The sequence below is a fragment of the Ancylobacter tetraedralis genome (assembly GCF_014195655.1).
GTDB classification, from domain to species: Bacteria; Pseudomonadota; Alphaproteobacteria; order Rhizobiales; family Xanthobacteraceae; genus Ancylobacter; species Ancylobacter tetraedralis.
The window spans coordinates 1-57,671 of sequence record NZ_JACICD010000006.1 but is presented as its reverse complement, the minus strand read 5'-3'; the positions used below and the strand labels follow the sequence as shown (position 1 = coordinate 57,671).

At 65.6% G+C, this 57,671-nt stretch carries 48 protein-coding genes and 2 pseudogenes (1 of these 50 running past the window's edge); 32 read left to right on the top strand and 18 right to left on the bottom strand.

The genetic code is table 11. The features are described 5' to 3' along the window. Together FHS55_RS15710 and FHS55_RS15705 are read left to right on the top strand one after the other, a co-directional pair. Nucleotides 1-68, top strand: the end of a protein-coding gene (locus tag FHS55_RS15710; protein WP_246340195.1) for a FadR/GntR family transcriptional regulator. Its footprint begins 736 nt before the window's first position; only the last 68 of its 804 coding nucleotides appear in the window; the start codon falls outside the window, past its left edge; its stop codon occupies nt 66-68. Nucleotides 69-73: 5 nt separating this feature from the next. Continuing rightward, nucleotides 74-1,135, top strand: coding sequence for an aldose epimerase family protein (locus FHS55_RS15705; protein WP_183190728.1), 1,062 nt, complete (start codon nt 74-76; stop codon nt 1,133-1,135). Here the strand turns inward: FHS55_RS15705 and FHS55_RS15700 are convergent. After that, nucleotides 1,081-1,899, bottom strand: coding sequence for an SDR family NAD(P)-dependent oxidoreductase (locus tag FHS55_RS15700; RefSeq protein ID WP_183190727.1), 819 nt, complete (start codon nt 1,897-1,899; stop codon nt 1,081-1,083). The genes FHS55_RS15705 and FHS55_RS15700 overlap by 55 nt on opposite strands. A 296-nt stretch (nt 1,900-2,195) precedes the next feature. Here FHS55_RS15700 and FHS55_RS15695 point away from each other — a divergent pair, with 296 nt between their 5' ends. The 6 genes from FHS55_RS15695 (at nt 2,196) to FHS55_RS15670 (ending at nt 8,297) form a co-directional block, all read left to right on the top strand. After that, a complete protein-coding gene (locus FHS55_RS15695) occupies nt 2,196-3,215 on the top strand; it encodes an ABC transporter substrate-binding protein (protein ID WP_183190726.1) in 1,020 nt (339 codons plus the stop codon). Nucleotides 3,216-3,331: 116 nt separating this feature from the next. Further along, nucleotides 3,332-4,411 (top strand): ATP-binding cassette domain-containing protein, encoded by a 1,080-nt coding sequence (locus FHS55_RS15690; RefSeq protein WP_183190725.1) that lies wholly within the window; start codon nt 3,332-3,334, stop codon nt 4,409-4,411. 14 nt (nt 4,412-4,425) lie between these two features. Further along, the gene (locus FHS55_RS15685; protein ID WP_246340194.1) at nt 4,426-5,313 is read left to right on the top strand and encodes an ABC transporter permease; all 888 of its coding nucleotides are present in this window, start codon (nt 4,426-4,428) and stop codon (nt 5,311-5,313) included. Next, a complete protein-coding gene (locus FHS55_RS15680; protein ID WP_183190724.1) occupies nt 5,310-6,113 on the top strand; it encodes an ABC transporter permease in 804 nt (267 codons plus the stop codon). The genes FHS55_RS15685 and FHS55_RS15680 overlap by 4 nt, the downstream gene beginning before the upstream one ends. Before the next feature lie 83 nt (nt 6,114-6,196). Further along, the gene (locus FHS55_RS15675; RefSeq protein ID WP_183190723.1) at nt 6,197-7,372 is read left to right on the top strand and encodes a mandelate racemase/muconate lactonizing enzyme family protein; all 1,176 of its coding nucleotides are present in this window, start codon (nt 6,197-6,199) and stop codon (nt 7,370-7,372) included. Nucleotides 7,373-7,385: 13 nt separating this feature from the next. Continuing rightward, on the top strand, nt 7,386-8,297 hold the full coding sequence (locus FHS55_RS15670) for an SMP-30/gluconolactonase/LRE family protein (protein WP_183190722.1): 912 nt from the start codon (nt 7,386-7,388) through the stop codon (nt 8,295-8,297). Here FHS55_RS15670 and FHS55_RS15665 read toward each other — a convergent pair. The 7 genes from FHS55_RS15665 to FHS55_RS15635 all read right to left on the bottom strand — a co-directional run bounded on the left by FHS55_RS15665 (nt 8,284) and on the right by FHS55_RS15635 (nt 16,152). Beyond that, nucleotides 8,284-9,954: a dipeptide ABC transporter ATP-binding protein gene (locus FHS55_RS15665; protein ID WP_183190721.1), complete on the bottom strand. Its 1,671-nt coding sequence runs from the start codon at nt 9,952-9,954 to the stop codon at nt 8,284-8,286. The two genes, FHS55_RS15670 and FHS55_RS15665, sit on opposite strands and share 14 nt — an antisense overlap. After that, a complete protein-coding gene (locus FHS55_RS15660; RefSeq protein ID WP_183190720.1) occupies nt 9,951-10,895 on the bottom strand; it encodes an acetamidase/formamidase family protein in 945 nt (314 codons plus the stop codon). Before FHS55_RS15660 ends, FHS55_RS15665 begins: the two co-directional genes overlap by 4 nt. An 86-nt stretch (nt 10,896-10,981) precedes the next feature. After that, a complete protein-coding gene (locus FHS55_RS15655) occupies nt 10,982-12,619 on the bottom strand; it encodes an ABC transporter substrate-binding protein (RefSeq protein ID WP_183190719.1) in 1,638 nt (545 codons plus the stop codon). Nucleotides 12,620-12,666: 47 nt separating this feature from the next. Further along, entirely contained in the window at nt 12,667-13,587 is a 921-nt protein-coding gene (locus FHS55_RS15650; RefSeq protein ID WP_183190718.1) for an ABC transporter permease, read from the bottom strand. Continuing rightward, nucleotides 13,587-14,444, bottom strand: a complete 858-nt coding sequence (locus tag FHS55_RS15645; protein ID WP_183190717.1) for an ABC transporter permease — start codon at nt 14,442-14,444, stop codon at nt 13,587-13,589. The genes FHS55_RS15650 and FHS55_RS15645 overlap by 1 nt, the downstream gene beginning before the upstream one ends. Further along, nucleotides 14,444-15,022 carry an ANTAR domain-containing response regulator gene (locus tag FHS55_RS15640; protein ID WP_183190716.1) on the bottom strand — a complete coding sequence of 193 codons (579 nt, stop codon included), beginning with the start codon at nt 15,020-15,022 and terminating at the stop codon, nt 14,444-14,446. Before FHS55_RS15640 ends, FHS55_RS15645 begins: the two co-directional genes overlap by 1 nt. After that, entirely contained in the window at nt 15,019-16,152 is a 1,134-nt protein-coding gene (locus FHS55_RS15635; protein ID WP_183190715.1) for a transporter substrate-binding domain-containing protein, read from the bottom strand. The genes FHS55_RS15640 and FHS55_RS15635 overlap by 4 nt, the downstream gene beginning before the upstream one ends. A 362-nt stretch (nt 16,153-16,514) precedes the next feature. On the opposite strand from FHS55_RS15635, the gene FHS55_RS15630 reads away from it, so the two are divergent. Beyond that, nucleotides 16,515-16,769, top strand: a complete 255-nt coding sequence (locus tag FHS55_RS15630; protein ID WP_183190714.1) for a hypothetical protein — start codon at nt 16,515-16,517, stop codon at nt 16,767-16,769. A 487-nt stretch (nt 16,770-17,256) separates the two neighbouring features. On the opposite strand, the gene FHS55_RS15625 is transcribed toward FHS55_RS15630, so the two are convergent. The 4 genes from FHS55_RS15625 to FHS55_RS15610 form a co-directional block, all read right to left on the bottom strand. Then, nucleotides 17,257-17,868, bottom strand: coding sequence for a TPM domain-containing protein (locus FHS55_RS15625; protein WP_183190713.1), 612 nt, complete (start codon nt 17,866-17,868; stop codon nt 17,257-17,259). Between the two features lie 11 nt (nt 17,869-17,879). Further along, nucleotides 17,880-18,692, bottom strand: coding sequence for a TPM domain-containing protein (locus tag FHS55_RS15620; protein WP_343056183.1), 813 nt, complete (start codon nt 18,690-18,692; stop codon nt 17,880-17,882). Nucleotides 18,693-18,703: 11 nt separating this feature from the next. After that, nucleotides 18,704-19,327 (bottom strand): LemA family protein, encoded by a 624-nt coding sequence (locus FHS55_RS15615; RefSeq protein ID WP_183190712.1) that lies wholly within the window; start codon nt 19,325-19,327, stop codon nt 18,704-18,706. 349 nt (nt 19,328-19,676) lie between these two features. Beyond that, complete coding sequence (locus FHS55_RS15610) at nt 19,677-20,618, bottom strand: LysR family transcriptional regulator (protein ID WP_183190711.1); 942 nt, start codon at nt 20,616-20,618, stop codon at nt 19,677-19,679. A gap of 231 nt (nt 20,619-20,849) precedes the next feature. Between FHS55_RS15610 and FHS55_RS15605 the strand changes: the two genes are divergently transcribed. The 5 genes from FHS55_RS15605 (at nt 20,850) to FHS55_RS15585 (ending at nt 27,286) form a co-directional block, all read left to right on the top strand. Then, entirely contained in the window at nt 20,850-22,919 is a 2,070-nt protein-coding gene (locus FHS55_RS15605; protein WP_183190710.1) for a TonB-dependent siderophore receptor, read from the top strand. Continuing rightward, a complete protein-coding gene (locus FHS55_RS15600) occupies nt 22,919-23,725 on the top strand; it encodes an ABC transporter ATP-binding protein (RefSeq protein ID WP_183190949.1) in 807 nt (268 codons plus the stop codon). Before FHS55_RS15605 ends, FHS55_RS15600 begins: the two co-directional genes overlap by 1 nt. Nucleotides 23,726-23,799: 74 nt before the next feature. Beyond that, nucleotides 23,800-24,609 (top strand): iron-siderophore ABC transporter substrate-binding protein, encoded by an 810-nt coding sequence (locus tag FHS55_RS15595; RefSeq protein ID WP_343056182.1) that lies wholly within the window; start codon nt 23,800-23,802, stop codon nt 24,607-24,609. Next, complete coding sequence (fhuB, locus tag FHS55_RS15590; RefSeq protein ID WP_183190709.1) at nt 24,606-26,579, top strand: Fe(3+)-hydroxamate ABC transporter permease FhuB; 1,974 nt, start codon at nt 24,606-24,608, stop codon at nt 26,577-26,579. Before FHS55_RS15595 ends, fhuB begins: the two co-directional genes overlap by 4 nt. Continuing rightward, on the top strand, nt 26,576-27,286 hold the full coding sequence (locus FHS55_RS15585) for a siderophore-interacting protein (RefSeq protein ID WP_183190708.1): 711 nt from the start codon (nt 26,576-26,578) through the stop codon (nt 27,284-27,286). Before fhuB ends, FHS55_RS15585 begins: the two co-directional genes overlap by 4 nt. 164 nt (nt 27,287-27,450) lie before the next feature. Here the strand turns inward: FHS55_RS15585 and FHS55_RS15580 are convergent, their stop codons facing one another. Next, complete coding sequence (locus FHS55_RS15580; protein WP_343056180.1) at nt 27,451-28,278, bottom strand: metallophosphoesterase family protein; 828 nt, start codon at nt 28,276-28,278, stop codon at nt 27,451-27,453. 343 nt (nt 28,279-28,621) lie between these two features. On the opposite strand from FHS55_RS15580, the gene FHS55_RS15575 reads away from it, so the two are divergent. From FHS55_RS15575 to FHS55_RS15565, 3 genes are all read left to right on the top strand, one after another. Next, the gene (locus tag FHS55_RS15575) at nt 28,622-30,217 is read left to right on the top strand and encodes a CYTH and CHAD domain-containing protein (protein ID WP_183190707.1); all 1,596 of its coding nucleotides are present in this window, start codon (nt 28,622-28,624) and stop codon (nt 30,215-30,217) included. A 123-nt stretch (nt 30,218-30,340) separates the two neighbouring features. Beyond that, a complete protein-coding gene (locus FHS55_RS15570; protein WP_183190706.1) occupies nt 30,341-32,698 on the top strand; it encodes an Orn/Lys/Arg family decarboxylase in 2,358 nt (785 codons plus the stop codon). 20 nt (nt 32,699-32,718) lie between these two features. Further along, a complete protein-coding gene (locus FHS55_RS15565) occupies nt 32,719-33,291 on the top strand; it encodes a GNAT family N-acetyltransferase (RefSeq protein WP_183190705.1) in 573 nt (190 codons plus the stop codon). A gap of 13 nt (nt 33,292-33,304) precedes the next feature. Here FHS55_RS15565 and FHS55_RS15560 read toward each other — a convergent pair whose 3' ends face one another. The 4 genes and pseudogenes from FHS55_RS15560 to FHS55_RS23495 form a co-directional block, all read right to left on the bottom strand. Continuing rightward, on the bottom strand, nt 33,305-33,847 hold the full coding sequence (locus FHS55_RS15560) for a DUF924 family protein (protein ID WP_183190704.1): 543 nt from the start codon (nt 33,845-33,847) through the stop codon (nt 33,305-33,307). Between the two features lie 29 nt (nt 33,848-33,876). Continuing rightward, nucleotides 33,877-35,682 (bottom strand): monovalent cation:proton antiporter-2 (CPA2) family protein, encoded by a 1,806-nt coding sequence (locus FHS55_RS15555; protein WP_183190703.1) that lies wholly within the window; start codon nt 35,680-35,682, stop codon nt 33,877-33,879. 127 nt (nt 35,683-35,809) lie between these two features. Beyond that, nucleotides 35,810-35,932, bottom strand: a complete 123-nt coding sequence (locus tag FHS55_RS23745) for a hypothetical protein (protein WP_281379669.1) — start codon at nt 35,930-35,932, stop codon at nt 35,810-35,812. Between the two features lie 173 nt (nt 35,933-36,105). Then, nucleotides 36,106-36,602: pseudogene (locus tag FHS55_RS23495) on the bottom strand (integrase core domain-containing protein); the annotation flags it as partial. A 252-nt stretch (nt 36,603-36,854) separates the two neighbouring features. Between FHS55_RS23495 and FHS55_RS15540 the strand changes: the two are divergent. After that, nucleotides 36,855-37,484: pseudogene (locus FHS55_RS15540) on the top strand (tyrosine-type recombinase/integrase); the annotation flags it as partial. A 158-nt stretch (nt 37,485-37,642) separates the two neighbouring features. Here the strand turns inward: FHS55_RS15540 and FHS55_RS15535 are convergent. After that, nucleotides 37,643-38,635, bottom strand: a complete 993-nt coding sequence (locus FHS55_RS15535) for a restriction endonuclease (protein WP_183190701.1) — start codon at nt 38,633-38,635, stop codon at nt 37,643-37,645. A 197-nt stretch (nt 38,636-38,832) separates the two neighbouring features. Here FHS55_RS15535 and FHS55_RS15530 point away from each other — a divergent pair, with 197 nt between their 5' ends. From FHS55_RS15530 to FHS55_RS15465, 14 genes are all read left to right on the top strand, one after another. Beyond that, complete coding sequence (locus tag FHS55_RS15530) at nt 38,833-40,320, top strand: type I restriction-modification system subunit M (RefSeq protein ID WP_183190700.1); 1,488 nt, start codon at nt 38,833-38,835, stop codon at nt 40,318-40,320. Beyond that, nucleotides 40,310-41,557 carry a restriction endonuclease subunit S gene (locus tag FHS55_RS15525; protein WP_183190699.1) on the top strand — a complete coding sequence of 416 codons (1,248 nt, stop codon included), beginning with the start codon at nt 40,310-40,312 and terminating at the stop codon, nt 41,555-41,557. The genes FHS55_RS15530 and FHS55_RS15525 overlap by 11 nt, the downstream gene beginning before the upstream one ends. Nucleotides 41,558-41,566: 9 nt before the next feature. After that, nucleotides 41,567-44,581 carry a type I restriction endonuclease subunit R gene (locus tag FHS55_RS15520; RefSeq protein WP_183190698.1) on the top strand — a complete coding sequence of 1,005 codons (3,015 nt, stop codon included), beginning with the start codon at nt 41,567-41,569 and terminating at the stop codon, nt 44,579-44,581. Nucleotides 44,582-44,583: 2 nt separating this feature from the next. Then, nucleotides 44,584-45,324, top strand: a complete 741-nt coding sequence (locus FHS55_RS15515; protein ID WP_183190697.1) for a M48 family metallopeptidase — start codon at nt 44,584-44,586, stop codon at nt 45,322-45,324. A gap of 980 nt (nt 45,325-46,304) precedes the next feature. After that, nucleotides 46,305-47,024 (top strand): hypothetical protein, encoded by a 720-nt coding sequence (locus FHS55_RS15510; RefSeq protein ID WP_183190696.1) that lies wholly within the window; start codon nt 46,305-46,307, stop codon nt 47,022-47,024. A 103-nt stretch (nt 47,025-47,127) separates the two neighbouring features. Next, the gene (locus FHS55_RS15505) at nt 47,128-47,310 is read left to right on the top strand and encodes a helix-turn-helix domain-containing protein (RefSeq protein WP_183190695.1); all 183 of its coding nucleotides are present in this window, start codon (nt 47,128-47,130) and stop codon (nt 47,308-47,310) included. Between the two features lie 12 nt (nt 47,311-47,322). Then, the gene (locus tag FHS55_RS15500; RefSeq protein WP_183190694.1) at nt 47,323-47,850 is read left to right on the top strand and encodes a hypothetical protein; all 528 of its coding nucleotides are present in this window, start codon (nt 47,323-47,325) and stop codon (nt 47,848-47,850) included. A 102-nt stretch (nt 47,851-47,952) separates the two neighbouring features. Next, nucleotides 47,953-49,071, top strand: coding sequence for a bifunctional DNA primase/polymerase (locus tag FHS55_RS15495; RefSeq protein ID WP_183190693.1), 1,119 nt, complete (start codon nt 47,953-47,955; stop codon nt 49,069-49,071). Between the two features lie 13 nt (nt 49,072-49,084). Then, nucleotides 49,085-51,430 (top strand): DUF927 domain-containing protein, encoded by a 2,346-nt coding sequence (locus FHS55_RS15490; RefSeq protein ID WP_343056217.1) that lies wholly within the window; start codon nt 49,085-49,087, stop codon nt 51,428-51,430. A gap of 161 nt (nt 51,431-51,591) precedes the next feature. Next, on the top strand, nt 51,592-52,155 hold the full coding sequence (locus FHS55_RS15485) for a terminase small subunit (RefSeq protein ID WP_183190691.1): 564 nt from the start codon (nt 51,592-51,594) through the stop codon (nt 52,153-52,155). Between the two features lie 793 nt (nt 52,156-52,948). Then, the gene (locus FHS55_RS15480; RefSeq protein ID WP_183190690.1) at nt 52,949-54,712 is read left to right on the top strand and encodes a hypothetical protein; all 1,764 of its coding nucleotides are present in this window, start codon (nt 52,949-52,951) and stop codon (nt 54,710-54,712) included. Nucleotides 54,713-54,847: 135 nt separating this feature from the next. Continuing rightward, on the top strand, nt 54,848-56,431 hold the full coding sequence (locus FHS55_RS15475) for an LA2681 family HEPN domain-containing protein (protein ID WP_183190689.1): 1,584 nt from the start codon (nt 54,848-54,850) through the stop codon (nt 56,429-56,431). Between the two features lie 4 nt (nt 56,432-56,435). After that, the gene (locus FHS55_RS15470) at nt 56,436-56,645 is read left to right on the top strand and encodes a hypothetical protein (protein ID WP_183190688.1); all 210 of its coding nucleotides are present in this window, start codon (nt 56,436-56,438) and stop codon (nt 56,643-56,645) included. Between the two features lie 59 nt (nt 56,646-56,704). Further along, nucleotides 56,705-57,391: a hypothetical protein gene (locus FHS55_RS15465; RefSeq protein ID WP_183190687.1), complete on the top strand. Its 687-nt coding sequence runs from the start codon at nt 56,705-56,707 to the stop codon at nt 57,389-57,391. Nucleotides 57,392-57,671 lie beyond the last annotated feature (280 nt).

Here is a 57,671-nt window from a genome sequence, read left to right as displayed (position 1 = left end):
GCGCCGCGCGGGCGATGCGCAACGTGATCCTCAACGGCAAGAACTCGCTGCTGGCGGCGCTCGGCTGACGCGCATGGAGCCGGTCCATCTCGCCTGGGCGCATGGCTTCCTACGGGCGATTCCGACCGGGGCGATGATCACCGATCTCGCGTTCCGGCTGTCCGGAGGCGTTGATTTCGCCCCTTTTGCGCACCGTCACTGGTCGCCCGACGATCCCGCGCTCGGCCACCTGCCCGCGCATCTGCGCCATCTCGGAGCGGAGTTCGTCTGCCTTCCCTTCGGGGTGGGCGGGGAGGTCGAGGGCATCGCGGCGCCATGGCAGGGGCTCGGTCTGGAGCGGTGCAACGTGCCCGCCCACGGGTTTGCTGCCAATGCCGAATGGACGCTGGCGGAGCGCAGCGCGACGCGGCTTTGTTTCACGCTCGACTATCCCGGCGATCATGCCGTGCGGCGGCTGACCCGCGTGCTGGCGGTGCAGCCCCATGCACCCGCGCTCGATCTTACCTTGACCGTCGAGGCCCGGCGGGCGGGCCGCGTGTCGCTTGGCCTGCATCCCATCCTCTCGCTCGACGCCCCGCCGGAGAGCGTGCACCTCCGCGCCGCCTTCCGCCACGGCCTCACCTATCCCGCCGCCGTGCCGGGCGCGGCCATGCTGGCCGCCATTGGGGGAGAGTTCGGCTCGCTCGCCGCGGTGCCGGCGCGCGACGGCGGCATGGTCGACCTGTCGCGCCTGCCCAAGGCGCGGCCGGTGGAGGATGTGGTGCTGCTCTGCGACCTCAACGGGCCGGTGGAGATCGATTTCCCCGCGCGCGCGGCGACGCTGATGCTGGACTGGGATCGGCGCCTGCTGCCCTCCTGCCAGCTCTGGATCAGCGACCGGGCGCTCCATGACGCACCCTGGGCCGGCCGCTATCGTGGGCTCGGCGTGGAGCCGGTCGCCTCCTGCTTCGACTTCGCCGAGGCGGTATCGCTGGGCGACAACCCGGTGCGCGCCGGCGGCACGGCGACGAGCCTGGCGATCGACCCGGAGCGGCCGGTGGAGATCGCCTACCGCCTGTCCGCGCGGCCTCTCGGCGAGGTTCAGAAGGTTGCGGACAGGCCGCCATCGACCAGCAGGACCTGCCCGGTGACATAGCGGGCATCGTCCGAGCAGAGGAAGAAGGCCGGCCCGGCAATATCCACGGGCGTTCCGGGGCGGCGCAGCGGAATGCGGCCGTGGCGGATATAGATGTCGCGGAACCAGTCGGTTTCATGCTCGTGGCCGGCGCCCTCGGGCAGCAATGCCATCGCCGTGTCGATGAAGCCCGGTGCCAGCGCGTTGACCAGAATGCCGTCATCGGCGAGGTCGCAGGCGAGCGCGCGGGTGAAATTCACCAGCGCGCCCTTCGCCGTGGCATAGGCGAGGGAATCGCGCGCACCGCGCAGGCCCTGGATGGACACGATGTTGAGGATCCGCCGGCCCGCGCCCGCCCGGCGGATCAGCGGCAGCATGGCCAGCGTGACGCGGACCGCGCCGTCCTGGTTGATGTCCAGCACCCCGCGATAATGCGCGAAGCTCATCGTGTCGATGCCGCGCGTGTCGAGGATCGCCGCGTTGTTCACCACGATCTCGCAGCGGCCGTGACGTGCTTCGACGGCGGCGGCCAGCGCCGCCACCGATTCGGGATCGGCAATATCCACCCGCACCGCCATCGCCGTCTTGCCGAGGCGGGCGGCAACCGCGTGGGCGCCGGCTTCGTCGATGTCGGCGATAACCACCTGCGCGCCCTCCGTGGCCAGCCTTTCGGCAATGCCGGCGCCAATGCCGTGCGCCGCGCCGGTGACGAGCGCGACGCGCCCGGCAAGGCGGCGGGCGGCGAGCGGGTCGCCGAGCGGGGTGGCGGGGGCTTGCGGTGTCATGGATCTTCCGGTCGGGTCACGAGGTGGGCGACGAAAGCGGAGCGGAGGGGACGGGCCATCTGCGCCGCCCGCCGGCGCGCAGCAGGTATCCGAGGCTCATCATAAAATATGATATTTAAGATGGTCAATCACTGGTCGTGCTGCAGGGCGCGTCGAAAGCCAGCGCCGCCGCCGATAAGGCCGGGCTGGCGCGCAGGTAAATAGTGGAGGTGCCGATTGACGTAAAAAATAAAATATGATTTTTCTTTGGACCAAGAACACAACGGCAAGCGCCGGTTCCAGACGGAGAACGCAGGATGAATTGGACGTCGAAGGCAGTCGCCGCATCGCTTACCGCGCTCACTCTCCTCGCCTCGGCCGCGGCGTTTGCCGGCCCGAAGGGCGAGGTGCGTCTACTCGCCTATGAGGGCTATGCCGACCCGGCCTGGGTCGAGGAATTCGAGAAAGAAACCGGCATCACCGTGAAGGTGACCTATGTCGGCGGCGTCGACGAGCAGATCGCCAAGATGAAGGCCTCGAACGGCAAGGATTACGACGTCGTCACCGTCGATACCGCCAGCCTCAAGGCCTTTGCCGACCAGAAGCTGATCGCGCCCATCGACAAGGAAAAGCTGACCAGCGCCAAGAACCTGCTGCCGGACTTCCAGCCGATGAGCAACGCCACCTTCGGCGGCGCCACCTATGGCGTGCCGTGGGCCTGGGGTTCGCTCGGCATGGTCTATGACAAGAAGACCTTTCCCACCGCGCCCGACAGCTGGGAAGTGCTGTGGGACCCGAGGTTCAAGGGCAAGGTCATCTCGCTGGATGATGCCAATAACGACATCAATTTCGGCGCCATCGCGCTCGGCATCAAGGATCCGTTCAACCTTACCGACGCGCAGCTGGCGCAGGTGAAGGACAAGCTGATCGCGCTCAAGAAGAACCTGCTCACCTATTTCGCCGGCTTCGACGAGGGCACCACCATCTGGAGCGAGAATGACGTGGTGCTCATGTTCTCCATGGGCGAACTCGCGGCGATCAACCTGCAGAAGAAGGGTTTCGATGTCGGCTATGTCATCCCGAAGGAGGGCGCGGTCGGCTGGCTCGACAATCTGACCGTGAGCGCAGGCACCGACAATACCGATGCCGCCTATGCCTGGATGAACTTCGCGCTGCAGAAGAAGATCGGCGCCGACATGGCGAAGAAATACGGCTATGGCGCCACCACCGACGCGCCGCAGGGCATGGACTATGCCAGCCGGCTGATCTGGGCGCAGAATCCGGAAGATTACACGCGCCGCCAGGCTATCTGGAACGAGGTCAAGGCGGCGAACTGAGCGCCGCCGGCACCTCTTGCATTCCCGTGGGGTCGTCGTGACCGGCGGACCTGCCAAACTGCGGCGGCGCTTCCATCGCCGCCGCTTCTTTCCCATCGATGTGCGGGACGATGCGCGTGCAGCCCCTTCTCCATCTGGAAAATATTTCCAAGCGCTATGGCAGCGTGCGCGTGCTCGACGGCATCGACATCACCGTCGCGGACAATGAGTTCCTCACCATTCTCGGACCCTCGGGCTCGGGCAAGACGACGATCCTGCGCATCATCGGCGGCTTCGAGGGCATCGATGGCGGCCGGCTGATGTTCGAGGGACGCGACCTCGCGAGCGTGCCGATCAACCGGCGCCCGTTCAACACCGTGTTCCAGGACTACGCGCTGTTCCACCACATGAACGTGGCGGAGAATGTCGGCTACGGGCTCAAGGTACGCGGCCGGCCGAAGGCGGAGATCGCGGCGAAGGTGGCGGACGTGCTGGAGACCGTCGGCCTCGGCGCCTTGGGCGCCCGCTATCCCGCCCAGCTCTCGGGCGGCCAGCGCCAGCGCGTGGCGCTGGCCCGCGCCATCATCTGCGAGCCGCGCCTCATCCTGCTCGACGAGCCGCTTTCCGCCCTCGACGTGGAGCTGCGCGCGCAGATGCAGCGCTTCCTCAAGTCGCTGCAGCGCCGCCTCGGCATCGCCTTCGTGTTCATCACCCATGACCAGGAAGAAGCGATCGCGCTGTCCGACCGTATCATCGTGGTCCATCGCGGTCGCATTGAGCAGGAAGGCGCGCCCGAACAGCTCTACAGGCGGCCGCGCACGCCCTTCACCGCTGCTTTTCTCGGCGAGAACAACCTCATTCCCGGCACGCTGACGAGCGCTGAGGGCGCCGTGTGCCAAGTGGAAACCGCCGCCGGCCGCCTTCAGGCCACGGTGGATGGCCCGGTCCCATCGCCCGGCAGCCCGGTGCTGCTGGCGGTACGGCCCGAGCATATCACGCTCACCGCGAATCCGGCGCCCGGCGCGCTCCTCGCCGAGGTGGCGGAGATCCGGTTCCTCGGCGCCAACATCCTGATCGAGCTGCGGCACCCCGCGCTGCCCGACACCCTCCTCAAGGTGCGGCGGCTCGCCGACGGCGGCACCACCGGCTTGCGCATCGGCCAGAGCCTCGCGATCGGCTGGGCAGCCGCCGATGCCGCGCTGCTGGCGGCGAGCTGAGGAGGGCGAGCGCGATGAACCCCATGCCGTCATCCGCGCGATCGGGGCCGCCCCGCCGGCGCGGCATCGCCCGCGACCTGCTGTGGCACGGGCTTAATCTCGGCCTGCCGCTGCTCTTCGTGGTGCTGCCGATCCTGTCCTTCGTGCTGGTGAGCTTCTGGACCCTCAAGGATGGGCAGATCGTCCATGTGCTCACCCTCGCCAACTACCGCGCCTTCTTCACCGAGGGCAGCTACCTCCAGGTGTATTTGAGCACCCTTGCGCTGTCGGCGCAGGTGACGCTGATCAACGTCGTGCTGGCCACGGCGATCGCCGTCTTCATCTTCCGGCGCACGCCGCGGACGCGCTTTCTCATCCTGATGAGCTTCATGCTGCCGCTCTTCATGAGCTACATCATCAAGATCTATTCGATCCGCAGCATTCTGGGCCAGCGCGGCCTGCTGAACGAGGGGCTGCTGGCGCTGGGGCTGATCGACCAGCCGATCGAGGCGCTGCTGTTCTCGCGCACCGCCATCTTCATTGCGCTGGCGGTGCTGTACCTGCCCTATGCCATCCTGCCGATCTATCTGGCGCTGGACCGCATCCCGGCCAACTATCTCGCGGCCTCCGCCGATCTCGGCGCCACGCCGCTCCAGGCACTGCGCGACATCGTGCTGCCGCTCGGCCGCCCGGGCATCGCGGCGGGCGCGGTGTTCACCTTCATCCTCACCTTCGGTGATTTCGTCACGCCGCAGATGGTCGGCGGCACGCAGGGCTTCACCTTCGGGCGCATCGTGTTCAGCCAGTTCGGGCTGGCGCTCAACTGGCCGCTTGGGTCGGCGCTGGCGGTGATCCTGCTCGCCACCACGCTGCTGGCGGTGGCGCTCGCCGGCCTGACGCTCCGCCGGGAGCATGTGCGATGAAACAGAAGGCGCCGCTCATCGACGCCCTGCTCGGCCTCATTGCCATGGCCGGCCTCATCGCGCTCTATGCCCCGCTGGTCGCGGTGGCGGCGCTGTCCTTCTTCCAGATCCTGCGGGTGCGTGGGGTGATGGGCTTCGCGCCGTTCTCGCTGGAGCCCTATGTCGCTCTCATCGCCAATGGCGAGATCCTCGCGGCGCTCGCCACCTCGCTGATCGTGGCCGTGGTGGCGAGCCTCGCCTCGCTGGTGCTGGCGCTGATGTTCGCCTTCTACTTCGTCTCCGCGCGGCGCGGCTTCGGTCTCATGATGCAGGTGATGGTGTTCCTGCCTTTCCTGCTGCCGCCCATCATCACCGGCCTGTCGCTGCTGATCGCCTTTCGCGAGATCGAATTTTCGCGCGGGCTCGCCACCATCATTGTCGGCCATATCGTGTTCATCGTGCCGGTGGTCTACCGCACCGTGCTGGTGCGCCTGCAACTGCTCGGAGGCAGCCTGACCGAGGCCTCGCTGGATCTGGGTGCCTCGCAGGCGCAGACGCTCATTCACGTCATCCTGCCGCAGATGCGTCCCGCCCTCATTTCGGGCGTGTTGCTGGCCTTCGCCATCTCCTTCGACGAGACGCTGATCACCCTCTTCGTCGCGGGATCGGAGACGACGCTGCCGATCCGCCTGTGGGCGATGATGCGGGTGGGCTTCGTGCCGGAAATCAACGCGCTGGCGACCCTTATCCTCGTTTTCACCGCCGTCATCACCGTCGCCATCGGGCTGCTGCAGCGCAGTCCGGCGGGGCATGCGTCCTGAACACCGAGCTGAACAACGGCGGCCCGACGCCTGCGAGGCGCCGGTCCCCAAGTACCCATCTCTCCGGGAGAAGAAGCCTTCCCATGAAAATCGAAACCGTCGACTTCTTCTATCTGGCCATGCCCGAGATCACGACCGCCGCCGATGGCAGCCAGGATGCGCTGGTCGTGCGCGTGACGGCCGGCGGCTTCATCGGCTGGGGCGAGTGCGAGGCGGCGCCGCTGCCCTCCATCGCCGCCTTCGTCTGCCCGATGTCGCACGGCGCCTGCCAGCCCGTGCAGAACGCCGTGCTCGGCCAGCGGCTGGAATCGCCCGCCGACATCGCCCGCATCGCCGCGCAGGTGGAATATGACAGCATGGACCTGCTGCAGGCGCCCCATACCTGGTCGGGCATCGAGATGGCGCTGTGGGACCTGCTGGGCAAGGCGCGCGGCGAGCCCGTCTGGAAGCTGCTCGGCTATGGCCGCTCCCACGCCAAGACCCCCTATGCCTCGCAATTGTTCGGCGACAGTCCGCAGGAGACGCTGGAGCGCGGCCGCAGCGCCCGGGCGGATGGTTTCCGCGCGGTGAAATTCGGCTGGGGCCCGGTCGGCCGTGGCGCGCTGGAGATCGATGCCGACCATTTCGCGGCGGCCCGCGAGGGGCTGGGGCCGGACGGCATCCTGCTGGTGGATGTCGGCCAGATCTTCGGCGAGGACGTGGAGCGGGCGGCGCGGCGGCTGCCGGCGCTGGAGGCGGCGCGCGCCACCTGGCTGGAGGAGCCCTTCGCCGCCAGCGCCTATGGCGAATATGCCACCCTTGCCGCGCGCACGAGCGTGAAGATGGCGGGCGGCGAGGGCGCGCATAATTTCCACATGGCGCGCAACCTCATTGATTACGGCAATATCGGCTTCGTGCAGATCGATTGCGGGCGCATCGGCGGCATCGGGCCAGCCAAGCGCGTGGCCGATCACGCGGTGGGCAAGGGCGTGACCTATGTCAACCACACCTTCACCTCCAACCTGGCGCTGAGCGCGTCGCTGCAGCCCTTTGCCGGCGTGGCGGATGCGACGATCTGCGAATATCCGGTGTCGTTGCAGCCGCTGGCGGTGGAGCTGACCGCCAACCACATCCAGCGCGATGCCAATGGCGAGATCGCCGCACCCGACGCACCCGGCCTCGGCATCGAGATCAACCCCGCCGCGCTGGAGACCTATCGGGTGGAGGTGGAGATCACCGTGCAGGGCCGCACCCTGTTCCGCTCGCCCGCCGCGGCGTGAGGGGGACGCCGACATGAACCCGTCCACCGCTGCCCCGGACTGGCGCCCCGCCATCGCGATTGTGGCGCAGACCTCGGACACGCTCGGCGAGGCCCCGCTCTGGCATCCGCTGGACGGCTGCCTGTACTGGCTGGACCTCGCCGGCGCCCGCCTGCACCGGATGGCGGCGGATGGCCATGTCACGACGCGGGAGGTCGATCGCCCGACGCCGCTGGGCGCCATCGTGGCTGGCCCGGCGCCGGGGTGCCTCATCCTTTCCGCGCTGGATGGGCTGTCGCTCTATCACTGGGCGAACGACACGCTCCTGGCGCTCTGCCATCCCGAGGCGGGGCGCAGCGCCATCGGCTATAACGACGCCAAGGTCGACCGCGCCGGCCGGCTGTGGATCGGCACCAGCGATCTCGCCGAGCAGGAACCGCGCGGCGTGCTCTGGTGCTGGACGCCGGGTTCCGCGCCGGTGCTGGCGGAGGCCGGGTTCACGGTGGTCAACGGCCCCGCCTTCTCCCCGGACGGGCGCACGCTGTACCTGAGCGACAGCGTCGGCCGGCGGGTTCTGGCCTATGACGTCGCCCCCGACGCGCCGGTGCTGACCCATCGCCGCGAGTTCGCCGCCATGGCGGTGGACGAGGGCTATCCGGATGGGCTGACCGTCGATGCGCAGGGCGGCGTGTGGCTGGCGCACTGGGATGGCTGGCGCGTCACGCGCTTCTCGCCCGAGGGCGAGCGATTGCAGGTGGTGCCGCTGCCGGCGCCGCGCATCACGAGCGTGGCCTTTGGCGGGGAGGGGCTGGCGACGCTGTTCGTCACCAGCGCAAGGCTGGATCTTGCCCCGCCGCTTCTCGATGCGGCCCCGCTGTCGGGCTCGCTCTTCGCCGTCGATGCCGGCGTCAGCGGCCTGCCCGAGCGGCCGTTCAACCCGGTGTGAGCACCGCCACCGGTCGGAAGGTCGGATCGGGCACCGGCACGGCGGCCATCAATTCGCGCGTATAGGGATCGGTGGGCGCCTCGAACACCGCGCGGCGGCTGCCCGCCTCGACAATGCGCCCGGCGCGCATCACCGCCACGTCGTGGCACATGCGCTCGATCACCGCCATGTCGTGCGAGATGAAGAGATAGGCGAGGCCCATCGTCTCCTGCAATTCCAGCATCAGGTCGAGCACGCGGGCGCGCACCGAGACATCGAGCGCGGCCACGCTTTCATCCGCCACGATGAGCCTGGGCTCCAGCGCCAGCGCGCGGGCGATGCAGATGCGCTGGCGCTGGCCGCCGGAGAATTCGTGCGGGTAGCGGCTGGCATGGTCCGGCGAGAGGCCGACCCGGCGCAGCAGCTCGGCCGCCAGCTCGCGACGCTCGGCTGCCGTGCCGATGCCATGGATGGCGAGCGGCTCGGCGATGGCGGCAGCCACCGACATGCGCGGGTCGAGCGAGGCGTAAGGGTCCTGGAAGATCATCTGCGCCTTGCGGCGCACCGGCCGCATCTCGCGCGTCGACAGGCCGGCGATCGGCACGCCGTCTATTGCCACCTCGCCGGCGAAGGGAATGAGCCCTAGCACCGCCTTGCCGGTGGTCGACTTGCCCGAGCCGCTCTCGCCGACCAGCCCCAGCGTGCGCCCGCGCCTGAGCTCGAACGACACGTTGTCCACGGCCTTGAGCACGCTGCCCCCGCCGAACCAGCCGCCGCGCGCGCGATAGGTCACCGAGAGGTCGCGCACGAACAGCACCGGGCTCTCGCCCGGCTGCGGGGGCGGCGGGGAAATCATGGTTACGCGCGGCGGGCCGTCCTCGCCGGCGCGGGCCCCGAGCCGCGGCACGGCGGCGAGCAGGGCACGGGTGTAGTCCTCGCGCGGCGCGGCGAAGAGTGGCACCACGCCGGCCTGCTCGATGATGCGCCCACCCTGCAGGATGGCGACGCGGTCGGCCATCTCCGCCACCACGCCCATGTCATGGGTGATGAGCAGGATGGAGGTGCCGAATTCGCCCTTCAGCTCGCGCATCAGGGTGAGGATCTGCGCCTGCACCGTGACATCGAGCGCGGTGGTCGGCTCGTCGGCGATCAGCACCTTGGGCCGGCAGGACAGCGCCATGGCGATCATCACGCGCTGGCGCATGCCACCGGACAGTTCGTGGGGAAACTGCGCCAGCCGGCGGGCGGGATCGGTGATGCGCACCGCGTCCAGCATGTCGCGGGCGCGGGCCGGCGCGTCCTCCGCGCCCTGATGGATGCGGATCGCCTCGGTGAGCTGCGCGCCGATGCTCATCACCGGGTTGAGCGAGGTCATCGGCTCCTGAAAGATCATGGCGACATCGCCGCCGCGCAGGCGCCGCATGGCGCGCTCGGGCAGGGCGAGGAGGTCCTGCCCGCCGAGCTTTATGGCCCCCGCCGCCACCCGCAGCGAGCTTTTGGCGAGCAGCCGCATGATGGCCAGCGAGGTGACCGACTTGCCCGAGCCGCTCTCGCCGGCCAGACACAGCGTCTCGCCGGCATCGAGCGTGAAGCTCACCTCATGCAGCACCCGGCGCGCCCCTTGCGGGGTGCGGGCGTCGACGCTGAGGCCTTCGACCGACAGGACCGGCGCTGTCACGAAAACACGATCCGCGGGAAATAGAAGGAGACGACCCAGTTCGGCATGTCGACGATCTCGCTGATGCGCAGGTCGCCGCAGACCGAGCAGAGCATGTAGGCATCCACCGGGTTCAGCCCGTGCTCGGCGGCGAGCAGGTCGACCATCCGCTGCAAGGCCTCGCGCGCGCCGGTCATCAGGTCGGGACCGATGCCGGTCGTCACCTCGTAGCCGGCCGCGTCGAGATGGCGCGTGACTGGGCCGGGCGTGGTGAAGCGGGGGGAGGCGAGCCGGGCGTCCTTCACCAGTTCGAGCGTCGCCTCGACATTCATGCGGCTCTCGATGGCCGTGCCGCAGACTTCGCCGTCACCCTGCGCGGCATGGGTGTCGCCGATGGAGAACAGCGCCCCGGGCACCTCCACGGGAAGATAGAGCGTCACGCCCTCGCTGATGTCGCGGATGTCGAGATTGCCGCCGACCCGGCGCGGCGGCACGATGGAATGCAGGCCCGGCTCGGCGGGAGCGAGGCCGATCGTGCCGGCGAAGGGCTTGAGCGGCACCCGCCCGCCGGGGCCGTACAGAGCCGGGGTCAGCGCGCTCGCGTCATACTTCCAGACATGAATGGCGGGCTCGGGGAACTGGTCGGCCAGCAGGCCGAAGCCGGGAATGTTCGCCGTCCAGCCGATGCCGGAGGGGACGAACTTGCGGATCGTCACCTTCACCGCGTCGCCCGGCTCGGCGCCCTCGATGAAGACCGGTCCCGTCACCGGGTTGATCCGGCTGAAGTCGAGATTGCGCACGCTCTCCACCGTGGAGCCTTCGCCCAGCTGGCCTGCGGAGGAATCGGTGCACTCGAAATGGATCGTCTCGCCGGGACGCGCGGTCAGCACCGGCGCGAAGTCGCGGTTCCAGCCGAAATGATGGCTGGCGCGGTGGATCGTGTGGTTGCAGGCCACGCACATCGTCGTTCTCGCTTCTGCTTGGTCACCGGAAGGTCCGAGGCAAGGTCAGCCCCCACTCGCCTATGGGGAGAGGGGGCTGTCCGGCCTCAGTTCTTCACGAAGATCGCGTCGTAATTGATGACGCGGGTCGGATCGACATAGATGTTCGGCTCGCCGCCCATCCGCTTCGACTTCGCCACCACGCGGCGCTCGTTGAACACCGGAATCCACGGCGCGTCCGCCATCACGTCGACGAAGACCTTCTTCCAGGCCTCGATGCGCTCGGCGGACTTCGCCGGATCGGACATGGAATCGGCCGCCACGGCGCGCTTCTGCAGGTCCTCGTTGCAGTACCAGGACCAGTTCCAGCCGCCCTGCACCGCGCCGGCGCAGCCCAGGATCGGGCCGTAGAAATTGGACGGATCCGGGAAGTCCGCGATCCAGGCCATGCCGCCCGACCAGATCATCGGCGCCTCGCCTTCGGTGCCGCCGGCGGCGATGACGTTGGACTGCGCCAGCGCCTTGATTTCCGCCTTCACGCCGACGGCCGCGAGATCCTGCTGGATCGCCTGCGCGATGCGCGGCTGCGGGTCGGTATTGGTGGAGTAGAGCACGGTGGAGAAGCCGTCGGCATAGCCGGCCTCCTTCAGCAGCGCCTTGGCCTTGGCGACGTCGTAGGCATAGCCCTTATAGGCCGTGTCATAGCCCGGCATGGCCGGGGGCAGCGGCTGGTTGGCCGGGGTGGCGCGCCCGTTGACGATGCGCACGAGGCGATCCTTGTTGATCGCCATGTTCAGCGCCTGGCGCACCTTCACATTGTCGAACGGCTTGATCTTGGTGTTCAGCGTGACATAGCCGGTGTGCAACTGCTGGCCGTCGACGATCAGGTCCTTGGCGTCGGGCGACTTGGAGATTTCGAGGAACTTGGCCGGCGGGATGCCGTCGCCGGCGATGTCGACCTCGCCCTTCTGCAGGCGCAGCAGCGCCACCAGCGGCTCCTGGCCGATCTCGATGGTGAAGCTGTCGATATGCGGCACGCCCTTGACGAAATAGTCCGGGTTGCGCGCGAAGACCAGCTTCTGGCCGATTACCCAGTCCTTCAGCACGAAGGTGCCCGAGCCCACCGGCTTCTTGCCGAAATCGCCGGCCGCGGCCTCGACGGCCTCCTTCGGCACCACGGAGGCGAAGTTGATGGCGAGCACGTGCAGGAAGGTCGCGTCCGGCCGCGAGAGCTTGAACACCACCGTCTCAGTATCCGGCGTCTCGATGCCGGAAAGGCCGGTCGCCTTGCCGGCGGAAAAATCATCGAAGCCGGCAATGGCGCCGAAGAAGCCGGCGCCGGGGCCCTGCGTCTTGGGATCGACCGCGCGCTCGATGGAGTATTTCACATCCGCCGGCACGACCTCGCGGCCATTGGAGAACTTGACGCCCTTGCGCAGCTTGAACGTGTAGGTCAGCCCGTCCGGCGAGACGGTGAAGCTCTCCGCGAGCGAGGGCACGAGGTCCGGCGTGCCGGGCGTGTAGTCCATCAGCCGCGAGAACAGGCTCTTGATGATCGACCAGTTCTGCCAGTCATAGCCGATGGCGGGATCGAGCGTGGCGATGTCGTCCTTGTAGGTGACGACGATGTCGCCGCCCTGCGCCTGCGCCATGGCGGGCGCGGTGGCGGCCAGCGTCAGCGCGGCGGCCGGCGCGAAGGCGATGGCGGCGGCGAGCGCCGTCGATCGCAGCAAGGTCTTCAGCATGGCGTGGAACCCTCTCTGGTTGGTTGAACGCATTTTTGGGCAGTGCCTCAGCCCGCGCGGATACGCGGGTCGATGAAGGGGGCGATGAGATCGGCGAGGAGGTTGCCGAGCACGATGGCGAGCGCGGAGACCAGGGTGACGCCCATGATGATGGGGATGTCGACCTGCTGGATCGCCTGCCAGGCGAGCTGGCCGATGCCGGGCCAGCCGAAGACCGCCTCCACCACCACCGCGCCGCTCATGAACTGGCCGATATCGATGCCGATCATGGCGATCACCGGCAGCAGCGCATTGGGCAGGGCGTGGCGCAGCACCACGCGCGCCGCCGGCACGCCCTTGGCATGGGCGGTGCGCACATAATCCTGCCCCAGCACGTCGATCATCGCCGAGCGCACGATGCGCGCATACCAGCCGGCCCCGAGAATGCCGAGCGTCACGGCCGGCAGCACGAGATGGGCGGGCGTGCCGTAGCCGGACATGGGAAACCAGCCGAGCGTCGCCGCGAAGACGTAGAGCAGCAGCAGCGCGACGAGGAATTGCGGGGTGGAGACGCCGACGAAGGACAGCGTCATCACCAGCCGGTCGATCGCGCCGTCGCGCCGCACGGCGGCGATCACGCCCAGCGTCAGGCCGATCATCACCTCAATGGCGATGCCGGCGGCCATGAGCGTCAGCGTGGCCGGCAGCCGGGCGAGGATGAGCGGGGCCACCGCCGTCTTCTGGTTGAACGAGCGGCCGAGATCGCCCTGCAGGAGATGAACGATATAGTTCCAGAACTGCACCGGCAGCGGCAGGTCGAGGCCGAGCTGGTGGCGGATATTGGCCACGGTCTGCGGCGTCGCATTGCGGCCGGCGAGCAGCACGGCGGGATCGGCCGGCAGCGCGTAGAGCAGCACGAAGGTGATGGCGGCGACGCCGAGCAGGATGAGCGCCGCCTGCAGGAGCCGGCGGGCGAGCAGCAGCGCCATCAATCTCTCCCGCGCTGGGTCGGGTCGATCAGGTCGCGCAGCGCGTCGCCGATCAGATTGAACGACAGCGCGGTGGCGAGGATGGCGAGGCCGGGGAAGAACACCAGCCAGGGCGCCGACTGGAAATAGCTCTGGCTCTCGAACACGATATTGCCCCAGGAGGGCTGCGGCGGCTGCACGCCGATGCCGAGGAAGGACAGCGTCGCCTCCAGCAGCACGGTGGTGGCGATGCCGAGCGTGCCCCAGACGATGGCGGTGGGCACGAGATGGGGCAGGATGTGCCGCGCGAGGATGCGCAGGTTGCCCGCCCCCATGGCCCGCTCGGCGAGGATGAAGTCGCGCTCACTGAGCGAACGCGTCTCGGTATAGCCGATGCGCGCCACCTGCACCCAGTTGACCATGGCGATGACCATGGCGACGATCCACAGGCTGGGTTTGAGCAGCGCCGCCAGCACGATGGCCAGCAAGAGGGCGGGAAACGCCGTCATCAGGTCGGTGAAGCGCATCAGCACCCCGCCGAGCAGGCCCGAGAAATAGCCGGCGATCACGCCGACCGCGAGGCCGATCATGACCGCGGTGCCATTGGCGACCAGCCCGATCAGCAGCGAGGTGCGCGCGCCATAGATGAGCCGCGAGAGCAGGTCGCGGCCGAGCGTGTCGGTGCCGAGCAGGAATTGCGCCGAGGGGGGCAGTGGCGCGCCATCCAGCGACAGGCCGTCGAAGATCTGGTCGTCCGGCGCATAGGGCGCCAGCAGCGGGGCGAGCAGGGCGCAGGCGAACACGCCGGCGATGATCGCCAGTGCCAGCGCCAGCACCGGCCGCCGCACCAGGGCGCGCAGGAGGGAGCCCGCCGACATCAGCCGACCTCCGGCAGGATGTGCTGGCGGGCCAGGATCGCCGCCGCGGCCTGTTCCAGCGTCAGGCGCCGGCGCATGGCGAAATCGCGCAATTGCCGATAGGCGGCGTCCTCGCCGCCCTGCTGCGCCAGCGCGATCGCTTCCACCGCCCGGGCGACGATCGCCCGCAGCCGCAGCCGCTCGCCCAGCGCCGCGATCTTCTGCTGCGCGACCACCCGCTGCTCGAAGGCGTGCAGTGCCAGCACGAGGGCCGGATAGACCGCCGCGGCCGCCACCGGCTTGGCGATGATGGCGCCCGCGCCCTGGTCGATCGCCCAGGCGATGCGGCCGGGGGCCTCCGAGCCGAGCAGCGCGATGACCGGGGTCGCCGCCGCGCCGGGCTCCCAGGCCAGCAGGCCGTTCCAGCCTTGGTCGGCATCGACCAGCACGATATCGGGCGCCTCGCCGGGGCGCATCGGCGTCCAGCGCTGCTCGACCTCGAGGCCGATCAGCCGCAGCTGGCGCTCGAGCCGGGCGATGGCCTCGTCAGGACGGTGGAGGACGAGGGCGCGGCGGCCGACCAGGTTCGGCGTTCTCATGACACCACCCTCAGATGCGGGGCGCGGCTGGCGCGCGCTCCTGTGAGATAGGGATCGGCGGCGATCGGCGGGCGCGAGGCGATCACGTCGAAACCGCCCGCGCCATTGATGCGCCCGAGATGGAAGGGCAGGGCGGCGTGATTGGTGCGCGGATCGATCCGGATGGGGCCCTGCACGGTTGGGTGCACCTTGCCGCAGACCGCGCGGCGCACCTCGGCCGGCTCGTCCGTACCGGCGGCACGGATGGCTTCGGCGCAGAGGCGCACCGCCGCATAGGCGCCGGAGAAGAAGGAGGAGAAGCGCCGGCCCGCGCCGAAGCGCGCTGCGGCGATCGCCTTGAAGGCGCGGTTTTCCGGTGTGTCGAGGCTGTCAAAATAGCAGGCGGCCGCGAGCTGGCCCACCGCCACGCCGGGCGCGATCTCGCCCAGCTCGCATTCGGTGAGGTCGCAGCTCACCACCGGGCAGGCCTCGGGGCGGAAGGCGGGGTCCTGGCGCGCCAGTTCGCTCATGGCGGCGAGGAAGGCATAGCTGGACGGGCCGATGAGGTTGTTCAGGATGAAGGAAGGCCGTTGCGCCCGGATCTCGGCGATCAGCCGGCCGATCTCGGTCTCCTCGATGGGGAGGAAGCGCTCGCCGGCCACCTCGCCGCCGCTGGCGAGCAGGAGTTCGCGGGCGAGGCGGTTCATCTCCCAGCCCCACACATAGTTCGCCCCCAGCAGGAACACCCGCCCGCCATGGCGCGGGATGAGATGGTCGAACAGCGGCAGGAGGTGCTGGTTCGGGCAGGCGCCGGTATAGATGATGTTCTCGTTGGCCTCGAACCCCTCATAGGGGCAGATGTACCACAGCAGCGCGTCATGCTTCTCGACCAGCGGCGCCACGTCCTTGCGCGCGGCGGAGAGCGCGGTGCCGATGATGTGGCGGCAGCCCTTCTCGCGCAGCAGCTGGCGGGCCAGCGTGACATAGCGGCTCGCCTCGCCCTGCGGGTCGGCGACGACGAGTTCCACCGGCACGCCCTCGCCGACCAGACGCTCGGCGGCCAGTTCCGCGCCGTCGCGGCATTCGCGCCCGAAGGCGCCATAGGCGCCGGTGGTGGAATAGAGAATGCCGATGCGAAGAGGCGCGCCCATCTCAACTCCCTGATGCCGTCGATCCATCGACCAAACGCAAAAAACCCCACGAAACCACGCCCGCCGGTGGGGCGGGGGTCTCGCGGGGCGCTGTTGCCCGAGGCTTCTTCAGCCAATGTGCTGCTTATCCGAGCATGCTCATCGGATAAGCATCGCTAGAATATGGTCTGGCGCACCGATGTCAATGCACCAAGGGGGCGATGCGGCGATCTCCTTGTGGGAAGGGCGGCGCGCGGAAGGCCGATCGCGGGAACATGCCTGCCCATCCTGCGTTTGTGATGCGACGCAGCTCCGGGAGGCAACCCATGGACAGACGGTCTTTTCTGCTTGGACTATGCGGCATCGGGTCGGCGACGGCGGGCGTGGCTGCTCTCGCGCCCTTCCTGGCGACGCCGGCGCAGGCCGTGCCGCTGGACGCGCTGAGGGCGATGCCGTCTTCAAGCCCCGATCGTCTCCCGCCCGAGGCCTATGGCGTGACACCGGACGGCACGCCGGCCGACAGCACCTACTGGGTCTGGCGCAACGGTCGCCGCTACTGGGTCGCCCCGCCGCGCCGTCGCCGTCGCGTGTGCCGCCGCGTCCGGGTGCCGGGCGGCTGGCGGACGCGCTGCTGGTAAGCGCGGGCCAGCCGTGATCGCGGCATCCGCCGCGGTCCGCCTCACGGGAATTTGGGCGCGACATCCCGATATGCCGCGCCGGCCGCGATGCTGTGAAAGGGGTAGTCTCCTGCGCACCGCCCTCAAGGCCAAGCGGGGGCCGCCTGGCCAAGCGGGGGCCGCCCGTCGGAAAGACGAGGCTTTCCGTAAGCGCTAGCGCTTGCCCTCGCTGCGCGGCGAGAGGACGCCGAACGCCAGGATCATCACCCCGGCGAAGCCGAGGACGAGGATGGCGGAGATGACGGAGGAGGGCAGGAAACCGAGGGCGCTCATGGTGGAATGTCCGGTGAACTCAAGCTACGCGATATAGGCGCTTCGCATCGTCCTGTGATGCGGCATGAGTGTGACGGCGAGCAAAAGGACCCTTGCGGAAATGCGCTGCCGCCCTGCGCGAAGCGCATGGGCGCGGATATGGGAGCTGGAGAGAGCGGCCCGGGGCAGTCTCCGCTTACATCACGATGACCCGGTCCGGCAGTTCGTTGGTGTCGCCCGCCCGTGCCGGAGCGTGATGGGCGAGAATGCGTCCCGCCTCGGCAATGGCGTCCGCCAGCCCCTGATCGAGGCGGTCCTGCCGCGCGCCGGCCAGCACGGCGGCGCAGACGCCGCGCCAGGCATCGTGCCCGACCTTGGCGTGGATCGCCTCGTCCGCCACCACTTCGACCAGCCGCTCATGCGGGGCCACCAGAATCAGCACGCCGGTGCGCCCGCGCGTCTGGTGCATGCCGAGGGCGAGGAAATGCTCGACCGCCGCCGTCCGTCCGGCCTCCTCGCGGGCGAAGCGCGGCACGAGCCCTGCGCCGAGCGGGGTGAAGATCAGCACCGCCCCGGCGAGGATGAAGCAGCAGGCCTGAAGCGACAGCAGCGCCGGGGTTGCCAGCGGCGTGAGCAGCGCCAGCGGCCAGGGCAGCACCAGCGCCAGCAGCGCCGCCCACATCAGGCCGAAGAAGGCATGGCGCACCAGCGGGCGGGTGAGCACCACGACGCGGATCTCCCCGGCGGTGCCCGCTTCCGCCTTTCGGATCGCCGCCGCGATGGCGGCATGCTCATCGGGTGTCAGCATGTCGCTCCCCCTCACCAGCTTCCCGAGGCGCCGCCGCCGCCGGAGGAACCGCCACCACCCGAGAAGCCGCCGCCGCCCGACCCGCCGCCCGAGTTGCCGCCGGAGTTTCCGCGGCGCGACCAGTCCCATCCCGCCGTGCTCCCCGGCAGAACCGCGCCGCGCCGCCCGCGCATGCGCAGGTTGCCCGAGCGGGCCTGACGGTAGAGAACGAAGCCCCAGAACGCGATCATCAGCACCACGAAGAGGATGTGGCCCCAGTCATCGCCGCTCATTGCGGGAGAGGCGGCCGCGCGGGCGCGCTGCTCGGCCTCGGCGGGATCGAGATTCAACACCTCGATCACCGCATCCGCGCCCTTCTCGATGCCGCCGGGGATATCGCCCGCGCGGAAATCCGGCAGGATGGCGGTCTGGATGATGGTGCTGGCCACCGCGTCCGGCAGCACGCCCTCAACCCCGTAGCCGACCTCGAGGCGCACGCGCCGCTCGGCGGGCACCACCAGCAGCAGCACGCCGTTGTTCTTCTCCCCCTGGCCGAGTTTCCAGAATCGGAACAGCCGGTTGGCATAATCCTCCACCGAGGTGCCTTCCAGCGAGGGGAGGGTGGCGACCACGAACTGGTCGCTGGTGCGCGCCTCCTGCGCGGCAAGCTTTGCCTCCAGCGCCGCGCGGGCGGCCGGGGGCAGCACCTGCGCGGCATCGACGACACGCCCGGTGAGGGCCGGGAAGGCAAACTCGGCCCGCGCCGCGCCGAGGCCGGCCAGCGCGATCAGCAGCGCCAGCACCAGCAGGGCCGGCAGGCGGGGGAGAACAGGCGGCGCATGCACGGGCCGCTCCTTCAGTTGAACTTCACCTGCGGCGCCTTGGTCTGCTCGTCGGGGATGGTGAAGGTCTCCATCGGCTTGTTCGCGCGATACAGCGTGCTGGCCCAGAGCACGCCGGGGAAGGTGCGCAGCTCGGTGTTATAGACCCGCACCGCCTCGATATAGTCGCGCCGCGCCACGGCGATGCGGTTCTCGGTGCCTTCGATCTGCGCCTGCAGCGCGAGAAAGTTCTGGTTCGCCTTCAGGTCCGGATAGGCCTCGGACACCGCGATCAGCCGGCCGAGCGCGCCGGAGAGCTGCGACTGCGCCTGCTGGAACTGCTTGAACTGCTCGGGATCGGTGATGGTGGAGGCATCGACCTTGATGGACGTGGCCTTCGCCCGCGCTTCCGTCACCTGGGTCAGCACCTGGCTCTCGTGCTGGGCATAGCCCTTCACGGTCTCGACGAGATTGGGAATCAGCTCGGCCCGGCGCTGATACTGGTTGAGTACGTCGCTCCACGCCGCCTTGGCCTTCTCCTCATTGGTCGGGATGTTGTTCACCCCGCAGCCGGCCAGCCCCAAGGCGAGGGCGATCAGGAGCAGCGGGGCGATGAGACGGCGCCATGCGCCCGCAAGTCCCGGGAATGTCGACGTCATGGCACCCTCCACCCATTCAGCCGCTTCGGCGGCCCGCAACACTATAGCGTGGGGATCGTCGGCGCGCGCTGTTGATGCGCTTCAGGCCGGCCGAACGGCGGGGAGAAGGCCCGCGCGGCGCGTCATCGCTGCCGAAGGTCCATCCGCGAGGACGAATTGCCGCGCGCCGTGCGCGCCGTCAGCGACCGGACGCGGTCCATTGCGCGTCGTGCGGGCACCACCCCACCATCCCCGATTCCGGGGAAGGATGAGCGGCGTGTCCGCCGCCGGGCACGCATTATCTCCGCTCGGCGCCCCTTGCTTGCCCTGCAGGCGCGAACGGTGCCTGCAGGGTGTGACCCTCTGCCGGTCAATCCCACGCGTCGGCCGGGAATGCGGCGGAGCGGTTATGGGTGATGAACGCCCGCACCGCCGCGGATAACTCGCTCTTGCGATGGGCGATCGCCAGTTCGGACGTCGTATGGATGCCGCGAATATTGCGGTAGCGAACGCCGGGCAGCCGGAGGCAGTCGAGCGATTTCGGAACCAGGGCTATTCCCAGCCCGACGGCCACCATGCTGGCAATGGTGGTGAAGTCCCGGCCGATGGGCCGGATCACCGGGCTGATGCCGGCCTCTTCGCAGGCCGTCGTCGTGTTCCGGCGAAAGCCGACATCGGGAGCCTGTCGCGGGGTGATGAATTCGCGATCGGCGAGATCCGCCAGATCCACCGCGCCCGTTCCGGCCAGCGCGTCATCGTCGGGAAGGGCGACGACCAGCCGTTCCTGGAGAATGACGCGGGTCACGACATTGGGCGGTAGCGGCGTGGGGGGGCGGATGAAGCCGAAATCGAGCCTCCCTTCGGAGATGCGGGAGAGCTGCTCGCCCATTTCCATTTCCACCAGCTGCAGTTCGACGTCCGGATGCGCCTTGCGGAAACTGGCGATGGAACGGGTGAGCACGCCGGCATAGGCGACGGAGGCGACATAGCCGATCGAGATGCGCCCGGTCTCGCCGCGCCCGGCCTTGGTCACGGCGACAAGCGCCGACTCCGCCGCATTCAGCGTCTTGCGCGCTTCCTCGAGGAAGACTTCACCGGCAAGCGTCAGCTTCATCAGGCGCTGGGTACGGTCGAGCAGCGGTGTCTTCACGATCGATTCCAGCTTCATGATCTGCTGGCTCAGGCCGGGCTGGGCGATGCCGAGCCGCTCCGCCGCGCGCGCGAAATTCTGCTCCTCCGCCAGCACCACGAAATAGCGCAGATGCCGGATTTCGAAGGTATCCGCTACCTTTGGGCCAGCAACTCGCTTCATGTTTCCGGTTCAGGCTGCCAGATCGGAATTATTATAATCAAGAATGATGGATCGTGACATCATCATAATCAAGGACTATGAAATTAGCGAGGTTGACTTATTGGATCGACGGCAATCGGCACGTCTATGGTTGATCAACCCTTCCAATTGATCCGATCGATTCATGTGATGCACAGAATATTTTATCGTTGTCAGTTCAGTATTCTGGTCTCCTCCGCAATACTCGCCGGCATGTCGTCGGCCTACGCGGAAGAAGACGCGGACGTGCAACTCGACACGATCAGCGTGCAAGGCAGCGGACAATCGACGACCGGGCCGGTGAACGGCCTCGTCGCCGAGAGATCGTCGACGGGCACCAAGACCAACACGCCGCTTGTCGAGACCTCGCAAAGCATTTCGGTCATCACCGCGGACCAGATCCGGCAGCAGAATGCGCTCTCGCTGAACGAGGCGCTGCGCTACACCGCGGGTGTCATCCCGGAGAGCCGCGGCGCGATCTCGACGCGCTTCGACCTGTTCAAGATTCGCGGCTTCGACGCCGCGACCTATCTGAACGGTCTGCGCCTGTTGAAGATGAACTTCGTCTCGCCGCAGATCGACCCCTATCTCCTGGAGCGGATCGACGTGCTCAAGGGGCCGACCTCGGTGCTCTACGGTCAGGCGCCGACCGGTGGCATGGTCAACCAGATCCTGAAAATGCCGCTGGCCGAGCCGTCCCACGAGGTGGGGGTCGATATCGGCAATTTCGCCTATCGACGCGCCGTGGCGGATCTCTCCGGCCCTGTCGGCAAGGATGGCACGCTGCTCTACCGCGTGGCCGCGGTGGGCAGTGCCGGCGACGGCCAGATCGAGGATACATCCGCGGAACGCTTCGCCGTTGCGCCGAGCCTGACATGGACGCCGAGCAGCCAGACCAGCCTGACGCTGACCGCCTTCTACCAGCGCGATCCGGAAGCGAACTCCTATGCCGGGGTGCCCTCCGTCGGCTCGGCGGTGTTCAACCCCAAGGGCGTCATCCCGCGCGACTTCAATGTCGGGGAACCCGATATCGAGCAGTTCGATCGCACGCAGGCTTCGCTGGGATATCGGTTCGAGCATGCCGTCGACGACACGCTGGTCGTGCGGGCGAACGGACAATGGTTCGGCACCGAACTCGACTATGCCGGCGTCTATGGCCGTTCGCTGGGAGCCGACAACCAGACCTTGTCGCGCTCCGTGACCTATTCCCATGACGAACTCAGTTCGTTCGCCTTCGACAACCAGATCGAGAAGCAGTTCGACACCGGCGCTCTGCGTCACACGCTGCTCGTCGGCTTCGACGCGCAGGCCTATGACGGCTTCTACAATTCCGGCACCGGCACCGCACCCTCCATCAATATCTTCAACCCGGTCTACGGCAAGGCGGTGACGATGCCGACGCTGCGCCGCACCGATGTCGATGGCACCCAGTACGGGCTCTATGCCCAGGACCAGATCCGCTTCGGCAACTGGATCGCCACGCTCGCCGTCCGTCAGGACTGGGCGGAGAGCACGACCCGCAGCACCACCTTGCAGAAACAGAACGATTCCGCGCCCAGCACCCGGTTCGGCCTGCTCTATCATTTCGACAACGGCCTCGCCCCCTATGTGAGCTATGCCGAATCCTTCACGCCGCTTGCCGGTACGGATTTCAACGGCGACGCGTTCGAGCCGGAGCAGGGCACGCAGTACGAGGCGGGCATCAAGTACCAGCCGCCCGGCACGGACATCCTGATAACCGCGGCCTATTTCGATCTGACGCGCGAGAACCTCCTGACCTCGGACCTCGCCCATATCGGCTATTCGGTCCAGATCGGCGAGGCGCGCTCGCGTGGCTTCGAGTTCGAGGCCAAGGCCGAATTGCAGGACGGCTGGTCGATGCTCGCCGCCTATACCCGCCTCGACACCCGGTATACGCAGGACAATAGCGGACTTCAGGGCCTCGTTCCGGTCGGCGTGCCCGACGACATGGCCTCGCTCTGGGTGCATTACGACGTCCAGCCGGACTCGCCCCTGTACGGCCTCGCGGGCGCTGTTGGCGTTCGCTATATCGGGTCGAGCTACAATACCAACAACACGATCGAGATTCCGGACGTGACGCTGTTCGATGCGGAGCTGTCCTACGATTTTGGCAAGAAATACGCCAAGCTCGACGGCTGGCGGTTGCAGATCAACGCCAAGAACCTGACCGACGAAACCTATCTGGCCTCCTGCTACACCTCGACGACCTGCGCCTACGGTTACGGCCGGACGGTAAGCGCGGGCCTTTACTACCGCTGGTGATGGGAACGGTGGAGCCGGCACGGGGAACGGGCGGGGCCGCCTTCGAGCTCAAGGGTGTCACCGTGCGCATCGAGGGTCGGCCGGTCGTCGATGACGTGCACCTCACGCTTGAGGGCGGCCGCGTCCATGGGCTGATCGGTCCGAACGGCTCGGGAAAGAGCACGCTCATCCAGCTTCTCGCCCGGCAGATTCCGCCGCATTCGGGCGAGGTGCTCTTTCGCGGGCGGCCTGTCGCCTCGCTGACGGCGCGGGCCTTCGCGCGCGAGGTGGCGTATCTGCCCCAGTTCAGCCCTTCGGCCGATGGCCTGCTGGTGCGCGAACTGGTGGCGCTCGGGCGCTTTCCCTGGCATGGCGCGCTCGGGCGGTTCGGCCCGCGCGACCGGGCCAAGGTGGACGAAGCGATCGCGCGTGCCGGCCTGCTCCACATGGCCGCGCGCCGCGTCGACACGCTTTCGGGCGGCGAACGCCAGCGGGCGTGGCTGGCCATGCTGCTGGCACAGGACGCGTCATGCCTGCTGCTCGACGAACCGACCTCGGCGCTCGATCTCGCCCACCAGATGGATGTTCTTGCCCTCGTTCGCGACCTGTCGCTTGAGCGCGCCATCACCGTCGTCGTCATCCTTCACGATATCAACCTCGCCGCGCGCCACTGCGATTCCATCGTCGCGCTCGGCGCCGGGCGGGTGGTGTTCCAGGGCTCGGTGGCGCAGGTCATGACGGCGGACGTGCTTCAGCGCATCTACGCCGTGCCCATGGGAATCACACATCCCCGCGATCTCGGCCAGCCGATCGGATATCCGCTGTGAGCGGCCTCACCCGACGCGCGCTGTGCGCCAGCGTTCTCGCCTCCTTGGCAGGGGCGTCTCTTGCGGGGGCATCCGTGACGGCTCGCGCCGGGGAGCCTTCAGGTGTGCGGGTTGCCGCGATCGACTGGGCCATGCTGGAGACCGCGCTGGCCATCGGTGCCGAGGTGGTCGCCGCCGCGGAACTGCGTCTCTATCGCCAGATGGTGGTGGAGCCGGTGCCATCGCCCGAGATCGCCGATCTCGGCCTGCGCGGTAGCCTCAATTACGAGGCGCTGCTGCGCGCCGCGCCGGACCTGATCCTCTCGGCGCCGTGGTACGTGAAATACGAGGCCAATCTGAACCGGATCGCCCCGGTCCGCAGCTTTCGCATCGACCAGCGCGGGCGTTCCCCCTATGAGCCCGCCGTGGCGGCGGCACGGGAACTGGGCCGGCTGACCGGGCGGGAGGAGGCCGCGGAAGACCTCGTCCTCGCGGTGGCGGCGGAAATCGATGCGCAGAGGGAGCGGGTGGCTCTCCGGCGGGGCGAGGCCTTCTCCATCATCAATATCGGCGACCCCCGGCACTTCCGGGTATTCGGTGCCGACAGCATGCATGGCCATGTGCTGGACCGTCTCGGCCTGCGCAATGCCTGGGCCGGCCAGACCCGCTATTCGGCCCAGGCGCCGGTGGATCTTGTGGCGCTGGCCAGCGCGGGGGATGCCGGCATCATCATCGTGCGCCCGATCCCGTTCGATGCGCTTCGGGTGCTGCCCGAGAGCCCGCTCTGGAATGCCCTGCCGGCGGTCGAGCAGGGCCGGGTTCATGTGATCGACCCGGTGAACCCGTTTGGCGGGCTGCCGACCGCGCGCCGCCTCGCGCGCCTGCTGGGCAACGCCCTCGCATGACGGCTGACGCCATCTCCCCGCGCCGCCGCATGCTGGCAGTGTGCCTCTTCCTCGCCGCGCTGTCGGTGGGGTTGTTCGGCTGGTCCCTCGCGGAGGTCTTTTCGGCGGATGGCGCCATGGCGGCGATGGATCCTTCGGGGCGGTTCGCCGCCCTCGTCGCGCTGCACAGCCTGGCGCCGCGCTATGTCGTCGGGCTTCTGGCCGGGGCCGCCCTGGGGCTGGCGGGAGCGCTGCTGCAGAGCGTGTTGCGCAATACGCTGGCCGATCCGTCGAGCCTCGGCGTCGCGGCCGGCGCGCATCTCGCCATTGTCGCCATGACGGCTTTCGCCCCCGAACTCGGCGGCTTCCCGCGCGAGGGCGTTGCCTTCGCGGGCGGGCTCATGGCCGTGCTCATCGTGCTTGGCCTGTCTTGGCGACGGGCCTTCGAGCCGGCGACCGTGGTGGTGGCGGGCATGATGGTGGGGCTGCTCTGCGCCTCTCTTGCCGCCACCCTCATCCTTTACAGCGGCCAGTACCTGACCTCTCTGTTCCTCTGGGGCGGCGGCTCGCTCGCGCAACAGAACTGGACGCCGGCCGTCGATCTGGCCGTGCGCTTCGTGCCGGCCTTCGCGGTCTCGATGCTCTTCCTGCGCTCGCTCTCGCTGCTGACGCTCGACGATCAGGGCGCGCGCGCCCTCGGGCTGTCGGTAGCGGGCACACGGCTCGCCATCCTCGTGCTTGCGGTGGCGCTGTCGGCGGCCGTCGTTTCGCAGGTCGGCGTGATCGGCTTTATCGGCCTTGCCGCGCCGAATCTGGCGCGGCTCATGGGGGCACGCACGGCGCGTCCTGTTCTGCTGTTGTCGCCGCTGCTGGGCGCCCTGATGCTGAGTGTCACCGACGGAATCGTTCAGGCGATCGATCGGGCCAGCCGCTTCGATATGCCGACCGGCGCCGTCACCGCGCTGTTCGCCGGACCTGTCCTGCTCTGGCTATCCAGCCGGCTGCGCGCGGCGCGTCCGGATTTGCGGGCGGAGGGAGTGGCGGGAGCGCCGCGCCGGCGGCTCTGGCCGGTCGTTCTCGGTGGCCTCGCGGTCAGTGCCGCGCTGGCGCTGCTGGTCGGGCGGAGCGAGAGCGGCATCGGGTTCGATTCCCTTTCCACGATTGCCACGCTGCTTCCCTGGCGTGCGCCGAGGCTGGTGGCCGCGATGGCGGGTGGCGCCATGCTCGCGACGGCGGGCTGCCTGCTCCAGCGCATGACGTCGAATCCGCTGGCGAGTCCGGAAGTGCTCGGCGTGAGTTCCTCGGCGATCCTGGCCATGGCGATCTGCGTTTTTGCCGTCCCCAGCATGGGCCTTGCGGGACAGATGACCGCGGCGACGCTGGGCGCGATGCTCGGCTTCGCGGTCCTGATCGCCGCCGCGCGCCGGGGTGCCTTCGAGGGCAACCGCATGCTGCTCGGCGGAGTCGCCCTGGGCTCCTTCTGCGGCGCCGCCTTGACCATCCTGATGACGCGCGGGGGCATGGAGGCGGGCATGATCCTCGCCTGGCTCACCGGCGCGACGGCCCATGTCGACCCCGTGATCGCCGGGGTGACGGCGGTACTCGCCATCCTGCTCATCCTCCCCGCGCTGGTGCTGTCGCGATGGCTTGACCTTTTGGCTCTCGGCAAGGAGATGCCGGCGGCGCTCGGCCTCGCCATGACGCGCGCGCGGCTGGTTCTGCTCGCTCTCGCGGCGCTGCTGACCGGCGCCGCCGCGCTGACCCTTGGGCCGGTGAGCTTCGTCGGCCTGATGGCGCCGCACATTGCCCGCCATGTCGGCGCTGCCGATGCAAGGAGCCTGCTGGCCACCTCGGCGGCTCTCGGGGCGCTGCTGATGGGCGTCGCCGACCTCGCCTCGCGGCTGGCCTTCTACCCCTACCAGATGCCGATCGGGCTGTTCGCCTCGCTCATCGGCACGCCCTATCTTCTCTACATGCTGGCCCGGCGATGACGGTCGCATCCCCCGATACGCTCCCCGCCGGCGATGCCGGTCTCGCGCGGCGGACGATGAGGGTGGTGCGCGTGGAGGGCCTCTCCCGGCGGATGCGTCGCATCACCCTGAGCGGCGAGGATCTCGCGCCCTTCGATACCCCCCGGCAGCTGCATGTGCGGCTGTCGATCGGTGAGGGCGCGAGCCGGGCGACGCGCCTCTACACGATCCGGCGGATCGATGCGGCCGCTGGCGAGATGGACATCGACTTCTTTCTCCACGACGCGCCGGGACCGGCGGGCGACTGGGCCGCGCAGGCGCGCCCCGGCGCCACATGTGAGATCGCCGGGCCGGTGGGGCGGCCGGTCGGGACGGCCGACTGGCATGTCTTCGCCGGGGACGAGACCGCGCTGCCGGCGATTTCGCGGATCGTCGAGGCCATGCCGGGCACGGCGGCCGGTGTCGTCGTTCTATGCGTGGGAAGGCCCGAGGAGCGGGTCGCGTTGTCCCACCCGCCGGGCATCGTCGTGCGATGGGTGCATCCGCGTGGAGGAGAGACCGCCGGCGATCGGCTTTTCGACGAGGTCGCGTCCATCCTGCCGCCCAAGGACGCCACCGTCTTTGCCTGGGCCGGGGCGCATGCCGACTGCTCGCGGCGCCTGAAGGAGCACTGGAAGGCGTCCGGCATCGACGCCGCACAATGCCTCGCGGTGGCCTATTGGCGATAGCGGGTCATCCTCCTGAAGCGCCTGAAGCGCAGCGGGGGGCAGCATGCGTTCCGAACGTGGCTGGGATTCCGCTGAGCCGAGGTGGATCGTCCGGTGAAGAGCCCTGCCTTGACCGCCCCAGCGTGTGGCATGCAAAAGCGCAATCCTGCGCGGGAAACGGCCCGCTAAGACGGTTTGCTCGATAGGAAAGCCTTGTCGTTGCCATCGATGACCAGCGCGGTGAGGCGACCCGTTCGATAGGCGCCCGTATCGATCCCGATACGGTTGATCCGCTCCTCCGGCTTCGCGCTGATCGTGTGTCCGTGGACCACCACCTTTTCCAGGGGCATCAAGGATTGCAGGAAGGGTGCGCGCATCCGCAGGAGATCATCGGGGTCCTGGCTGTCCAACGGCGTTCCAGGGCGAACCCCGGCGTGGCAAAAGAAATAGTCCCCATACGACACTGAGAGCTGCAGCCCTTCCAGGAAGTGGATGTGCGAGGAGGGGACCGCCTCCACCAGCTTCTGGTGCACGTTCTCGAGATCGGCCTCTGTCTTCAGCTTAGAGGGATTGAGCTTCACGCCATAGGAGCGGGACGTGGCGTTGCCACCGCTATTGACGAAGACGCCATCCATGCTGGGTTGCTTGAGAAAGGCGAGAAATTCCACGTCGTGGTTTCCCGCGAGCAGGATATGGCGGGGATCCACCGACTGAAGCGCGATCAGCCGGTCGATAACGCCCTTGGAGTCCGAGCCTCGGTCCACATAGTCGCCAAGGAAAAGGATCCGCCAGTCATCCGGCTTTGACCGTGCAATATCCTCCCCGATCTTCTGCAGAAGCTTGTTGAGAAGGGAAAGGCACCCGTGGATGTCGCCAACGGCATAAATCCGGATCCCCTCAGGGCCGCGCGCCTCCGAAAGGGTGACAAGTGGGGTTTTCCATAGTCCGAAAATTATCTGCCGACTCCAATCCGGGGCAGCGGAGTGATCCAGCGTGCCGTGAAACGATATCACAGAAGCGGCCTGGGGCGGGAATGAGCCGCGACCCTCCGCCTGTGCCAGGGGGTGAAGGCGGCAGGGCAGGAGCCGTGGCCACGTCTTGCACGCCGTAACATGGCACCTTCTTTCCAGAGCAAATTGTACCGAATGTCGATGACCTTGGAACCCTTCGGCGTCGCTCCTCGCGGCGATTCCCCCAGAAATCCGCGACTGCGCGGGCGTCGTCCAGTGGTCCCGGTCCGCGAATGCTACTTTTATGTGACAGTGCGAGCCGCTATCGGTTGCGTTTCAAGCTGACGGGAGGTGGCCTCTTCGTGGCGGCAAAACGGGCTCATGCCCGGACCAGCGGAGAGACGATATGTCGGAGCACACTCCAGAGCTTCAGCTGCCCGGCGATATGGACGCGCAGGAGCCCGCGGGAGCCGGCCGCGAGGTCGAGCTGAAGCTTTTAACGGATCCGGCCACCCTGCAGCGCCTCCTCACCGCGGCTGTCGTCACGCGAAACGCCACGTCAAAGGGTGTCGTCCGGCGTTTGGAGGCCACCTATTACGATACGCCCGATGCGCGGATCGCACGGCAGGGCGCATCGCTGCGCGTCCGGCGCAGCGGCAAGCAGTTCGTCCAGACGCTGAAGCTGGCGCCCGAGGGGAGCCCACTCCAGCGGCGCGAGATGGAAGCGCGGGTGCCGGACATCGCCCTTCAGCTCGATGCGCTGCCATTGAGCGATCTGGGCGCGCCCTTCGCGACGCTGCCGGGCACGGAGCTCGCGCCGGTGTTCACCACCAAGATCCGCCGCCATATACAGGTCGTGGAGTTTGGCGGCGCCGTCATCGAGGTCGCGTTCGATGAAGGAACGCTGAGCGCCGGCGAGAAGACGGAAGCCGTCTGCGAAATCGAGCTGGAACTGAAAGCGGGCGAGGCGGGTGCGCTTTATGAGCTGGCCCTGTCGCTGCTGGAGCAGGGCCCCGTTCGCATTGGGCCCCAAAGCAAGGCCGAGCGCGGCTATGCGCTCGCCTTTGGCACCTCGCCCGCCGCCGAAAAGGCGTTTGCGACCGGCATTGGGCCGGCCGATATCACCGACGAGGCGATTGCCAAGGTCTTGAACGCCTGCCAGCGCCATGTGATGGCGAATCTGATGGCGGCGCATCATGGCCAGGATCCGGAGGGCGTTCATCAGATGCGCGTCGCGCTGCGGCGTCTGCGCACCGCCATATCCCTGTTCAAAAAGGAAGTCCCCGCCTCGGCGCTCCAGGCCCTCGGCCTTGACGCCAAACGGCTGGCGAGCGCTCTCGGGCCGGCCCGCAACTGGGACGTGTTCGCCACGACGACCATCGCCGAGATCGAGCGCGCGAACCTGCCCGGCGTCGACTTTGCCGAGCTCAAATCCGCGACCGTCCCGCCGCGGGCTCGCAGCCATGAGTCCGTTCGCGCGGATCTGATCGATCTCGAATGCACCCGCTTCCTGCTGTCGCTCGGCCGGGTGATCGAGCGCCGAAGCTGGCGGAACGACATCGGTATCGAGGCTCTCGCCGTGCTCACCCAGCCCGCGCGCGAATTTGCCGGGCGTGGACTGACGCTCCTGCACCGCAAAGCGCTGAAACAGGGCCACAATTTCCGCAAGCTGCGGCCGACGGCCCGTCATGAGCTGCGCCTGACGCTGAAGAAGCTGCGCTACGGGGCCGAATTCCTGCTGCCGCTCTACGATCGCGACGGTGCCGCCCGGAAATATCTGAAGCGGATGTCCCGTCTTCAGGACATTCTCGGCATCGACAACGATATCACCACCACCCAGTCGCTGCTGCGGGAGGTGGAGGAGAGCACATCGAGCCCGCAGGTCCACAAGGCCATCGGCGCGATCACCGGCTGGCAAGGGCGCGACCGCATCGAGACCGCCGAGGCGCTGAGGCGCAGCTGGCGGAAATTCATCGATGTGGAGCCGTTCTGGCTCGACTAGCCAGACCGAGTGTTCCTTGCCTTCCCTATGCCGGCCCCTCTAGGGATCGTCACCGCGCTGTCGTGCTCTCGTCATGAGGCACGTCGAAACGTCGCGTCGAGCCGAACATGAGCGGGTGCCCGGATGGACTATTTCAAGCGCTTCAACTTCCTCTTCGCGACACCCGCCTTCGATGCGGACGATCTGGAGGGCGCCCGCTATCACCAGATCGTCGCGGAGATCGAGAGTTCCGGCTTCGAGGTGGTGCGCGCGCGCACCATCGAGGACGCCGAGATCGCGGTGCAGACCGACGCCGCCATCGGCTGCATGATGGTGGACTGGGGCAAGAAGGGCATGGAGGGCAAGACCGCCTCGCTCATCAACCTGATGCGCCGGCGTGGCCTCGACTTTCCCATCATCCTGCTCATCCGCCGCAAGCGGTTCGAAGATGTGCCGGTGGAGGTGCTGGACTTCATCGACGGCTATGTCTTCCTCTCCGAGGAAACCCCCGCCTTCATCGCCAAGAACCTCATCAGCCGGCTCAAGCAATATGCCGAGACGCTGAAGACGCCGTTCTTCGGCGCGCTGGTGGATTATGCTGAAGAGGGCAACCAGCTCTGGACCTGCCCCGGGCATAATGGCGGCGTGTTCTACTCGCGCAGCCCGATCGGCCGCGTGTTCATGGAGCATCTGGGCGAGGCGGTGTTCCGCGACGACCTCGACAATTCCGTGCTCGATCTCGGCGACCTGCTGACCCATGAGGGCCCGGCTCTCGCGGCGCAGAAGGAAGCGGCTAAGATCTTCGGCGCCGAGAAGACCTATTTCGTGCTCAACGGCACCTCGACGTCCAACAAGGTCGCGCTCTCCGCCCTCGTCACCGATGGCGATCTGGTGCTGTTCGACCGCAACAACCACAAGGCCGCCCATCATGGGGCGCTGATGATCTCGGGCGGCATACCGGTCTATGTCCCCACCGTTCGCAATGCCTGGGGGCTGATCGGCCCGATGGATTTCGCCGCGCTGGACGAAGATGCCCTGCGCGCACGCATACGCAGCCATCCGCTGGTGACGGATCCCGAGGCCTGGCAGAAGCCGCGCCCGTTCCGCGTCGCCGTGGTCGAGCAATGCACCTATGATGGCACGATCCACGATGCCGAGATGATTCTCAGGAAGATCGGCCATCTGTGCGATTACATCCTGTTCGACGAGGCCTGGGCAGGCTTCATGAAGTTCCACCCGCTCTATGCCGGGCGTTTCGCCATGGGGCTGAAGGATCTGGGCCCCGACGCGCCGGGTATCATCGCCACGCAGTCCACCCACAAGCAGCTTGCGAGCTTCTCTCAGGCCTCGCAGATCCACATGAAGGACCGGCATATCAAGGGCCAGAAGCGGCGGGTCGAGCACCGGCGCTTCAATGAGAGCTTCATGCAGCACGCCTCCACCTCGCCCTTCTATCCCCTGTTCGCCTCGCTCGACGTGGGCGCGCAGATGATGAAGGGACGCTCCGGCGAAGTGCTGTGGGACGATACGATCCGTCTCGGCATCGAGCTGCGCAAGAAGATCCGCGCGGTACGCCGGGAGTTCGAGGAGAAGGAGCAGCGCCCCGAGCGCCGCTGGTTCTTCGAGCCGTTCGTGCCGGACCGGGTGGCGATTCCCGATGCATCCAGCCCCGGCGCCGTGCATGACGTGCCGTGGGAGAGCGTCTCCACCGACCAGCTCGCCACCAATCCGGCCTTCTGGCACCTCACGCCGGGCGCCGCCTGGCATGGCTATGCCGACATGGCCGCCGGCTTCGCCATGACCGATCCCAACAAGCTGACGCTGCTGACGCCCGGCTTTGATCGCGCCACCGGCGCCTATGTGGAGCACGGCATCCCGGCCCCGGTGGTGGCGCAGTATCTGCGCGAGAATCGCATCGTCGCGGAGAAGAACGACCTCAATTCCCTGCTGTTCCTGCTGACGCCGGGCATGGAATCGAGCAAGGCCGGGACGCTGATCAGCGGTCTGGTCGCCTTCAAGAAGCTGCATGACGACAACGCTTTGCTGGAAGACGCCATCCCCGAATTCTACCGGCGCCGGCCTGCGCGCTATGCCGGCGTGCGCCTGCGCGACCTGTGCGGCGAGATGCACCGCTTTTTCCGCAACGCCGATGTCAGCGCGCTGCAGGCAATGCAGTTTTCGGCCGAGCACCTTCCCGATATCGCGCTGTCTCCCCACGATGCGGCGCGCTGCCTCGTGCGCAACGATGTGGAGTACCTGCCCATCGACGCCATTGCCGGGCGTATCGCCACCACGCCGTTCGTGGTCTACCCGCCGGGCATTGCAACGATCGTCCCCGGCGAAAGGCTCACCGAGCGCGCGCAGCCGATGATCGATTATCTCCGGATGTTTGAAGCGTGCTTCAACACCTTCCCGGGCTTTGACGTCGAGATACAAGGCGTCTATCGCGAAACCGATGCTGCCGGTCGCATCCGGCTATATACGTATGTGGTTGCGGAATAAGCGGGAAGTCGGGTTCGTTCATGGAGCAGGAGAATGCGGTCGTCATCCGCCCCACGCGGGATGCCGACGTCGACGCCATGCTGGCGATCTATCGCCATCACATCCGCCGGGGCGTCGAGGACGGGGTGGACGACAGCGACACGCCGCAGCCCGACGATCTGAGGGAGCGGCGCAAGAACCTGAAAAACCGCCGCTTTCCCCACATCGTCGCGATCCGCGGCGAGGAGGTGGTCGGATATGCCTATGTGGTGCTGTTCCGCAAGCGCCCGGCTTACCGCTACACCGTCAAGCATTCCATCTATGTTCACCACGAGCACATTGGCCGTGGCATCGGCAGCCGGCTGCTGCGCGGGCTGATCGACGCCTGCGCGGCGGCTGGGTTCCGACAGATGATCGGCTATATCGACGGCGACAACACCGCATCGCTCGCCATCCATGATCGTTTCGGCTTTGTCCGGGTGGGGGTTCTCCCCTCGGTTGCCTACCGTTATGGCCGCTGGGCCAACAGCGTGATGGTGCAGCGCTCGCTCGGGCCCGGCGCAACCGCTCCGCCTCCGCCCTTGCCCCTCTCCACCCAGCGAGACGCAACCTGATCCGAAGGCACCGCTAGCCCTGGAAGCCGCCGCTCTTGAGATAATCGTCCTCTTGCGGAGTCATGGCGCGGCCGAGCATGGGATTTCGATGCGGGAAGCGGCCGAAGCGGTGGATGATGTCGCGGTGCCCTTCGGCATGCCCCAGCCATGGCTCGCCCAGTTCCGCGTTCAGCCGCACCGATAGATCCTGATCGTCGAGGTCTTCGGAATGGGCGAATGGCAGGCAGAAGAAGAGCCGCAAGCCTGGCTCGACGCGCGCCATATGCCCCACCGCCAGCGCGTGACGCGCGAAGCCGCGTGCGAGCGGGTCGGTTGCGTACATGTGACCGGTGCCCCGGAAGGCATTGCGCGGGAACTGGTCCGTCAGGATCAGGAGCGCCAGCGCGCCCTCGGGCGATGCCAGCCAGCCGTCATGCTCGCGTGCCGCCACCTCCATGTGCAGGCCGAGGTACCTTTCGCGGAAAGCCAGGTCGAATCCGCCATCCGCGTCGAACCATTGCCCGCACTCGCCTGCTTTCTTCCAGAACGCCACGACGGCGGCGATCTCCGCCTCCATCGCCCCAGCCTGCGGCCTGTGCTTCACCTTCAAGACGAGCCGTCCCGCCTTGCCGGCTCGTCCTTTCGCCGCGCGTTGCCGTGGATCAGATCCCGCCCGGCATAGATGCCTTCCACCGTCTCCATGGCGAAGCGTTCGCTGTCGCGGCGGCGGACATCCTCCATCACGCGCCGGCGATCCTCCTCATCGACATTCATCATTTCGAGCGCCTTCTCGCCGAGCATGAGGGCGGATTCCAGGGTCTCGCGGATCTGCCAGTCGACACCCGCGTGGATCAGTTCGATGGCATGCTCTCGGTCGAGGGAGCGCGCAAGCACAGGCACCAGCGGAAACTCGGCCTTGAGCAGTTCCGCGATCTTCAGGCTCGCCTCGCGATCGTGAACGGCGATGACGATCAGGCGTGCGTCATGGGCGCCGGCGGCGTGCAGGATGTCGAGGCGCGCGCCATCGCCATAATGGACCTTGAAGCCGAAATCGCGGGCGTCGCGGATGGCGTCCGTGTCGGTCTCGATGATGGAGATCGAACAGCCATTGGCCAGCAGGGGCTGGCTCGCGATCTGGCCGAAGCGGCCGAAGCCGATGAGCAGCGCGCTGGCGGAGAGGTTTTGCGCGGTCTCGACGCCTTCCATCGACGGTGCGCGCTTCGGCATCAACCGGTCGTGCAGGATGATCATGAGCGGGGTGAGCGCCATGGAGACGATGATGGTCGCGGTCAGGACGGCGTTGGCCTCGCCGTCGATGATCCCGGCCGAGGTCGCCGCGGCGTAGAGCACGAAGGCAAACTCGCCGCCCTGCGCCATCAGCACGGCACGCTCGATCGCCTCGCGGTGATCGGCCCGGAACAGCCGGGCGACCGTGTAAATGCCGATGGTCTTCAGCACCATGTAGGCGGCCACGGCGAGCCCGATCAGACGCCAGTTGGCGGCGATCACGGCAAGGTCGAGCGACATGCCCACGCCCAGGAAGAACAGGCCAAGCAGAATGCCGCGGAACGGCTCCACATCGGCTTCGAGCTGGTGGCGGAACGAGGATTCCGACAGGAGCACGCCCGCCAGGAAGGCGCCCATGGCCATCGACAGGCCGCCGAGCTGCATGGCGAGCGCCGCGCCGAGCACGACGAACAGCGCGGCCGCGGTCATCACCTCACGCGCTCTCGCCTTGCCGAGAAGGCGGAACAGCGGATCGAGCAGGTAACGACCCGCAAGCACCAGTCCGGCGATCGACGCCAGACCGATCGCGACGCCGGTCAGCCGGTCGGCGAGCGTGGCGTCTTCCCCGCCCGGCGCGAGAAACGCGACGAGCGCCAGCAATGGCACGATGGCGAGATCTTCCAGCAGCAGGATAGCAACGATCCGCCGCCCCTTGGCCAGGCCCATCGCCCGCCGCTCCTCCAGCATCTGCATGACGATGGCGGTGGAGGTCAGCACGAAGCCGGTGCCGGCGACGAAGCTCTGTGCGACGGGATAGCCAAGGGCGAGTCCGACACAGGTCAAGAGGCTGATGCACAATCCCACCTGCGCGAGACCCAGACCAAAAATCTCGCCGCGCATCGACCAGAGCCGCGAGGGCTGCATCTCCAGTCCGATGATGAACAGGAACATGACGACGCCGAGTTCCGCGACATGCAGGATCGACTGCGGGTCGGTGAACAGGCCGATGCCGAACGGCCCGATGACGAGGCCAGCGGCAAGATAGCCCAGCACGGAGCCGAGCCCCAGCCGCTTGAACAATGGCACAGCGATAATGGCCGCGCCGAGAAGCACCACGACGGGAACGAGATCGAAGCCGCCATGAGAGACGGCCTCAGCGGCATGGGAGACGGCTTCGGGGCTCACGGGTCAGCCTTTCGTCAACGGCCACGTCACCAACGCGGCGAGCGCAGCGGGCACGATGAAGACGACCCGAAGGATGGGCAACTCCTGTGTGACCGAGTAGCCCGCCTGGTGACGCTCACCCACATGTTTACCAGCGCAAAAGCCAGCCACCCGAGGCGATGCCCGCGACATTGCCGTGCCAGAGCTTCCCGAAAAGGCCGAAGACGCCGCGCAGGCCGGCGCCCTCTGCAAGGAGGAGCGACCTATGCATGAGCGCCCCCCTGTTCCCGCCATATGGACCCGGCAGCATGTCGATCGGGACGACGCATCGCCGCTCATCTCATTTCGTGGTGTCGCCGCCGTTGCTCAGGATGGTTTGTCCGGTCATCGACCCGCTGTCCGAAGCCAGGACGCGGATGAAGGGCACGATATCCTCGATATCGGCTAGGTGTTTCGTCCCAGGATGTCATGGCTTGGCGGACGAACGAATAGCTCCGGCTTTTCGACGCTGACGGATTTGAGCGCTTCGGGCGGGGTTTTGAAGCGGAGCGCCTTGATCGGCTTGGCGTCGTTTTAGGCGGGCAACCGGTCCCGGACATGGCGCCTCAGGTCGTCGATCGAGGCGTAGTGGAAGGCGCGGACGGTGGCGTCCTTGATGGTCCGGATCATCCGCTCGGCCTGGCCGTTGGTCCATGGATGATACGGCGTGGTGAGCCTGTGCTCGACGCCGTGTTCGGCGCAGACCCGGCCGAACACGTGGGCGATGGAGCCGCCATGGCTCTCTTGTCGTGCTGGACGAACGCAACCGCCTTATCCGTCAGCAGCGTGTGGATCCTGTAGGGGACAGCCATGAGCAGAGCCTTGAGCAAGCCGGCCGCCACCCGCTTCGTCGCCTTCCGGTTGATTCAGGCGAAGACCGACTTGGAGGTGCGGTCCACGGCCCGAAGGCCACCCGCCATCCGGCCGAGGCAGACGCCGAGCGTGCCCCGGCCATGCTCCAGAACGCCGGGAGAAAGCCCGTCACGTCGGCGATGCTGAGCAAGTTCGCCAGTGTTTCCCGCCAGCGCATCCGCCTCGAAGGCGCCGGCTATCGCCGCGACCATCTCCGCGCGCTCGCCCAGCGCGTCGAGTTTGTCGAGGGCGAGGTTCGGATCAGCGGATCGAAATGCCAAACATCTCGATCAGTGGCGGATGCCTTCATCGTCAGCCTCCAGGACAGCGACGGGGTGACAGCGCGCGCGCTCGAATTCCTGATCCTGACGGCAGCGCGGTCCGGCGAGGTGCGGGAGGCGCAGTGGGGAGAGTTCGACCTGAAGGCAAAGGTCTGGACCGTGCCGGCGCATCGCATGAAGGCGGGGCGCGAGCATCGGGTGCCGCTCCCGGCGCGCACGATCGAACTCCTGACTGGCATGAAGCCCCCGGACTGCGACGATTCGGACAGCGACGCCTTTGTCTTTCCCGGTGCCCGAAAGGCGAAGCCCTTGTCGGTCATGGCCTTCGACATGCAACTGCGCCGGCTGGACTGCGATTACACCGTGCACGGCTTCCGTTCGGCATTCCGTGATTGGGTCGGTGAGGAGACAACGTTCCAGCGCGAGGTCGCCGAAGCCGCGCTGGCGCATACGGTGGGTGATGAAGTCGAGCGTGCCTATCGCCGCGGCGATGCGCTCGAGAAACGGCGCACGCTCATGGAAGCGTGGGCGATGTATTGCGAGCATGGTGACGATGAGGCGGATGCCAATCGGGCCTCATCATCGGGTGAAGAGCGTTCGGATGTCACCGAATTTTCGGGGGAACCGGGGGAACAAGGGGTACAAGTCTGATCCATCAAGGGAAATCCTGTTCCCCGTGAGTTTTCAGGTTGGGGAACATGGGGGAACAGCTTTCTCCCCGAAATTTTTTTCAGGCATCCGTCTGATGAGACGACGTCAAGAAAGCTCTATCTCAACGCGCGATCTGCCGTCTCCGGCACAATCCAAGGTCACGCCGGCCAATAGATGCGCTTCAGCGGCAACAACTGCTGCGTCTCGATATCCAGTTTCTCGTAATTCTGGATCACCGCGTCCACGAGATCGTCGATCGTCATCAGCGACAGCGGGATGCTAGCGCGCTCGGCCTCATAGAGGGCGTCCTTGGAGAAGCCGCCGGTGGAGACATACAGCCCCTTGTCCTGTGGATGGCGACCACCCAGAAAACTGCGGATCGCCTGCGAGCCGATCGTGCCCTGCCGATGTTTGACCTCGACGACGATGCGCGGCGATTCGAATCCGAATCCATCCGGCGAGGCGACGATGTCCTTGCCGCGATCGGCGCCGGCCGGAGACACGCGCGTCTTGTAGCCCATGGCGCGCAGCAGGCCGGCGACGAGTTCCTGCAGATCGGACCAGTCCAGTGCGTTGACGCGGTCCTTGGTGAATTCGATCGCCTTCTCCTGGATGTTCTTGAACACATCCTCCTCGGCGATTTCGACGGACGCCGCGGGGTCGGCTTTCGCCGGCTGGTGCGATTTGAGTGCGCGCAGGAGGTCGTCGACCACGTCAGGCGGCAGCTGGAACAGCGTCGAGATGGCGCCGAGGCTGTTGCGGCTGCGCACGGAGAGCAGATCGCGCGAGACTTCACCCTGCCATGCCACGGATCGGACATTCGGATCCTCGGCGTCGATGCTGGGATCCCACCGATACTCGCCGGCGATTTCGCCGACGAGATAGACGCGGCGGCTGGGGTCATAGGTGACGATGCGATCGCCGATCTTCATCTCGCTGCGGAAGCGGTGGAGCTGTCCGGCCGACATCGCCACGGCCTGCGGCTTCCACTCTGGCCAGATGGCGGCGACTTTGGCGGCGATCTTCTCGCGCGTCTTCAGCTCCGTCAGCGGACCGATGTCGCTCCAGCCGATGGCGATGATGGAATTCTCCTTGAACGCGTCGTAGAGCCGCCCTCCGCGCTCGGCGCGCACTACCCATGCCTGCTTCATCGAACCATCCGACCCTATCGCTGGGTGTCATCGTAGGGGGCAGGTATCGACGGAGGCAAGGCGGCCACGGTGCGCTATCCGGCTTTCATCGGGCTTCTGTCACAGGTAGAAATCGGCTCATAATGAAAAGGGGCGCTCCGGTGGCATGCGAAGCGGGCATATGACCCGCGGCGGCTCGGGACGAAGGGGCAAGAAGAATGGCGCTGACGCTTTCGCAACTCGAGACCCACCTGTGGCGGGCGGCCGATATCCTGCGCGGATCGATCGATTCCGGGGACTACAAGCACTATATTTTCGGCCTCTTGTTCTTCAAACGCCTCTCGGATGTGTGGGAGGAGGAGTATGAGGACCGCCTCGCGCGCTATCACGATGCCGCGCTGGCGGCCGATCCCGACGAGCACCGCTTCGACATTCCCAAGGGCCATTTCTGGCGCGACATCCGCCGCCACGCCACCGATATCGGCGCGCGTCTGAACGACGCCTTCCGCGCCATTGAAGACGCGAACCTGCGTCTCAAGGGCGTGTTTCAGGATGTCGACTTCAACAACAAGGAGCGCTTTCCGGACGCCATGCTCGAAAAGCTGCTCCAGCATTTCGAGACCTACCGGCTGCGCAAGGGGGATGTCGAGCCGGACATGCTCGGCCAAGCCTATGAATATCTCATCGAGCGTTTCGCCGACGATTCCGGCAAGAAGGGCGGCGAGTTCTACACCCCGAAAATGGTGGTGCGGCTCATCGTCGAGTGCCTGAAGCCGGAAGCGGGCATGTCGATCTATGATCCCACCTGCGGCTCGGGCGGCATGCTGCTGGAGGCGGTGCATCATCTCGAGCGGCAGGGCCAGAACCCCAAGAGCCTGTCGCTGTTCGGCCAGGAGAAGAACCTCAACACCTGGGCGATCTGCCAGATGAACCTGTTCCTGCACGATATCGACGACGCCAAGGTGGCGCGCGGCGATACGCTGCTGGAGCCGAAGCACCTGACCGGCGAGGGGGTGAAGGCGATCCGCACCTTTGACCGGGTGCTGGCCAACCCGCCCTTCTCGCTGAAAAGCTGGGGGTTCGAGGTGTGGCGCGAGGGCGATGCCTATGGCCGCGATGTCTATGGCTGCCCGCCGAAATCCTATGGCGACCTTGCCTTCGTGCAGCACATGGTGGCGAGCCTGAAAGAGGATGGCATGTGCGGCGTGGTGCTGCCCCATGGCGTGCTGTTTCGCGGCGGAGCGGAAGGGCGCATCCGCGAGGGGATGATCCGCGACGACCTCGTGGAAGCCGTCATCGGGCTGGCGCCGAACCTGTTCTACGGCGCCGGCATTCCCGCCTGCATCCTCATTCTGCGCAGGAACAAGCCGGCGGCGCGGCGGGGGAAGATCCTCATCGTCAACGGCGCCGAGCAGTTCGTCGAGGGTAAGGCGCAGAACCACCTCTCCGAGGCCAATGTGGCGACGCTGGCCGGCGCCTATGCGGGTTTCGCGGATGTGGAGCGGCTGGCGCGGGTCGTTCCGGTCGCCGAGATCGAGGCCAACGACTTCAACCTCAACATCTCCCGCTATGTGCACCTTGGAGAGGAGGCCGAGGCGGTGGATGTGGGCGAGGAAGTGGAAAAGCTGGTGGCGCTGCAGGCCGAGCGCGACGCCGCCGAGGCGCGGATGATGGGCTTTCTGCGGGAGCTTGGCTATGTCGGGTGATTGCTGGAGTAGTTGCCGGATAGGAGAAATCTTCACGGTTGCCAGAGGCGGATCTCCGAGGCCGATCGACGCCTACATAACTGACGATCCATCAGGTATAAACTGGATCAAAATTGCGGATGCGACCGGTAGCGATAAGTTTATTCGATCAACTAAGGAAAAAATTATACCAGAAGGACTTGCGAAAACACGTCGCGTTTTTCCAGGTGATTTCGTTCTTTCTAATTCCATGAGCTTTGGTCGCCCCTATATAATGGCAACCGAGGGCTGCATACACGACGGGTGGCTCCTCCTCCGCCCCAAGGACGAGAATAACATCGACCGCGAGTTTTACTACTATTTGCTCGGCTCAGATGTGTTGCAGCGTCGTTTCGCGACGCAGGCTGCCGGTTCGGCGGTCCGAAATCTGAATATTGATTTAGTTGCGGCTGTAGATGTGCAGGTGCCCCCGCTCCACGAACAGCGGCGGATCGCGGAGATCCTGTCGAGCGTCGATGAGGCTATCGCGGCGACGCGGGCCGTCATCGAGCAGACGCGCAAGGTGAAGCAGGCCGTGCTGGAGCGCCTGCTGACCAAAGGCATCGGCCATGTCAGCTTCAAGCAGACGGAAATCGGGGAGATTCCGGAGGGGTGGGAGGTGGTGAATTTGATCGAGGTCTGCGAGGACGTAAAAGTTGGCATAGCTTCATCAGCCACCCACGCTTATCGTCCTAAAGGTGTTCCACTCCTGCGCAATCAAAACATCATGGCGGGATGGTTGGATACGTCAGACCTATTGTTCGTTTCATCAGAATACGATTTGAAGAATGCATCGAAGCGAGTGAAGACTGGTGACGTTGTCACCATGAGGACGGGCTATCCAGGGCGTTCGGCAGTTATTTCTGAGCAGTTTAATGGTTGTCAGACGTTCACGACGCTCATAACCAGGCCGCTGGAATCGAGATTGGATGCTTTTTTCCTTTGCGCATGGATAAACTCAGAACGTGGAATGGCGCAGATCCGAAAGCGACAAGCCGGTGGAGCGCAGCAGAACCTTAATGCAGGGGTTTTGAAGCGCATGCCGGTGCCCCTACCAAAAATCAATGAGCAGAGAGAAATCTCCAAGTTGACGCAGGCGCTTGTCTTCGACGAAGAAATGGAACTTGCAGCACTTAACGCCACCAAATCCGCCCTCATGTCCGACCTCCTCACCGGCCGCAAGCGCGTGACCGACACCCTCCCCATGGCGGCGGAATAGGAGAGGCGCATGAGCCACGGCCCCGAATGGCACTTCGCTGAGCGACCGTCGATCGAGCGGCTGGAGGCCATGGGCTATGTCGTGGTGCCGCCGGCGGACCATGCCGGCCTGCGCGAGGGCGACAACCAGGTGCTGTTTCGCCCCCACCTCGTCGAAGCCCTCATGCGCATCAACGGCATTGATGAGCGCGCGGCGCAGTCCGCCTATGGAGAACTGGCCGGCATCGCCGACAATGAGGCGTGGCTGAAAGTGCTGCGCGGGGATTATTCCCGCAAGATCGAAGGCTTCGAGACCCGCCGGACCCTGCGGGTGATCGACTTCCTCACCCCCGCCAACAACCTGTTCACCGTCACCCGCCAGCTGCGCGTGAAATCGGAGAAGACCCGCCGGCCGGACCTCGTCATCCATGTCAACGGCATCCCGCTGGTGGTGATCGAGGCCAAGAGCCCGCTCAACGTGAAGGACAAGACCGGCGAGGCGTTCGAGCAGATCAAGCAATATGAACGGGACATTCCGCGCCTGTTCGCCGCCAACGCCTTCAACATCGTCACCGATGGCGCGCTGGTGCTCTATGGCGCCACCGGCGCGTCCTCCAAGCACTATGCCGAGTGGCGCGACCCGTGGCCGAAGCTCGACGCGGATTTCCCCGATCCGCTCGCCAAGGGCCTGTGGTGCCTCCTGGAGCCCTCGCGCCTCCTCGACCTCCTCGCCCATTACATCGTGTTCGAGAAGACCGATTCCGGCACCATCAAGAAGATGTGCCGCTACCAGCAGTTCCGCGCGGTGAACCGCATCGTCGCGCGCGTGCTGGAGGGCACGCACCGGCAAGGGCTGATCTGGCACACCCAGGGCAGCGGCAAGTCGCTCACCATGGTGTTCGCCGCGCTGAAGCTGAAGACCCACCGCACCATTGCCTCCGACGCGCTGACCAACCCGAACATCCTCGTGCTGACCGATCGCGTCGACCTGCACAGCCAGATCAGCGGCACGTTTGTCGCCTGCGGCCTGCCGAACCCGACCACGATCGACAGCATCAAGGAACTGCACGCGCGGATCGGCAGCGGCAAGGACGGCCTCACCGCGCTCTCCACCATCTTCAAGTTCCAGGGCTCGAACCAGCCGGTGGCGAATTCCGCCGACTGGATCGTGATGGTGGACGAGGCCCACCGCACGCAGGAGAAGGACCTCGGCGCCGCCCTGCGCGCCACCTTGCCCGAGGCCCGTTTCTTCGGCTTCACCGGCACCCCGGTGAAGAAGGACGACAAGGACACCTATGCCAATTTCGGCGTGCCGGGCGAGGGCTATCTCGACAAATACGGCATCGACGACGCGGTGGCGGATGGCGCCACCGTGCCGATCTACTATACCGGCCGCAAGACCGACTGGCAGGTGGACGAGGCGCGCATCGACATCCTGTTCGACAACTGGTTCGCCGAACTCGACGACGACAAGCTGAACGAGATCAAGAAGCGCGGCGTGCGCATTGAGGATCTGGTGAAGCACCCGCGCCGGATCGAACTGATCGCCTACGACATCTGGACCCACTTCAAGGCCTATGCCCGCCCCGACGGATTCAAGGCGCAGATCGTCGCCATCGATCGCGAGGCGGTGATCCTCACCAAACGCGCGCTGACCCGCGTGATCGCCGACGATCTTGAAGCGGAAGGGCTGGCGCCCGAGGCGGCGCTGGCACGCGCCGACACCATGTCGGCCTGCGTCTATTCCATCAATCAGGAAGACCACAAGCCGAGCGAGGACGCGCGCACGCAAGCCATCCGCGCGGCGCTGGTCGCCAACTATCTCGATGCCGATGCGGAGAAGCAGGCGAAGAAGGCCTTCGGCCGCAAGGGTGAGGATCCCCAGTTCCTCATCGTCTGCGACAAGCTGCTCACCGGCTTCGATTGCCCGATCGAGAGCGTCATGTATCTCGACAAGCCGCTCAAGGAACACGGCCTGCTCCAGGCCATCGCCCGCACCAACCGCGTTTCCGATGCGAAGAAACGCAACGGGCTGATCGTCGACTATATCGGCGTCTCCGCAAACCTTGAGGCGGCCCTCGCCAGCTACCGCGCCGACGACGTGAAGAACGCCATGCGCGATCTCGACGATCTGCGCAGCCAGCTGCGCACCGCCCATGCCGCCGTCGCCGTGCTGCTGAAGCCGATCAAGCGCGTGGCGCAAAGCCGGGGCGGATGGGAGAAGGAGTTCAACGCCTTCGCCAATGTGCTCGGCACCGAGGATAAATGGTTCGAGTTCAAGGGCCGGGCGCGCAGCTTCATCGCACTCTACGAGACGCTGAGCCCCGATCCGAGCGTGCTGGACTTCACCGCCGATCTGAAATGGGTCGCGTCGTTCCTGCTCTTCGGCACCCAGCGATTCGAGAAGCGCCAGGCCTTCGATCAGATGAGCTACAGCGAGAAGATCCGCGAGATGCTCGAGACCCATCTCGACGCCACCGGCCTCAGCGTGACGGTGAAGCTGCGCCACATCACCGATCCCGGCTTCTGGGACGACTTCGATGCCGAGGGCAAGACGGATGAGGAACTGATGACCGCCGCGATCCGCAAGACCACCGAGCTGCGCAAGACGGTGAGCGAGCGGATCGACGACAGCCCGCAGCAATACGGCAAGTTCTCCGAAATGCTACGCCAGCTGCTGGAGCGTATGGAGAGTGCCCAGCTCAGCTGGGCCGACAAGCTGCGCGCCGCGGAGGAACTCGCCAAGGACATCGCCGCCGAAGATGGGGCGCATGCCGAGGCGGGTCTGTCACCCGGTGCTTTCGGGATCATGCAGATCCTCGCCAATTTCGGCGCCGCGCAGCAGGCCGAAGAAATGGCGATCCGCGTCGAAGGGCTCTACACTGATCCGACCACCGCCCCCAAAGGCTGGTGGGACAAGGACGGGCTGCGCAAGGATCTCCGCCAGAAGGTCCGCTCCATGGCGCATCTGGCCGGACTGACCCAGCTGAAGGACATTCCCGATCAGGTCGAGGCCTATGCCCTAAAGCACTTCGCGGAGCCCTGATCATGCCGGTGTTCCGGATCGGGGAGCGGCAGATCGAATATACGTTGCGGCGCTCGGCGACAGCCAGGCGTGCCAATATCACGGTCACGCCGGGCTCGTTCGAGCTGCTCGTACCCGAGGCGGCGACGGACGAACAGATCGAGGCTGTCCTCCATCGGCGCCGCGCGTGGATCCTCGAGACCGTCTCCGCCATGCAGGAGCGCGCCAAGGCTCAGGTAAGGGTCTATCGCTTCGTGACAGGCGCCAAGATCCCCTATCGCGGCCGGATGACCCGAATGACCGTGGAGCCTTTCGACGACTCGGTGGTCGAGGTCAGTTTCCGGAACGGCTTCCTGATCCGCACACCGCGCGATTTGACTGAGGGCGCGGCTGATGCGGTAATTGAGAGCTCACTCCGCCTCTGGCTGAGGCGACGTGTCCGCGATGATGCCAAGGAGTTTGTCCGCCGCCATGGCCAGAGCAACGGGCTGAAGCCGAGAGGCATCCAGATCAAGGACCAGAAGCACATGTGGGGTGCCTGCGGGCAGGACCGTCAGATCTACCTCAACTGGCATCTGATCTTCGCTCCAAAGCCGGTGCTTGAATATGCCGTCGTCCACGAGCTTTGCCACCTTCGGCATCGTCATCACCAGCCCGAGTTCTGGAGCCTGATCGGCTCTATTTTACCGGAATGGGAGGCACGAAAAAGCTGGCTCGACAAGAATGAGCACTTGCTTGGCTGGAGAAAAGTGGAGCCCGCCTGACGGGCGAAATCAGAACCCGTTATGCCTCCGCGAGACTCAACTGCATCGCGCCAAGTACTGCAGAAGGCTGTTTGCCCGATGGCGGACTTTGGCTCCCACCCCCATCTTGGGCCTCAGTCATGCTTCCCCTGCGCGTCATCGGCCGAACTCGTCGCCGTGGCAACATGGCCAGGATCTCTGCCCCTCCCGCGAGGGAGGAGGCCGGCCTTGCGCGGGGACGAGACCAGTCCTCCGAGATGATACAAACAGAGGCCCCGCCGCGCGGCCGGAGCTGCTCCGGCATCATGATCATCGAGGAGACCTTCGTGCGAGGCTCGCTGTAGATCTCGTCCGCCAGCGCCTCCGTCCGGATCGACACCTCATGAGGCGTGCTTCCCTGCCTGCGTTCGAGCTTCTTGCGGCAGGCCGCGCCATGCGCGCAAAGGAGAGCCGCAACACCAACATACATCTCATGCTCGCCATCGTTGTCGAAGCGATCAACACGCACTTCAAAGGGCGCGGATCTCCCCGTAGCAGCACCGTCCCGGATCGGGGGAGCCTCCAGCATCTGATGCCGCCCCCTTCCAAGCTGCCATTGCCAACCTCCCCATTGCGTCGTGTCGACTGACCTCAAACGCTATCCGACGCATCGTTCGTGCTTCATGAGGTTCGGGACGAATCCTCAAAAACGGGGGGCCAACAAAGCCGTAAGGTGGAATTGATTTCGGCCTTCCGGCCGATTACGATCGGTGACATCCTGCCGTCGCTTCGGGCGTAGGAAGGCAGAACGCCAGCAATGGCGTTGAAATCCCTCGCGGCAGGTACTTTTTCTCTCTGGCTGGCACCGTTGGGGCGCGCTCCGAGTAGAAGACTGTGCGCGGCTGTGCATGAGCTTGCGATCGACCTGGCAAACCAGAGTCAGTCTTGACAGTGGCAGCTTATCGAGCTCCACGGACGGGTTTCCTGGTCGTTGCCCGCCTGAATTGGTGCATGTTCTCTCCATGACTGACGCTGATATGCAAAAGTCGTCACGGCCAGTGTTCTCCGACACTCCCGATGTTTCACTATCAGCGGCATTGGAACACGCCCTTTATCGGCAGCCGGATGACATCGGGCCCGTCGACGAACGGGCATTCTGCCGGGCATTAAACGCCGCGGCGCGGCGCGGTGATGTCACTTTCTGGGGGCATAAGCAGAATCTGGCCTTCGAGCTCGCGTTCGGCCCAATAAATGCGGTCGTTGACAGAATTGATCCCACCTACTTTGCCGCGGACGAAGATGCCGCGCAGAGGGGTTTCGACGCGGAATACAACCGTATCAATGCATTTTGTTTTTCGGACGACCCGGAAATTATACAAGGTGTTATTGATTCGGATCAAAGTGAATACATTTCATACTCGAACGTACGGGTTGAACGGGATGGATTTTTTCGTTTCCTTGTTGATTTTCACAAGTCTGATTGCTCCGGATCCGATTCATCTAAATCAACGCGTGGTCCTATTAAGAAATATAAGCTCGATGAATTAATTTCCTTTTTGAAGGAAAATCCAGAGACGACCAAAGAAAAGGCGGCAAATCATATAGACTTGAAACAAAAATCACGCACTTTCGAGCGTCTGCTGGTTACCGCTTATGCTGCCCCCGATGTGCCGCGTCTAAAGGTGGGCAGAAGGCGCGGCTCAAAAACGAAATCGCCGCACGAAAACCGCCGCAATAAATAAATCGTGGCGACTATTTCGCCGATCGAAATCACCTCAACCTCCCCATCGTTCCCCCAGCGAACCGGCGCGCATCAGCCCGGATCGCCAACGATGCGAGGCAGATATGACGGTGTCCCTTTCGATCCCCGAGGCGGTCAAGGCGAGCGGTATTGGCCGTACGACGATCTTCGACATGATCAAGACCGGGCGGCTGCCGGCCAAAAAGCTTGGTGCCCGCACCATCATCCTCCGCAGTGATCTCGAAGCGTTTGTCGCCAATCTCCCTTCACGTGTGCCGAGCAAGTGAGAGGAGACGTCCATGCAACGCCAAATTGAACCGCGATGCTGCAACGACATATTGTCGAGCTTGATCCCGACCGTTGGCTATCTGCGAGATGCCGATCTTGCCCGGCGGTTCGGCGTGACCCTTCCCGAGGTCGATCCCCGGCGGTGGTTTTCTGTTGCGTCTCATCTGCCTCCACGAGGAGAGGCTTTCTGGGGCGTGGCGGGGATTCTAGGTGGTTCGTACGGGTATTCCTCGCTTGAACTCGCCATCTCGGCCGCCTTTGCAAAAGCTTCTCGCATGGCCGCAAAGGGAGAGGCCGCAGGGGTTCGCATCCGCGGACCCGTGCGGTTCCCTGAGGAAACCATCTGGTCGGCTGTCGTGATTCTTCCTGTTGCCGATAGACGTCTCAACTGGTCGGCTTTGGCGGCGACGAAGGTGGGAACATGGCGGCCACTCATCCAGTTCATGTCGCGCGAGACGATCGTCGCTGGTGCTCTTGAATTCTGCGAGCAGCACGGCTTTTGCGGCGGCATCACGGTCTACCCCCCGCCCGTACCCTAAGGCGCGCTCAGGCGGCCGAGCGCATCGGCCCCACCATCTATCCGTTGATCGCGTTTGCTGTGCGTGCCGAAAGGCTGCGCGCTGCGCCGAAGGCTTGCCAAAATGATCCCGGCCCTATCCGATACCAACCCACATAGCGACGTGCTGCGTTGTCGGCGGACGCTTTGGAAGAACGGCTTCCACCCCATTCCTGTTCGGACCGGTGACAAGCGGCCAGCGGAGGCGAAATGGGCAGCCCGGGAGGGCGCAGACCCGCCGACCTGCGTGGCACCCGATGCCGTGGTGAAGCCCGGCGCCCTGAATACTGGTATCCTGTGCGATGGCTTGCGTGCCATCGACGCGGATATCGACGACGCCGCGATCTCCGAGAAGGTCTGGCGGCTGGCGACCGCGATGCTCGGCGAAGCCCCTGTGCGCTTCAGAGACGACAGCGAGCGTTTCCTTCTTGTCTATCGAGCGGCCGAAGGTGAACCGCGCAAATGCGCAATAAACGGCACGCATGGTGCCGTAGAGGTGCTCGGTCGGGGCAATCAGTTTGTCGCCTTCGGTCAGCATCCCGACGGTGCGGCGTACGAATGGTCGATGGGCTCTCCGGAAATACGGCGCCGTGACCAGCTCCCTGCGGTCACCGAAGATCAGATTTCGGCGTTCTTCGCCGCCTGCGCGCCTCTGATCGGCGCGCGGCTGCCTGAGGCGGGGGCTTCCCCGTCGCGCACCATCGGCTCCCTGGTCGCCCAGCCTTCTATGGAAACGAGCGCCTGGGGTCGGGCAGCACTGGATGCCGAGTGCGAACGCGTGGCCAGCGCATCGCCTGGGACGCAGTCCAACACTCTTGCGAGCGCTGCGTTCAAGGTCGGGCAACGTGTGGCATCGGGCGAGATCGATCGGGCCGATGCCGAGCAATCCTTGCTCTCCGCCGGCCGGCAGATGGTCAATGGCGATCCGAAGCGCCGCTGGACCGGGCGTGAGATCATGAATGTGATCGGGCGTCAGATCGAGGCCGGTCTGGCAAGCCCGGTGGGGCCGGATCGCGTTGAGGATGATGTCATCTGGGATTTCGATCCGAGCGTCGATGAAAAGGCGGAGCCTGCCGCTGCCAACGAGCCTGCACCGACGGCTGGTAAGACGCCCATCGTGCCAGTGCCGGCCGATGCCCCACCGATGAACTTCAAGCATCCGGCCTGGGGGCGCGCCCCACCGCGCATGGCCGTACCGCGATAGCGCCGGCCAGTTGGTGGGATATGTCGCCCGCTGGCCGGCATCGGATGCGGAGCCCGAACATGTCGCGCACATCACCTATTGTGCGCTGGGACAAGGCAAGCGCGCATGGCGCATGAAGCCCATGCCATCGCCACGGCCGCTGTTCGATCTGGCCGCGATCCTGTCGCGCCCCGTCGCGTCGGTTCTGGTCTGCCCCGATGAGTGGTCGATGGATGCCGCGGCGATGCTGCTGCCGGACATGGTGGCCACCACGACGGCGCAGGATCCCAAATCCCCGGCATCGACCGACTTCGGCCCCCTGGCCGGTCATCCTGTCGTCCTCGCCCCCACTGTCGGACGCGAAGGTCAGGCGTGGGCGGACATGATGGCCAACCTGCTCGCCAAGGCGGGCGTCCGCGATGTCAAGGTGCTCGACATGGCAGGGGTGGCCGGCAGCATGGGGCGGGAGCTTTCCTCCTCAGACGAATGGGGCCTTGCCGATGCCGTCGACGGGGGACTGGCCGCCGAGGCGCTGGCCACCCTCATGAGCACGGATCCTGAATTGATCCGCTTCCATGTCGACGAGCGCCAGAAGCGCGCGACGGAGGTCATGCTGCATTCGGACACGACGCCGATGACGGAGGAGTCCCTGTCTCTGTTCCGGTCGGATGCGACCGGCGTCTACAAGCTGGTCGAGCGTCAGGAATCGGGAGAGACGATCCGCGAATATGTCCGCTTCTGCTCGCCGCTCACGGTCGTGGCCGAGACCCGCGATGGGGATGGCCGAAACTGGGGACGTCTGCTCTGTGTCGTCGACCGCGACAATATCCGCAAGGAATGGGCGATGCCGATGGAGCAACTGGCGGGCGACGGCATCAACTACCGGAGTGAATTGCTGTCGATGGGCCTCACCATCGGCTCGGCGAGGAAGGCCCGTGAGTTCCTGCATGAGTTCATCTCCAGCGAGCGTCCCAAGGAGAAGGCGCGCTGCGTCCCGCGCACCGGGTGGCATGGGCGAGCCTATGTCTCTGTGAACGAAACGCTGCGACCGGGACAGGATGCGCAGGAGCGCTTGCTGCTGCAGACGACCGTGCCGCCGGATCATCCTTTTCGCATGGCAGGCGATCTCGCCGCCTGGCAGGATGAGATCGCCCGCTACGCCATCGGCAATTCGCGCCTGGGGCTGGCCTTGTCGGCGGCCTTTGCCGCGCCGCTGCTCTATCCGCTCGATGCCGAGGGTGGAGGCTTCCATCTGCGTGGCGGATCCTCGACCGGCAAGAGCACGGCCCTTGCGGTTGGCGGGTCCGTCTGGGGAGGTGGTGGCCTCAATGGCTTCCTGCGCACCTGGCGTGCGACCTCGAATGGTCTTGAAGGCGTCGCCGCGCTCCATTGCGACGCTCTGCTGTGCCTGGACGAGATGGGACAGGTTGACGGGCGTGAGGCGGGAGCCATTGCCTACATGCTGGCGAACGGCTCGGGCAAATCCAGAGCCGGCCGAACCGGCGAAGCCCGGTCTTCCGCCAGCTGGCGCGTTCTCTTCCTGTCGAGTGGTGAGGTCGGCCTTGCCGACAAGCTCGCGGACGACGGACGGGGCCGTCGTGCAGCGGCCGGCCAGGAGGTCCGCATCGTCGACATCCCGGCGGATGCGGGTGCCGGGTTTGGGCTGTTCGAGAATCTCCACGCGTTCGGATCGGCCGATGCCTTCGCCCGCCATCTGAAATCCGCCGCTGCCCGCCACTATGGCCATGCCAGCCGTGCCTTTCTCAAGGTCGTGGTCGAGCGCTTCGACGACATTCAGCAGGAAGCGCGTTTCCTCTGCGATCGGTTCGTCCGCGACCATTGCCCCGAGGGCGCGGATGGGCAGATCAGCCGTGTTGCCGCCCGGTTCGGCCTGATTGCTGCGGCCGGCGAGATCGCGCGCGACGCCGGCATTCTGCCGTGGCCGGAAGGCGAGGCCATGCGGGCGGCAGGAGTCTGCTTCAACGGCTGGCTGGCACAGCGCGGCGGGATCGAGCCGGCGGAAGAACGTGATGCCATTGCCCGGGTGCGCCACTTCATTGAGCTGCACGGCGCGTCGCGCTTCGAACTGATGGGGGCGGGCCTTGAGCCCCATCCCGACATGCGGGTGACCCATCGTGCCGGCTTTCGGGCGGGCGATGCCGCCAAGGGCTACGAGTACATCGTGCTGCCGGAGGTCTGGAAAGCCGACATTTGCACCGGAATGGACGTGACGTTCGTCACCAAAACCCTGGCGCAGCGGGGGTTTCTGAGGGTCGGCAGCGACGGAAAGGCCCAGACCAAGCGCCGGTTGCCGGGCTTTGAGGGCCCCGTTCGCTGCTACGTCATCCGCTCCAGCATCATGGGCGAGGCCAGCCATTAGGCCGAGCCCCATCGGGCCGGTGAGCCGCGGTCGTCACCCACGCCTGTTCCCTTTGTCCCCCAATACGAGATCGGCAGGGGAACAGGAATTTCACCATGATCTCAAACCCGTACCCCACGTTCCCCGTGTTCCCCGCGATAATGGCACCCCAGAGAACTCCCATGTCCCGCACCAGCCTGACGGCCAGACAGCAGCGCTTCACGGAGGAATATCTGATCGATCTCAATGCCACCCAGGCGGCACGGCGGGCGGGCTATAGCGCGCGGACCGCCGCCGACATTGGCCGGCAGCTGCTCCGGAAAGCTCCGGTTGCCGAACGGATTCAGGCTGCGATGGCGCAGAGGTCGGTGCGCGCCAGGGTCACGCAGGACCGCGTCTTGCAGGAAGTGGCCCGGCTCGCCTTCCTCGACATCCGCAAGGCATTCAATGTCGATGGCACTCTGAAGCCGCTCCACGAGATGGATGACGACACCGCTGCCGCCTTGGCGGGCCTCGATGCGGTCGAGCTCAGCCAGGACGGCGCGCCCGTGGGGAGCCTCAAGAAGCTCAAGCTCGCGGACAAGAAGGGAGCGCTCGAGCTACTCATGCGCCACATGGGTATGTTCAATGACCGGTTGAAGGTCGCCGGAGAGGCGGAGAATCCGCTGACGCTACTGCTCAAGCAAATCCAGGGCACCGCGCTGCCCGTGGTCGCCAACCCGCCCGATGATGACGACGACGACTGAGAGCCCGCAGGCACGATCGGCGGCCGACAACAGGGCGGGGGCCACGGGCTCACCGCCCTTTTTGTTCGGACACGTTCATCCTCATGCGCCGGAATGACTGCCCGCGGGTGGGGTTTGCGGTGGGGTAGGGGGAGCGGGTCGTTGAAATTATATAGCAATATCAATGATTTATGGGAAAAATTTGGCGGGCCGCGAGCGACCAAGAAGAGAACTATGTGTTCGCTATAACCCTATGACGCATGCTGACCCAAACCTGCCCCTCGCCGCCTTTCAGCGACGTCCGCTTTGCGCCGCCATCCCGGTCATTGATCTGCCAACGGCCGCGGCCCAAAAGCGGACATTCGCAAGGTGAGGCACGTCGGCACCTTTACGCCAGGAGCGGTAACTAGCCCTTGATCCCGAAGCAGCATTCAGTTCGTTTGTAATGTAGAATCCGCGGCCACCCGATCGTGCCGAGTCGACCGTGACTGCGGGGCTGACGGTTTAGATCACGCGCTGTTTCCCACAGGCTTGGCCGGACCGTTTGCGGTGAACGCGTGATGTAAAAGCGACTACTGCATACCAGTACTTTCTCCTTCGGCTCCGGGACGCTAGAAGTCCTTATCGGGCATGGATAAGGGACGGACACATCACAACATCACAATATGTGGCGCGTCTGGAGGAGCAAGTCTCCGGGGCGGAGGTATCTGAAGTCACGGGGCTGCTGATCGATGGACTGCGTCCTCTTATCGGCCCTCGCTACAGTATCCGTAGGGGCGGCGTCGTAGGCGGTGCCGCGGCCGAAAGTGCGCCTTTGCCTATCGTCATCTTTGCTCCCAACGCCGGAGGGGCGCTCAAGAACGAAGAACCCATTCCAGCTAATACGGCGGCCGTCGTCGTCGATGTCATCGACGAGCTCGATATAGCTAAGCTCGATGAAGCCTATCGGCGCATCGTGTCCGTAAAGGTGCTGAAAAGGCCGGGGCATCCTGAAACCCCAAACGACGGCTTCGACGCAACTCTTGCCGTGATTTTCGCCCGGCGCTCGGCCGTGCCGATGGAAGCGATCTCGGATCGTCTACAGGCGCTGAACGCCGAGACGCGGGGCACCCAATGGCCAGACATTGTCGCGATTGGCGACGCGGGGGTAATTGAATACGCCGTGCAGTTCCCGGGTGAAGCCGAACTAGGTGGCTCTTGGCTGCTTCCTTCTCGCAGGCTGACAGCCGCCCCTGCGATCTACGTCGTCATGATAAAGGGTCCTGCGCCTGGCACCGCCCTGACGCGTGCCACCGGACGGATGCTGCAGTCCCTCCACCTCTTCCGAAAGGAAGCCGGCCTCCCAGCCGATTTCCATACGTTGGTCGCGCCGTTCGCAAACGCGATTGCGACGACCGGGTATCAGTACGACCTCGAAGGCGAACTTCGGCCCGTTCCCGATGAATTTTATAGCGACCGACTCTTGCCGGAGCCACCGCTGCAGCTCCTTCCAGCCGGAGGTGGAGAGCCGCTAGGCTCGCTCAGATATCTGCCCTGGCAGGATGGCGGGGCAATTGTGATGAGTGGCCGCTTCCCCCTTCAGGGGATGCTGGTCTTCTCAGGCCTGCCAGCCGAGAGGCAGAGCGTCCTGCGCCGCCCACCTGACACGCAGGTTTCCTACGTTCTGCCGATGTCTCGTTCGCAGTTCCGAGATTTGCTTCATCTTTTCGAGCAGCGTTCCAATCTGCGGGTCCGGCCACTCCCACAGCAGTTCATCGTACAAAAAGTGGCCGATGAGGGCACGAGTTCGCCCTATGTCGCGCGTCTAATACTCGGTCTGCTGATCATCCGAGACCTCGTTTTCCGGCAGGACGAGGCTGCGCGCTTGGCGTTCGATGGGACGTTCGAAGGCCTCACGCAGGCCTTGTCGAGCACGCGCGAAGCGGCCAAGGAGGTAACCCGTCTATGGACCGAACACGCTACCGCCGTGCAGACCGGTGAAGCAGTCGAGCGGAATTTTGCCACACTCACGATCAGGCATTCCATCGACCGCGAGCTGCGGCGCGAGACCGAGAATTTCCTCAACAGTTCTGTGAGAGCGCTCAAGCACAACATGCAGACGCTGGCGCGGCAGCTCGGCGTCGAAATCACGTTCCTGTTCCAGAAGCAAGCCTCGTTTGATGCAGGCTGCGCACGCTTAGACCAAACAGACCCCGATCTCGCGAATTACTTGCGGGGCACTCGGAGGTGGTCGGAGCAACTCGTCCTCGCCCGAAACGCTATTGAGCATGAAGGGTGGGTGCTGCCCCGCGTGACCTACCGCGACAGAGGCACGGCCGTCGCAGCCGTTGAACCGGAGATAGATGGCATCCCCGTAACAGCCTTTGTCGCCCGAATGCTGGACCGCTTCTGCTGCTTCATGGAGGACGTCACGGTGCATCTCTTTCAGTCAAAGCTCGAAGCCCCGCTGGCTCTCGCCGAAGTACTCCCCGCCAGCCGGCAGCAGGTCTCGCCTGAGCGGTTCGTGGTCACATTCGCCTTGGGCGGGCACAAGCCTTGGCGCCTTGCGTACACCGACACTCCCTTCTTAGAACGCTAGGGGCACGTCTTTCTAAGTGGAAATGGATGCACGGATGAACACGTGGCCGGTTCAGGCCGACCCAAACCGGTTCAACCTAAGCGCATTCCTGGCGGCCACGCCCGCGGAGAAGCGCGTCACGATATGCCCGAGAGAATGAACGTGGCGGACTTCGAGAACAGCCCCGATCTCACCAAGCTGATGACTATCGACCCGACGGGCCTGTCAGACGACGATGCGATGACCTTGGCCGCCCTGTTGGTGGACCTCAGTGCCGAAGCCGCGAGCGCTGGAGGCTTGGAGCGAGCCGAGGCCGTGCTAACGTGTTTAGAGGCGCGTGGCCTTGAGCCGGCCCATCGTGCACGCTGGCACTATTTCACCGCCAACCTCTGGAGCATTCGACGGCATCAATCGCCGACCCACCGGACCTGGACCTGGCTCTCGAACGAGATCGACCAGGAGTTGCTGGCGCTCCGGCGAGCGGTGGCGAGCGAGGGCTTTGAAGGTCTTGGCCTGATTCAGCGCGCCCAGGCGCTTACCAACCTGGGCACCATCCTCAACCACATCGGCCGTTTCGTCGAAGCCATCGAGGCCTGGGACCGAGCGCTCGCCCTGGTCCCGAACATGGCCATGGCCAACGGTAACCGCGGCATCGGCCTTTCCCACTATGCCGCCAGCCTCCATGACGCCGGCCACAACTATGTCCTTGCTGGAGCCGCGCACGAGGCCTTCCGCCGTGCGATCGACCCCGATGCCATCATCGACAGTGTCGGGCTCGAACCTGCGCTGAGCTACTTCGCGAAACAAGCCAAGGCACTCGACGCCTATCTGACCGCCAACCCCGTCGAAGTGGACCTTCACGGCCATTCCCTGGGCCGAGGACGTCGCGAACGCGAATATCGCCGCTGGTGTCTGACCCGTCGACTCTTCATCAACCCGCTGAATGACGCCGGCACCTTCGAGATCGCGGCGCGCGACGTGATGATGCTGCCTTCCATCACAGTCGTCGGCTTGGACGGCGGCCCCGGTCCACCGCCGGTCATCGCCTACTTCAACCTGATCAAGCAGGAGTACGCGGCGGCCCGTTTCGCTTGCTGGGAAGGTGTAACCGCCAGCGGCGTCCACTTCGCCGACCGCGGCGTGCAGGTCTACAACACCCTTGACTATCCAGCCGTCGGCTTCGCAGTCGAGCGTCTGAAGATGGCATTCCGCGGCGCATATTCGATCTTCGACAAGGTTGCCTTCTGCCTCAACTCCTACTTAGGCCTCGGCCATCCGGAGCGGCAGGTCAGCTTCCGAAACCTCTGGTTCGTAAAGGGCAGGGGCAAGACCCTCCATCCCAACCTCGACGGGCTCGCCAACTGGCCGCTCCGCGGGCTCTTCTGGCTGTCGAAAGACGTGTTCGAGAACGACTTCAAGGACGTCACCGAGCCTGACGCCCAGGCGATCTACGAGCTCCGCAACCACTTGGAGCACAAGTTCGTCAGCGTCCATGACATGTTTCTACGAGCTGTCTCGATCTCACCGTCCCCCGAGACAGCGCCTGGCATCTTCGACCTCTCCTTCGAAGACCTCGCCGCCCGCACCAGTCGCCAACTCAAGCTCGCTCGGGCCGCGATCATGTACCTCACGCTAGCGATCCACGCCGAGGAGCGACGGCGGGAAGCCGAGCGGCCGCCCGGCGCGAGCTTCCCCATGTCACTCGACACCTGGGACGACGCCTGGAAACGGCGCGACTGAGCCCATGACCAAACCGCTCGTCGATTCCGCCGCGATCCGCTCCTTCTTCGCCTGGAGTGACCGCCTAGACTACGACAATCACCGCAGCATTCAGGAAGCAAGAGCACCACAGACCTCTCGAGAGGATATGCCACGTTTCCTAGAGGTCATGGAGGCGCTGGTGCTCAACCTCGGCACGCTCTACCGCAGCCGGACAATTTCGAGCATGCTATGAAGGGACACTCTAGTCGCAATCTAAGAGAGCGGATATTCCCCAGTTGGTGTAGAACTATCATGTTCGACAAAGATTTTTGGCTGCGCTTGGCGCAGATTTTATGGGGCTCGAGCCTCACAAAACTGGGCTCTTCGATAGCCGTTATCGGTGCCTTCGCGCTGACCGGGTCTTTAATCGAAACACTTATAGCTTCAGCCTTTGCCTACTATGACAAACCCTCGCCCGTTCCGAACCTCCCGATATGGATCGGCTTCAGTGTCTTTTTCACCGGCATCGCGGTGTCTATACTGGGCGCTTACTGGCAGCGTCCGTTAGCTCCAAAAGAGCCGAACCCCCACGATATAGAACTGCTTCAAAGGTACCGCGGCGAATTCACCGAAGGCCGAAAGGATTTTCTTCGTGACCATAATTTCTGGGACTCGTTCGACAGTGCAGTCCTCGATTTTGTAACTGAGGTAGCCTATTGGAGGGGGGCTCGCTTCGAGTTTGTGGATGATCAGGTTGAAGCGCCGTTTTCGGTGGTGAAGAAGCGAGCTCAACATTTTGATGATTTGGTAGGCATGAAAACCTGGCCCCACCGCGTCGCGCCGAACCGTCAGACAGCTCTCCCAGACAATCACGACGAGTGGCAACCTCATCCCCAGATCGTCAAGTCGGTCAACGAACTGAATCAGGCAGCCCGAGAGTTGTTAGCTGCTGCTGACGAGTTTGAACGTGTCTCAAAGTTTCGCATTCCAATTGTCTGACTTTCGCAGAGCGCCAGGCAATGCCGCCCTGCCCGTTCTCAAGATGAGTCATTAAAGTAGATGGCCCGAGACCGGATGCTGGCGAAGTCGGCTATTCATAACGGACCATCAGCGAATTGCTCGTGCACGCATCTGTGGTGTAACACCGCGATATGTGCATCTGGACAAAGCTCACGTAAGCTCTGTGAACCGCGCCGGTTTTCCCGGAGGCCATTTCGTTTGAGTCACGCCGCCATGGCTGGCTCGTCCAGCATGGCGTAGTAGCGTTCTTCAGCCTCGG

Bases quoted from the DNA above. Each gene is read 5' to 3' on its own strand.
- FHS55_RS15705 (WP_183190728.1), top strand. From the start codon at position 74: ATGGAGCCGGTCCATCTCGCCTGGGCGCATGGCTTCCTACGGGCGATT.
- FHS55_RS15700 (WP_183190727.1), bottom strand. From the start codon at position 1,899: ATGACACCGCAAGCCCCCGCCACCCCGCTCGGCGACCCGCTCGCCGCC.
- FHS55_RS15695 (WP_183190726.1), top strand. From the start codon at position 2,196: ATGAATTGGACGTCGAAGGCAGTCGCCGCATCGCTTACCGCGCTCACT.
- FHS55_RS15685 (WP_246340194.1), top strand. From the start codon at position 4,426: ATGAACCCCATGCCGTCATCCGCGCGATCGGGGCCGCCCCGCCGGCGC.
- FHS55_RS15680 (WP_183190724.1), top strand. From the start codon at position 5,310: ATGAAACAGAAGGCGCCGCTCATCGACGCCCTGCTCGGCCTCATTGCC.
- FHS55_RS15675 (WP_183190723.1), top strand. From the start codon at position 6,197: ATGAAAATCGAAACCGTCGACTTCTTCTATCTGGCCATGCCCGAGATC.
- FHS55_RS15670 (WP_183190722.1), top strand. From the start codon at position 7,386: ATGAACCCGTCCACCGCTGCCCCGGACTGGCGCCCCGCCATCGCGATT.
- FHS55_RS15660 (WP_183190720.1), bottom strand. From the start codon at position 10,895: ATGTGCGTGGCCTGCAACCACACGATCCACCGCGCCAGCCATCATTTC.
- FHS55_RS15655 (WP_183190719.1), bottom strand. From the start codon at position 12,619: ATGCTGAAGACCTTGCTGCGATCGACGGCGCTCGCCGCCGCCATCGCC.
- FHS55_RS15650 (WP_183190718.1), bottom strand. From the start codon at position 13,587: ATGGCGCTGCTGCTCGCCCGCCGGCTCCTGCAGGCGGCGCTCATCCTG.
- FHS55_RS15645 (WP_183190717.1), bottom strand. From the start codon at position 14,444: ATGTCGGCGGGCTCCCTCCTGCGCGCCCTGGTGCGGCGGCCGGTGCTG.
- FHS55_RS15640 (WP_183190716.1), bottom strand. From the start codon at position 15,022: ATGAGAACGCCGAACCTGGTCGGCCGCCGCGCCCTCGTCCTCCACCGT.
- FHS55_RS15635 (WP_183190715.1), bottom strand. From the start codon at position 16,152: ATGGGCGCGCCTCTTCGCATCGGCATTCTCTATTCCACCACCGGCGCC.
- FHS55_RS15625 (WP_183190713.1), bottom strand. From the start codon at position 17,868: ATGCTGACACCCGATGAGCATGCCGCCATCGCGGCGGCGATCCGAAAG.
- FHS55_RS15615 (WP_183190712.1), bottom strand. From the start codon at position 19,327: ATGACGTCGACATTCCCGGGACTTGCGGGCGCATGGCGCCGTCTCATC.
- FHS55_RS15610 (WP_183190711.1), bottom strand. From the start codon at position 20,618: ATGAAGCGAGTTGCTGGCCCAAAGGTAGCGGATACCTTCGAAATCCGG.
- FHS55_RS15605 (WP_183190710.1), top strand. From the start codon at position 20,850: ATGTCGTCGGCCTACGCGGAAGAAGACGCGGACGTGCAACTCGACACG.
- FHS55_RS15600 (WP_183190949.1), top strand. From the start codon at position 22,919: ATGGGAACGGTGGAGCCGGCACGGGGAACGGGCGGGGCCGCCTTCGAG.
- fhuB (WP_183190709.1), top strand. From the start codon at position 24,606: ATGACGGCTGACGCCATCTCCCCGCGCCGCCGCATGCTGGCAGTGTGC.
- FHS55_RS15585 (WP_183190708.1), top strand. From the start codon at position 26,576: ATGACGGTCGCATCCCCCGATACGCTCCCCGCCGGCGATGCCGGTCTC.
- FHS55_RS15575 (WP_183190707.1), top strand. From the start codon at position 28,622: ATGTCGGAGCACACTCCAGAGCTTCAGCTGCCCGGCGATATGGACGCG.
- FHS55_RS15570 (WP_183190706.1), top strand. From the start codon at position 30,341: ATGGACTATTTCAAGCGCTTCAACTTCCTCTTCGCGACACCCGCCTTC.
- FHS55_RS15565 (WP_183190705.1), top strand. From the start codon at position 32,719: ATGGAGCAGGAGAATGCGGTCGTCATCCGCCCCACGCGGGATGCCGAC.
- FHS55_RS15560 (WP_183190704.1), bottom strand. From the start codon at position 33,847: ATGGAGGCGGAGATCGCCGCCGTCGTGGCGTTCTGGAAGAAAGCAGGC.
- FHS55_RS23745 (WP_281379669.1), bottom strand. From the start codon at position 35,932: ATGCATAGGTCGCTCCTCCTTGCAGAGGGCGCCGGCCTGCGCGGCGTC.
- FHS55_RS15535 (WP_183190701.1), bottom strand. From the start codon at position 38,635: ATGAAGCAGGCATGGGTAGTGCGCGCCGAGCGCGGAGGGCGGCTCTAC.
- FHS55_RS15530 (WP_183190700.1), top strand. From the start codon at position 38,833: ATGGCGCTGACGCTTTCGCAACTCGAGACCCACCTGTGGCGGGCGGCC.
- FHS55_RS15525 (WP_183190699.1), top strand. From the start codon at position 40,310: ATGTCGGGTGATTGCTGGAGTAGTTGCCGGATAGGAGAAATCTTCACG.
- FHS55_RS15520 (WP_183190698.1), top strand. From the start codon at position 41,567: ATGAGCCACGGCCCCGAATGGCACTTCGCTGAGCGACCGTCGATCGAG.
- FHS55_RS15515 (WP_183190697.1), top strand. From the start codon at position 44,584: ATGCCGGTGTTCCGGATCGGGGAGCGGCAGATCGAATATACGTTGCGG.
- FHS55_RS15510 (WP_183190696.1), top strand. From the start codon at position 46,305: ATGACTGACGCTGATATGCAAAAGTCGTCACGGCCAGTGTTCTCCGAC.
- FHS55_RS15505 (WP_183190695.1), top strand. From the start codon at position 47,128: ATGACGGTGTCCCTTTCGATCCCCGAGGCGGTCAAGGCGAGCGGTATT.
- FHS55_RS15500 (WP_183190694.1), top strand. From the start codon at position 47,323: ATGCAACGCCAAATTGAACCGCGATGCTGCAACGACATATTGTCGAGC.
- FHS55_RS15495 (WP_183190693.1), top strand. From the start codon at position 47,953: ATGATCCCGGCCCTATCCGATACCAACCCACATAGCGACGTGCTGCGT.
- FHS55_RS15485 (WP_183190691.1), top strand. From the start codon at position 51,592: ATGTCCCGCACCAGCCTGACGGCCAGACAGCAGCGCTTCACGGAGGAA.
- FHS55_RS15475 (WP_183190689.1), top strand. From the start codon at position 54,848: ATGAACGTGGCGGACTTCGAGAACAGCCCCGATCTCACCAAGCTGATG.
- FHS55_RS15470 (WP_183190688.1), top strand. From the start codon at position 56,436: ATGACCAAACCGCTCGTCGATTCCGCCGCGATCCGCTCCTTCTTCGCC.
- FHS55_RS15465 (WP_183190687.1), top strand. From the start codon at position 56,705: ATGTTCGACAAAGATTTTTGGCTGCGCTTGGCGCAGATTTTATGGGGC.